The sequence below is a fragment of the Gemmata palustris genome, assembly GCF_017939745.1.
Lineage (GTDB): Bacteria > Planctomycetota > Planctomycetia > Gemmatales > Gemmataceae > Gemmata > Gemmata palustris.
In genome coordinates this window covers 805,011-862,681 of the sequence record NZ_JAGKQQ010000002.1, presented here as the reverse complement: position 1 = coordinate 862,681, position 57,671 = coordinate 805,011, and the positions used below count along the sequence as shown (strand labels likewise).

Sequence of the window (57,671 nt, the reverse complement as noted above, 5' to 3'; positions counted from 1 at the left end):
CCGCCGTTCGAGTCGAGCGCGGTCACGGTGCCGTCGGACGCCACGGAGATGGAACTGGTCTGCGGGGGGATCAAGATGCCGCCCGCCAACAGGTACCCCTCCGGGGTGACCAGCTTGCCGGCGTTGTCGATGTTGAAGTCGCCCGCCCGCGTGTAGGCGGTCGTCCCGTTCGGGAGCGTCACGGAGAAGAACCCCTCGCCCGTGATCGCGAGGTCGAAGCGCCCCGTGGATTGCTCCAACCCGCCCTGGGTGAACCGCCCGGTGATCGAGTCGACGACGACGCCGTTCCCGATCTGGATGCCCCCGGGCGGTGTGACTCCCTGTGTCGTGGCCCCGGCCGGAGCACCCGTGTACAGGAGATCCTGGAACGTGATCTGTGCCGTCTTGTACCCGGGCGTGCTCGAGTTCGCGACGTTGTTACTGGTCACGTCGAGGAAACTGGACGCGGCCTGAATTCCGGTGCTGCTGGACGATATGGCGCTGTAGAGCATGGTATCGCTTCGTGTGTTGTGGGTCCGCGGCGCCCGTTTCTGACAGTTTCGGTTCCACCAGGCCCACAGTGAAACCCGTTCGCGCCTTGATCCCGCGAACTCGGACGAGCGCGGGCCGGCGACCGGCGCAACTGCCGCGACTGCTAGAACCCGCCACTTGGATCTTACCCTCTCTCTCGGAGTCCCGCCATGAACTCCCGCCGCACGTTCCTCAAATCCTCCGCTTCTGGAGCCGCCGCGCTAACGTGCGCTAACGGCGCGGCGTTCTCCGCGGCGCTGCCCGGTCCCGACAAACTCACTGTCGCGCTCATCGGCTGCGGCGGGATGGGCACGAACCACCTCACCCTGCTCGCGAAGCACAAGCAGTTAAACATCGCCTACGTGTGTGACGTGGACGACACCCGGTTGAGGGCCGCGGCCAAGATCGCCACCAGCGCGGGCCACGCGGTGAAGGCCGAGAGGGACATGCGCGTGGTCCTCGCGGATAAAGCCGTGGGCGCGGTCTGGATGGCGACGCCGGACCACTGGCACGCGCCCGGTGCGGTCCTCGCCGCCGACGCGGGCAAGCACGTGTACGTCGAGAAACCGTGCTCGCACAACGTCCGCGAGGGCCGGCTCCTCGTCGACGCGGCGCAGCGCAACAAGGTCCACATCCAAGTGGGGACGCAGTCGCGCAGCACCCCGACCTGCGCCGAAGCGGTGAAGCGCCTCCGCGACGGCGCGATCGGCGAGGTTCTGGTCGCGAAGGCGTGGAACAGCCAGTTGCGGCGCACCCTCGGCAAGGTGAAACCGAGCGAACCGCCCAAGCACCTCGACTACGAGGCGTGGCAGGGGCCGGTGCCGGAAGCGCCGTTTTACGCCAACCGCGTTCACAGTTCCTGGCGGTTCTTCCGGGACTACGGGGCCGGCGACATCGGGAACGACGGCGTCCACGACATTGATGTGGGCGTGTGGGGCATGAAGTTCGATGCGCTCCCGAACCGCGTCGCGGCGCTCGGCGGCAAGTTCTTCTTCGACGACGATCAGGAGTGGCCCGACACGCAGTACGTCGTGTGCGAGTACGACGCCGGGAACGGCGGGAAGAAGCCGCGCCAGTTCATCTTCGAGCAGCGCATCTGGTCGCCATACGTGCAAGAAGACTACGAAAACGGCTGCGCGTTCTACGGCACGAAGGGCCTGCTGATTATCGGCCACGGGGTCGGCTGGAAACTGTTCGGCGAGCGGAACAAGCCGCTCGAAGAGATGAAGGGCCGCGCCGATTTGTCGGCCCACCACCAGAACTTCATCGACGCCTGCTTGAAGGGCGAGAAGCTCACGGCCCCGGCCGCGGTCGGTCACATCTCCGCGGGCATCTGCCACCTCGCGAACATCAGCACGCGGCTCCGCAAAACGGTCGAACTCGATCCGGTGAAGGAAGTCGTCACCAACAGCCCGGACGCGAACGCGCTCCTCCGGCGCGCGTACCGCCCCAACCACTGGGCCGTACCGAAGGGCGTGTAAGTGGAACAAAATGTCCTCCGAAATGGCGCCGGTTCGATCTTCTTTGCGGCGCCCCGAATCCGTCGGTAAACTGTGCGCGTTACGGTCCCTGAACGCGGGGGTAAAAATGATCCGCTTTACGCTACTCGTGGCCGGTGCGCTGGTCGTCCTCCCATCGGCCCCGGCGAGGGGGGATGACGACATCAAGGACGTCTCGTCGCAAGACCTGAAAGCCGGTAAGGACGAGAAAAAGAGGTACTTCCTCATCGGCCCGCCGAAGGACGCGAAGGCCCCGAAGAACGGGTACGGGCTCGTCGTGATCCTGCCCGGCGGCCCCGGGTCCGCGGACTTCCACCCGTTCGTCAAGCGCATCTACAAGAACGCTGTTCCCGAGGGCTATTTGGCCGCCCAACCCGTTGCCGTGAAGTGGACCGACAAGCAAGAGATCGTCTGGCCCACGGAGGGGAACAAGAAGGACGTTGAGGGCGCAAAGTTCACGACCGAGGAGTTCGTCGCGGCGGTGATCGAGGACGTCGCGGCGCGGCACAAAATCGACCCGCAAAAAGTGCTCACGCTGTCGTGGTCGTCGAGCGGGCCGGCCGCGTACTCGGTCGCCCTGACCAATTCCAAAGTGACGGGTTCTTTGGTCGCGATGTCGGTGTTCAAGCCGGACCAGTTGCCGGACCTGAAGGCGGCGAAGGGGAAGCCGTTCTACCTGTACCACTCCCCCGACGACCGCGTGTGCCCGTATCGCATGGCCGAGCAAGCCGAAAAGGATTTGACGAAGGCCGGAGCCAAGGTGAAGCTCGTCGACTACGAGGGCGGGCACGGGTGGCGCGGGCCACTGTACGACGACATCCGGGCCGGGATCGAATGGCTGGAAAAGAACGCGGCAGCGCCGGGCAAGTAACGAGAACGTGAAAGTACGCGACTCAGAGATTGAACTGGGCGGCCGCACCCGTTCCTTCGGGCGCGGCCGCCCAGTTCATTCCTTCCCGAGAACCAAGTCGAGCGCCCAGCACCCGAGGACGTGTGAAACTGGAGGTGGGTCGGATGTGCTGTCGGTGTGCTCCCGGGGCACGAGGGCCGGGTCGCGCAGGTGACCCAGCAGATCATCGTTGTTGCACCCCGCGTCCTGGAGGGCGTCCGCGAGGATCGGCATCCGGTCGAACGCGCGGTCGGTGTAAACGCCGTTGGCCAGAATCATTACGTCCGACGAGCGCCACGCGGGGTTGAACGCGACCGGGCAGAACGGGTTGCCGAAGATTTCGCGCACGAGAGCGGCCTGGGCCGCTGCTTCGTCTGCTTTGTGGGCGCGCCAGACATCGTCGGTGGGTTGAACGTCGTCAATCATCTCGTGGGCATAGGTCTGGGCCGCGTAGTTGGCAGTGCTGGCGGCGAACGAGTCGTACCCGGAACGAGCGTTCGGCGGCGTTGCCGCGGCGGCACACGCACTCGCGTGCATGTGGGCGATGTACGGCGGCACGCCGTTGCGCCGGCGGTACTCGTTGTAGAAGTGTGTTGCGGTCGTTTCCGCTTCCTTGCGGGCGGCTTCCAGTTTCTTGCCGCTCGTCAGCCCGTCGGCGTAGGCTTCCGCGACCTCGATGGCGGTTACTGCGGGAGTGCCTTCTACCCAGTGCCAGTGCCGCCGACAGCACGCGCACGCGAACAGTCGGCGCTTGCGGTTCCTGGTTCGGCGACCGAGCGCCGCGAGCAACTGTTTGGGATCAGTTCCGCGAACCCACTCCGCTCCAGTCATCGTCTTTCGCGCGGCCACGATCACTCCTTACCGAGTATCAAGTCGAGCGCCCAGCACCCGCGCACGTGCGTCGCGTTCGGGTCGCGCAGGTGACTGAGGAGTTCGTCGCTGTTACACCCCGCTTCTTGGAGGGCGTCCGCGAGGATCGGTAGCCCGCTAAAATCTCCGGTCTCATCAAGACTCTTTGCGAGGAGCATCACATCTGGTGTGAGCCAGTCCGCGAACAGCGGGATGTATGTGTCTTCCGGGTATCCTCTACTCTCCCATTCCATGCCGGGAGCTAGGTGTTCGAGCCATTGCGAGTCGGTGACGCCGATGTGGAATGTTGCTTGGGACGCTCTGCTCTCCACCGGAGTGCGGTGCCATCCGGGCTCGCTGCGATCATAATAATCGACCGTATTCACGACACGGAGATCGGTGATTCCCACACAAGAGATAAACCGTCCGACGTTTCTCCAGTTCCATTCTCCGTCTTCGTAAGCGTAGCGACCTGCAAGAGCCTGGCCGAGCGGAGAACTCTGGGCGAAGTCTGGGGCCAATTCCGTCAGGATGTCTGTTTCGTCCGTAGGGCAGCGAACCGATGTCCTCCCATCGACCGTGTCCCAGAGGAAATGGAGAACTAACGCGAGGGAAGGGCAAAGACCGGCTTCGTCGTAAAGTTCCGTAACACGGCATGTTAAATACTTGTCGTGAATTGATAGAACTTGCAAACGATACAAGTCGGGCATTTCCTCCTCCACTCACCGGCTCGGCCGGATCACTTCCTCCGCGAACCGCTCCATTTCCTCCAATTGCGGGCTGCATTGCAAGAGCAGTAGGTTCACGCCCGCAGCCTCGAACGCCTTCACGCGGTCGAGGACTTGCTGCGGGGTGCCGATAAGTCCGCTCCGGAGGCCGCGGTTGGAGACGGAGTAGTCTTCGAGCGACACGCGCTGTTCGAGCTGCGTGCCCGCGAGCCACTGCTGGTAGTTGTGGTACCCCGCGGCCGATTGTTTCACGTCCGTGATGCGGCTCAGCTCGTTCTTCGCTTCGGCCTCGGTGCCCCGCACGATGCTGTAGCCGGCCACGCCATAAATCATCGGCCCCAGGCCGAAACCCTCGCGGCGCCGGCGCATGTCCGCGATCTTCTCGGCGATGCGCTCGGGCGGGTCGCCGTGCATCACGTAGGCGTCGCAGGTTTTTGCGATCAGGTTCTTCGCGGTTTCCGATTCACCTCCAGCGTAAATCACCGGGCGCGGCTTGCTCGCGGGCTTCGGCTGGAGCACGTTGTCCTGCACGCGGTAATACTTCCCCTCGAAGCTGAAGTGGTCCTGCTTCCACACGCCATCGAGCACGGAGAGCCATTCGGCGGTCCTGGCGTAGCGGTCGTCGTGCTGCTCGAAGTGGACGCCGTACTTGGTGGCCTCGTCCTTCCACCAGCTCGAAACGACGTTCAGCGACAGGCGCCCGCCCCCGCCGATATGATCGATGTTCGCGGCCTGTTTCGCCAGGAGCGCGGGGCTGTGGAACGTGGGGCGCACCGCGACCATCAGTTCCAGCTTGGACGTGACCGCGGTGAGCGCCGCGGCCGTGCTCCACGCATCGAGGGACGGGGCCTCTTCGCCCTTGATGTCGTTGAGGTTCAGTTCCGCGACGAGCGAGAGGTCGAACCCGATCTGCTCGCTGCGGATCGCGAGCCGTTTGCTGTACTCCCACGTGGGCGCCATGTTCTCGTCGTCGACGTTGCGCAGCCACCCACCGAACACGGGCATCCAGTAACCGTAGCGCATGTGTGCCTCTTGTGAGGTGGGCACGGCCCACCAAGCGGATCAGTTCAGGGCCGGTGTCTACAGTTGCGTTTCACCACCCGCTCGTTAACACTCGCGGTTCGCCTGGAGTCTCTTGGCGAACGGCCGGTGTAAGCCGGCTGGTGGCTGGTTGTTGCGTGTGTTGGGGCGCGGTGAACCCCGCCCGCAAGGGCGGCGGGTCGTTCGATCCCACAAGGCGTGATGCTCGCGCCTTGTACGTCCACCCACCGCCCTTGCGGGCGGGGTTCACCAACAACTACCCGCGGTCCACCTGTTATCCTTGCGGGCGGGATAACCTCTTGTGCGATGTCACCCACCGCCCTTGCGGGCGGGGTTCACCGAATGGGCTTCGGGCCTCTCACCGGCCGGCTTACACCGGCCGTTCGCCAAGAGGCGCTCATCTCCGCACGCACGAGCGGGTGGGCTATTTCGCCCGCGCCACCAGATAATCGACGAGCCGGGCGAACGGATCGAACCCGACCACGTTCACCGCATCGGCCACGAAGTTGGAGAGCGCGTTGACATCGTAATAGACGATTTTGCCGTCTCGATCGTCAACCATGTACTCGATCCCGCCGACATCAATTCCCGCCGTCTGCATGATCTTCTCGCACGCTGCGATCACCTCGGGCGGGGGCGTGTAGCCCTCCACCTTCAGCCCGGTTTTCGGCGCGTCAATGGGGCACGCGGCGCGGACCAGTTCGACGCCGTCCGCGCGCTGGCAGATGTCCGCGGGGCACAGGTTGAACGATTCGCCGGTAGTGTAAACCTTGATCGCGTAGAGGAATTTTCCGCCGAGCGTTTCGACGCGGGTGATGTGCCCGCCGCGTGCCGGGACGAACTCTTGCACGAGCGCGGTGTGATCGACCCCGAAATCGAGCTGGTTCGCTTCGACTGCCGCCACGAGAACGTCGCGCGACGCGAACTTCACGATCCCCGCGCCGCTCCCGCCGATGTTGGCCTTCACCACTACGGGGAAGCGCAAGCCCTCGCTTGCCTCCACCGCCTTCGACGAGTGATTAATCACGCGCGACCGCGGGTACGGCAGCCCGAGCGATTCGAGCAATGTGAGCTGCCGGGCCTTGGAAATCTCGGTGGAGAAACCGTTCAACCCGTTCACGACCGGCACGCCGAGGCGCTCCAGGTGGGCCATGAACCCGACCGTGAAGAACATCCCCTGTACCCCGCCGCGCAAGTAGGCGGACGGGCTCATGCGGTTGAATACGAGCGCGTAGGGCGACGAGTGCTCGCCCGAGTCGTAGACGTGCGCCCGCGGATCGAGGCGAACGAACGGGATGTCCCGGCGCTCCAGTTCCGCGAACAGCGGGCGGAACCAGTCGGGGTGCTCGTGATAAATGGCGAACGGCTTCCGCATGTCGGACCCTCGGGGGATGCCAACGATTGTAGCCGCGACGGTCGCGCGCGTCACGCGGCTAGAAATGGGCATGTGGATAAAAAGACACTTGTGTTCTTGCAGGCACTGAATTTGATGGGTAAAATGTAGACAATCGGTTCTTGGGCACATGGTCGGCGCGAGTCGGCTGGTGGGGCAACACCTGCACCGTGCGGGTAGCGGTTCAGAACGGGGGCCGCGCCAGTGCGGTGGAGGTTTCACCGGTCGGCTTGTGCCGATCATGTGCCCAAGAAAGACTCCACCTGCTCGCTGCCTCGCAGTTTCAAGAGATTGGCGCACGGCCGGTGGGAGGCTCCTCCTGATGGAGAAGTGATAACCCGTTGTGCTAGGAGCCATCGCACACGCGGGAGGAAGAGTTGTGCTAGGCGGAACATACTTGTTTACTTGTCGGTTCGAGCAGTCCCGACGGGAGTGTGTCGTGCGAATCCAACTCGTCTACCAGACCTGGGACGGGGCTGCCCCGGTCACCCAATTCTTTCCCGCCGAAGAGTACTTCGATCCGCTGGAACCGGGGGAGAGCCACGAGGCAGACGGCGTGCCCAAGTACAACCACACGTGGCAGTACCTCAATGTACCTCCGAGCCGGCTGAAGTGGACGCTGGAGCGGCGGTCGGGGACCGCGGACGACACGACGATCCGCACGCAGTACATGGACGGCGGGCAATCTTGGATGACCCACCGAAGCGACCCGGATGGGTATGAGGAGATGATCCACTCCACCCAGATCGGTGACGGCCGATGCCACATCCTGCGAACCTGCCGGACTGCAGGCGGGGGATGGGTAGTGCATCTCAATACGGTCATCGAAGACAGGGACGGCACACCGCGAGAGGAGCGACTGGATCGTCCGTGGTCGTTTGATGAAGCGATGGACTACAGTCGGCTTGGTGATTCATGAGCGACTGTGCCCGCCGCATTCAGCAAGGATCATTACTCGGGCTGGACGCAGTAAGGTCAACGAGTAGGTCGGACTCCGAAAATGTTAGCAAATGTTAGCCGGGCGCGTTGTTTAGCTGGAAATTACAGGGATTCAGCGGGAGCCATACCCCGTGGCGCGGGCGAAAACGGTTGGCAGATGTTAGCGAATGTTAGTCACGCGGCATTCGCGAACGGGCGCTGCGTGAAAGTGTGTAGCTCCCACACGGCATCGAGCGCAGCGAAGAACCGCTCGCGCGAGTGGGTCGCGGGGATTTGTGCCGCCCGCGTGCCCAGCGCCTTCCGCCAACCGGGAGCCGCGAGCAGTTCGCGAATCACGGCAGCCGTGCCGCTCGAGTCGGTTCGCATGTCGATCGAAATGACCGCGTCGCCGGGCGCGTTGAGGGCACGAAGGCCGAGCGGCGTGGTGACGACCGCGCGACCGGCGGCCATCGCATCCATCACGGGAACGTATGGTCCCGCAGCAGAGTGGGCAGGGGCAACGATCACGCGCGACGCTTCGTACACGCCGACCGTTGAAGGGAGCTTGGTAATGCGGAGGTCGGCCACCGGGAACCGGTCCGCGACCGAGCCTGCAATCGTGAGCCTGATGCCACACGCCCGGAGGTGCGGCAGGTACACGTGCCGGTAGAACCATTCGAGGTCCGCGAGGTCGCCGCTGTGCTCGCTGCCGCAAATGGTGATGTCGTGTTCTTCGCACGCTTGCGGGGGTGCCACATTCGTGGCGCGCACCCAGAGGGGAATGTGGCACGCAGACTTCACGCTGTGCTTGCGCGCCGCGTTCGCATCGGCCTCGGTAGAGAACAGGATGTGATCGAACAGGCGGTACAGTTCCGCTTCCACGCGGCCGAACGTGAACTTGTATTCGGCTTCGCGCACCGCGTGCGGCACAAGCTCCGAAGTCGCCGCCCGACGCGCGTAACTGTCGCCGACCGCGAGAATCTTTTGCGTGGTGTGCGGGAGCGCGTAAGCGAACGGCGTGGCGCACACGTCCGTGGTGAAGAACACGTCCCACGGTTCGCTCGCGAGCGTGCGGAAGGCACGATCGTTTGCGGCCCGTTCGCTCGCGTAGAGCAATTGATTGAATTCGGTTCCCGGGTCTTGCGCGGAGTTGGGTGCGCAGTTGAGCGCGATCGTGCTCTCGCCTTCGGGTGCCGTGACGCCCCACGCAGGGATCTGCTGCATGACGCAGTGAACGTCCCAGTCGTGGGCGCGGAAGTAGTCGCGGTGCGCGAGCGCAGCGTGGCTCGCGCCGCACGCAGGATCGAACCGTCCCCAGGGGTGGTAGAGCAGTACACGCACTCGGGCGCCCTCCGTGGCAGTCACTCGTGGTCAGACTGTGGCTCGCGCGCCGACTTTCGAGGTCGCGACGCTTGTTGGCTTCGTGCCAATCAATTGCGCGAGCAAGTTTTCTGGCGAATGATGGCTCAACCAGCGGGTGCGCGCTTCCGCCGCAGCCGCGCGGTAACTCGGGTAATCGGCGACAACGTCTCGCAACGCGCTGAGCAGTTCGCGCTCGTCGCGCACGACTTCGCCGCTACCGGCCCGCTGTTCGGACGCCATCCACGTGTCGGCCGAAACGATGGTCGGTTTCCCGGCCGCGACCGCCTCGGCGAAGATGCCGGAACTGCGCGAGCGGTACGCTTTGGGGTCGTAAAAGCACAACACGACGTCGGCCGAACTGAGCAGCCGGTAGTAGTCGTCCGCGGGCACGAAACCGTCGCGGTACGGGCGCTCCACGACCGACTCCGGGTAGGATTCCAACTCCGCGAGTGCGCTGAGCATCGCGGGTTCGCGCTCTTCGGGGTGGATCGCGCCGGGCACGACGAACTGCACGCGACTCTTCTCGCCCGTGCCCATCGCGCGCACGAGCGGCGGCAGCTTCGTGAAGCCTTTTTCCTTCCGCAAGTCACCGAGGAACAGTACGCGGAGCGGACCCGTTGTGTTCCGCGGTGGGGAGTGCGGGATCAGGTCCGCACGAAATGCGTATGGAAGCACTCCGAACGGGAACCCCGCGAGTTCGGCGTAATCGGCCGCGAGTTCGGCGGTGTCCGTGTAGAACCGCACGTTGTCAGTCTCGGGGTACGCGCGGCACGCATCGAAGTACGCGCGGTGCGTGCGCGTGTGGAACGCCTCAACGGGGCACGTCTCGCGCTCCAGTTCCGCGGGCGAGAGCATCGTGTGTCGGTATTCGAGGTGGAACGTGGGCAGGCGTTCCGCGCCCACGCGCTGCACGAGCGCGAGTACGGCGAGGGCGTCGCGCCCGTAGGCGGTCGGGAAGTAGACGTGATCGTTCGGCCCGGCCCCGCAGAGCGTGAGGAACCGCTCGAGGTCGGCGGCAAACATCTGGTAGTGAACGAACTCGTTGTGCTCGGGTGGAATGCGGCCGAGCGCTCGCCGGAGCAGCCCTTCGGCATCAGTTGGGAGCGGGTCGAAATGACCGGTGTCATTCCCAAAGGTTGGTACGGGCGGAAGTCCGCGGCGCTTGCGCGCGGTGGCGCGAACGTGATCGAACGCGACCGGCGGAACCAGCGCCCGGAACAGCCCGCTCACGACTGGCGGAAGCGTGCGCTTCGCGAAGTGAGCGAGTTTCGCCTTCAGTTTGCGTTTCGGTTGGGGTGGAGGAGCGAGTCGCGCATCGAGCAATTCGCGCAGTGTCGCGTGGCCATCGAGCACGGCTTCGATCGGGGTATCGCAGAGCGGTCCGAGTTCACCACGAAGAGGGATCGCCGACGGCTGAACCTCATCAACGATGTGGCCCCAGTGATCGACGCGGAACAGCGGGACCGTCGGCAAATCGGCCGGGAGCCCGCGCCCGATGCAGCGCGCGTGAACGCCCATCAGCACATCGAACCCGCGGCGCCGGGCGGCCCGAGCGATCGCGACTCCCGTTTCCACGAAGTGCCCGCGCGCTTCGGTCATTCCGTTGTTCACGATCAGGAACTTGGCCGCCATGCCGTGTCCTCGTGTCGGTGGTGGGCGCGACGGTAGGGGCTTGTGATTGTCACAGTGGCCAAACGAGCCGCGACTGCAAGGGAGCGGGAGGCGCCTGGAATTCCTAGCGGTTCTACCCAATACAGGAGGTCGTTGCCCCGCTCCCTTGCGGTCGCGGCTCGTTTGGCCCGAAGCCGCCCCGACTATCTCGAAGCCGCCCACAACTCGATTGCGGCAGTGAGGTCCGCGACCGCGTTCGGTAAGTCGCGCCCGTGGCCCGTGCGCACCAGGACCGATCGGCACCCGGCGGCGTCGCCAGCGCCCGAATCGCAGACCTTGTCGCCGACCATCCACGAGCGCGCGAGATCGATGTCGAAGTCGCGTGCGGCGGTGAGGAGCATTCCCGGTTTCGGTTTGCGACACTCGCAGGTTACGCGGTACGCGCCTACTCCCTCGGTGGGGTGGTGGGGGCAGTAGTAATAGGCGTCGACCTTCGCGCCGTGTGCCGCCAGGAGTTCCGATACGCGGTCGTGAACGGCGCTCAGCCGGCTCTCCGGGAAGTACCCGCGCGCGACGCCGGACTGGTTCGTGATGACGATGACCAACACACCTGCATCGTTCAGTCGCCGAACGGCTTCGGCCGCGCCCGGGATGAGTCGCACCTGGTCCGGCGACGAGAGGTGGTGGGCCTCTTCGATTAGCGTGCCGTCACGGTCGAGGAACACGGCTTCACGTGGCATGGATCGCTTCCCGCTTCGCCACGAACCCGCGGAAGTCATCCGGCGTGCCGATGTCGTGGAACCCTTCTTCCTGTGAGAACGCCGCGAGCGTTAAACCGTCGCGGAGCGCGGCCGGGAACACGTCGCGTTCCAGCGATACAACTTCGCCGGCGGGGACGCGCGCGAGGAGGTCGCGTTCGATGACGTATACGCCCGCGTTCACCCACCCGCTTTGCGCGGCGCCGGTTTCTTTCTCGCGGAACGCTTTCACGCAGCTACCGTCCGTGTCGATGCTCCCGTAGCGGCTGGCGTCCGGCATACGTGCCAGTGTGAGCGTCGCTGCTGTGTTCTGCCAACGAGTGTGTGCGGATGCGTGCGTGTGAGCGAGCTGGCGCAGGTCGACATCAATGTACGTGTCGCCGTTCACCACAACGGCCGCGGGCGCGAAGAACCGCTCCGCGCGCTTCAGGGCGCCGCCGGTGCCGAGCAGTTTCTCGCCGTCGTGGGAGTAGTCGATGCGAACGCCGAGGCGCGAGCCGTCGCCGAATTCTGCCTCGATCTGGTCCGCCATGTGCCCGACGCACAGCACGAATCGCCGCGCCCCGCGCTGACGGAGGAGCTCGAGTTGCACCGCGAGGAACGGTTCGTTGCCGACGGGGGCGAGTGCTTTCGGGCGGTTACTGACCGCGGACCGCAGCCGCGTCCCGAGTCCGCCGCAAAGTACGACAACCGGAAGATCGAGAGGCACACCAGCTCCTGCGCTGTCTTGTGAATACTTGAGGGGTCGCGCCACTCCCAATGAACTTAGCCGGAGCGGTATGGGGATCTTTCAGAGCGCGCCCGTGTAATGACCACAAGTGGTACAGCGCCGCGAACGAGCCTGTCAACGCGAAGTGGGTGCGAGACCGCTCGCAGCGAGCGACGAAAAGCGAATGGTCGTTGTTGGTGAATTGAAAGATGTGGTGCGGTCAGCATCAGACAAGGGGGGCGCGCCGCAAGTGCGGCGCGCCCCCCTTGTTACGGCGTCAGGTCACCTTCCAACGTGAAATCGAACACGTTGTCGGTTTTGGCAAGGACTTCGGCCGTGAGGCGCGACGTCTCGGGCGAGAAGTATTTTTTCGGGATCAGCGGCTTGCCCGGCATCCGCAGCGTTTCCGCGGCGGCCTCGGCTTTGGCCAGATGCTCCGGGAGCGGCGGGGACGGGCCGGTCAGTGAGATCGCCACGCGGCACCGGCCGACCGGCGCGCCGTCACCGTTCCCGTAAGTGGACAGCGCGTAGACGCCGTTCTCGTCGGTCGTTGCCAGCGCCGGGATCGTGCCCGGCGTTTCGGGAATGAAGGACACGGCGGCTTTCGCGACCGGTTTCCCCTTGTACGTGATCGTCCCGCGGGCCTTCGCGACCGGCACACCGTTCTGGGAGCCACAGCCGATCAATAGTGCGACTGCCAGAGCGGCGCCGGCAACCGGCGCGCTCGCGCGCAGAGAACCGAAACTCATTGAGGGTTCCTTAAATTGGGGGTCAGTAGTCCCCGACGACCTCGCCCCCGGCTCGACTGCCCAGAGCGTTGTAAGTGAACTGGTTAATGGCTTCCGGGACGAAGCGGACCGAGCCGTCCGCGAGAGTCACCATGATCCCGCCCGTGTGCCGGCTCGCGAACCCGCGCCCCATCCAGCTCGACGTGACCCCGCCGCACGCATCGACCGACATGCCGGCAGTTGATTGGCAGACGCGGAGCTTCCAGTTCGGCGGGATGCTCGTGCCGTGAACCGAACCGGTGCTGCTCATCCAGATGGAACTGTTCGACGAGGTGGACCAATCGGTGTGCCCGAAGGCGATGGTGTTGCTCAGTCCGTCGGTGATGGAGGAGAAATTGATCGGGGGTGTGGTGCCGGTGTAGTCGAAGAGCCCGCGGTGGTTGGTCCCGCCCCCGTAGCCCTGGCCCGGTTGCGGGCACGCGGTGGTCGCGCTCACCGTGTTGTTGCTCCCGCACCCGCCGCACCCGTAGGCAACTCGTGCCCCGTCCCCGCCGTAAGGATCGACCGCGGGCGAAGCGATGTTGTTGAAGCCGTCGCCGTAACTGCCGACGTAATTGCTGTGCCAGCCGCGGAAGAAGCTCCCGGTCCCGTCCGGCGCCCCCGACGTGCCCAACTGCGGACAGCCCGCAACGGGCATCGTGCGGTTGTCACTCATGGCCCCCGACCGCGGGTCACTGGGGCAGAGCAGAACGGGGATTTTGGCCTGACGGATAACGGCCATTGCCTCGCACGTAACGTTCACATCGAACCGGATCTGACGATACAAATTGTCTTGTTCGATGTAGGGCAGCAAGCGCGGCAAGTGCCCCCAGCCCATGTTGAAGCCATCGACCTTCGGTAGCGCGTTGTAGGAATCGTGGTGCGAGTGCAGTGCGAGTCCGAGTTGCTTCAGGTTGTTGGCGCACTTGATTCGGGCGGCCGCCTCGCGCACCTTTTGTACGGCGGGGAGTAAGAGACCGATGAGAATCGCGATGATGGCGATTACCACCAGCAATTCGATGAGGGTGAAGCCTTTGCGACGCATGTTGGGCCTTGCAAAGTGAGGGCGCTGCCGACCGTTTGAGACGGGCGACTGGTTGTGACCGAATTTGTGGGAGATGTGTTGCGCGAACGAACCGGTCGACATTGCGGGCCGACAGGTTCAGTCACACATGGACCAAAGTTAGCGAATGAGTGCCCCAAATGCAACACAAATTCTTCACGACTTCTTCACATGGCGACTTGGTGGTTGGTGGGGCCAACTGCCGGGTTACGCGCGCCGTTAACTTGGGGTATTGAGAACGGATTGCGTTGCACACGGGGCGTAGCTTCGTAGCTGCTCGGGTAATGACGGCCCGAACGTGCCTCGATCGCGCCCCGCAACTCAGGTTCGATCTCCGCGTGCAATTTCGGTTCGGGGAACTACTTGCGTCGGCCCACCCCTTCGGTTAGACTGACACTGACTCGCCCATCGTTACGTTGCCCATCGCCTCGGCCCACATCTATCGCCTTCGCTCGTATTCGCCCCGTCGCCATTCCAATCACTACCCGCGAGCGCGGCCGCGTTCGGCGCGTGTTCCGTGGGTCCAGCGACACTGGGAGGACCGGATGAATCTGACCCAATCCGAAATCGACCTCGACCTGGGCGCGGTCACGATGAGCTGCACGACCGACGAGGTCGCCACCGTGTTCGCGGGCCTGCTCCGCGAGATGCGGTCCGCGGCCCCGTTCATTCGCCCGGACGAACGCGACGCGCTCCGGCAAATTATGTCGCACGAGAGCGGGGCGCTAACGGCGGGCGAGGTGTTCCCGGATTTCGCCCGCGGTTCCGACGCGCACACCACGCTCCGTAAATTGCGTACCGCACAATTCATCCGACCCGCGGGCCGGGACTGCTGGGACACCGGCGAGCACATCGAGATCCGCCCGTTCGCGCGGATCGTGTGGGACCGGCTCGGTGAGGCCGGCGTGTTCGGCGACCCGCCCGAATTGGAGGAGGACGACATCGATCTCGCGCTGCCCGGAGCGGACGAACCGGTCGAAGTCGCGCTCCCGGCGCCCGCGAAGGCAAGGGGCACGCGCTCCGGCGCGAAGTGGGACGAAGGCGATGTGCTGGACTTCCTGAACGACGAAGACACCCAGGGGTGATTTCGTCGCGTTGCGCGCTTTGGTGAACCCCGCCCGCAAGGGCGGTGGGTAACGGTCTCACCGCATTGGGCAGCAACCCACCGCCCTTGCGGGCGGGGTTCACCAAAGCGCGCCTCCACTCCGGCACGAAGCCGGTGTCGAATTCATGCGCGACCACATGCGAGCCCTCAATCCGCGCGTTCACACCGCGCACGTATTTGCTTCACGTCAAATCCTCAACTAAGGTGTGTGGCACACTCAACGCCCATCGCCACACGCCCATCACTCGAATTCGTATTCGTCCCCGCCCGGCGCATTAGCACGAGCGGGCACCGGCACGGAGAACCGGATGAAAGCGTCGCAAGTGGACATTGATGTCGATAGCGTGATGATTCGCTGCACCGCTCGGGATCTCAAGGCCAACTTCGGGTGGCTCTTGAGCGAGATGCGCGCCCTCGCGAAGCAACTCCGGGCGGAGGAGCGGGACGTGCTGCGCGTCATCATGAACCACACGGGCGTGGCGCTTACGGTGCGGGCCGTGTTCCCGCAGTTTACCCGTGAAGGCGAAGCGCACCGCACCCTGCGCCGGCTCCGCGCCGGCAAGTTCATCCGCCCCACCAAGACCGGGCGCTGGGAGCCGGACGAACCGATCGAGCCCACGCCTTTCGCGCGCATGATGTGGGACCGCATGGGCGAGGAGCGCATCTTCACCCCGCACGCAAAGCCGAAATCCCCCTCCACGAGCACCCGCACCCCGGCCCCGAAATCAGCCGTGACCTGGGACAACCTGCTCGAACGCATCCACGAGCGGAAGAAACAGCCGGAGTGAGCGAGGCTCAACAAACCGCTCTTGACGCTCCGTACCCCTGCGTTATTTTCACGCCCTATCTAAAATGAACAGGGGTAAAGCGATGAGCCACCAACCGAAGTGGGCGGGAATTGCGCTCGTTGCATTCCTGCTGAGCGGGTGCGGACTCTGTCAGGGGGAAAGTCGAGGAACCCGCAGCGCAACTGGTTCGGCAGAGTTCAAGCGGTCCGACTCACAACCACCCACCGAGCAGCGCCCCGACGCACTCCGTAAGCCCGCCCAAAGCGGCGGCACAACCCCGGGCAATGCGTTTTCTCAATTTATCGACAACAAGTCTGACTCGTGGGAAGGACCGCGTGTTTACATGCCGACATCCACTGGCACCCACTAGAACGTCGCCGTAGCCGAAATCACGAACGTGCTCCGCATGAAGTTCACCCCTTTCCCAAGATCAGATCAACGACCCAACAGCCCCGGACGTGCGACCCGACGTCCCGGCAGTGCGTCAGGATGTCGTCGTTGTCGCACCCGGCGTCTTGAAGTGCATCCGCAAGGATCGGCATCCGGTCGAAGGTACGCCCTTGGTAGATGCCTTCGGCAAGGGCGACGACAGTAGAAGTGAGCCAAGACGGGTCGAGGGAGACGGGGTGGAAGGGATTGCCGAAGATGTCGTGTAGTAATGCGATTTGAAAGGGGCTTTCAACATCAATGTTCGGCAAGGCGGTGGCACAACGGGCATTCCATGCTCCGCTACAGGCAACCTTTCGACTGTCGGAGTGCGTCGTCGCTCCCACCGCACAAACGTGCGCCTCATTGCCGCCGATCATTTTCGTGATGGCATCATTGAGTGTTTGCTCATTGTCGATTCCATCGGCATACCGTTCGGCAACTTCCACGATATTACGGTTTTCGTTCGGAATTACGTTCCAAATGCGACGGCAACACGCGCAAGTGAACAGTCGCAATTTACGGTCACTTGCTCGCCCTTCCAGACAATCCAGAACGTGGGTTGGATTGCGGGACCGGAACCATTCCTTTTCTGACATCCCTCGTCCTCCGAACCGCCTTTCGCCCCATGATACCCGGTGCCGGTTCTCGTCGCCAACGGTTCGTTTCGGCCTACCTCACTTCCCCCGCGTGACGACGCGCATTTCGTGGGTGCGGAACGCTTCCGCGGTTACGCCGGTCGCGTGGCTGCGCACGGTCACAGCGCCCGCGGTCGGCGTGTCCCAGACCGTTGCACCCACCGCGCCGTAGCTCGTGTGCAAGTGGGTCGTTGCGGAACCGGCCCGCTGACTCGATACCACCAGCTTCGGACGCGACCACAGCGCCACCGTACCCGGTTCGGGCTTATCCGCCGGTCCGCGTGGGGCATTCGCGGTCTTTGCCCCGTGGTGTGGGGCGAGCAGCACATCGACGGGCGCGATGGGCTTCGCGGTCACGAGCGCCTGCCCTTCGCCTTCCAGATCGCCCGTCAGCAGGATCGTGTGCCCCTCGTGGCGCACCAGGAGCACGAGGCTCCGCGCGTTCTCAGTTCCCTCCGGGCCGACCGCCGGCGGGTGCAAGACCTCGAACGACACGCTCCCAGCCGTGAAACGCTCGCCCGCGACCACCGTGCGGCGCGGAACGTCGTGCTTCTCCAACGCGGCCAACACTGCCTCGACACCCGGGCTGTTCTTATCGGGGAACGTCGGCGTCATCGTCACTTGGCCCACGTGGAAGCGCCGGAGCAGTTCGGGCAACCCGTTGAAGTGGTCGAGGTCGGCGTGCGAGAGGAACACTTCGTCAATGCGGCTAATTCCGCGGCTCCACAAGTATGGGGCCACCACCCGGCGCATCGCGTCCGGCCCCGCAGTGGTGCCGGTGTCGTAGAGCAGCACGCGCCCGTCCGGAGTTTCGATCACCACACAGCAGCCGTGCCCCACGGCCAAAAACGTGACACGCAGTTCGTCGGGCGAGCGCGGAGTGAGGCCGAGCGCGAGCCCGACGAACACCCACACGAAAATCGCCAGGAGGAATTGCCGCGCCCGCTTTCCATCGAAGAGAACCAGTCCCGCCACGAGCATGTAAAAGCCGACCAGCCACCACATCGGCGGCGCGGGCGCGTAGAGGTGCCCGCCCGGAACACGGTCGCCGAGGTGAACCAGCCACTCGCACGCGACGAGGCACCACTCGGTGACGCGGGCGAACGGTTCGGCGGCCCACACACCCGCCGGCGACACGATGAGCAGCAGGAAGCCCGTAACGAGCGCGATGGCCATCAACAGAATCAGCGGCGGGCCGAGAAGCACACCGATCGGCGACGCGACGTTCTGCCACGCGAGAACGAGCGGTGCGTTCACGGCGGTAAGGATGACACTGACTGCGAACGTTTGCCCCAACGCGCGCAGCACGGCCCGGAGCATTTTCTCGGGCACGCTGCGCGTTTCTTCGATGAGTTGCTCCACCGGCGTGAGTTCGCGCGGCTTGAGCCAACGCACCGCACCCCACAGCAAAACGAACACACTCAGAAACGACAACTGGCACCCGGCCGTGAACGGGTCCGTCGGGTTCACGACCAGCACAACGAGCCACGCCAGCGCGAACACGTTCGCCATGATGACCGGTCGGCGTAGAATGATCCCGCCGCACACCACGCACACCATCACCGCGGCGCGAATGGCCGAGGGCCGTGCCCCGGTGAGTAGCGCGTAACCGAGCAACAGTCCCGCGACCGCCCAGGCCGCGTGCCGCCGGCGCACGCCACACAGCCGAAACACGAGCCACGCGAACCAGCCCAAAATCACCAGGTGCTGGCCCGAAATCGCAAGCACGTGAATCACGCCGGTGCGCACGTAGATGGCCCACTCGTCGCGGTCCAGAGCCGTGCTGTCGCCGAGAAGGAGTGCAGTGGCGAGCCCGGATTCGTCCTTCTGCAACGAGCGCGACAGTGCGCGCGTCCCCCAACCGCGAACCACAGCCAACCAACCAAACAGTGACGAGTGCCAGCCTTCTTCGAGGCGCACCATCGCGTCCGCCGAGCGCTTCACACGCAAGTCGGCGGTGATTTGCCGATCGAGCAAGAACGCCCGATAGTCGCGCTCGCCGGGGTTGTGCGGACCGTCGGGAAGAGTCAGGCGCCCGGAGACTTCCACCGCGTCGCCGCAATGCAAGTCATCGATCCGCCCCTCCACTGCGAGTCGCACCTTCCCGGACGCCGGACGCCAGCCCGCGTTGCCCTCCACTGCGGTCACGTCCAACACACCCGAACTGCTCGCGTCGCGCTGCACGGTCAACAGAGGGTCGTGACGCGGCGGGCGGAACCGATCGGGTTCTTCCGCAAGCCTCCCGCGCACCCGAACCGCGACCGGCGTGTCTTTCGCGAACGCGGCAATGTCATCGGCCGCGGCAGAATGTCGGTGCGAATCGTGATGAGCCGCGGCAAGCGCCCCCGCACAGACGAGCAACCAACCGAACGCCGTTTGTGGAGTTGTTCGGCGCGTGAAATACCAGCCCACGAGCGCCGTCGCCGCAGTGAGTAACGCAGGTTCGAGCGTTGCCCCGATGTACCGATCTGCGAGCAACCCAACCGATGCGGCCAGAGCCACCGGCACGAGCGGCGCGCGTGCAAATTCCTTCCACGCAGCCCCGGCGGGCTTGATGGGCGCATCGTCAAATGCGGGCGAGTTGGCGGGCATCGGCGAATATCGTACCCGCTCGCTACTTGGCGAACCTCCACGTTCTCGCTGAAATGCGGATATGAACACCGTTCGCGTGAATCTCGGCTCCCGCAGTTACGACATCGTCATTACTCCCGGCGACCCCGCGGGCATCGGTCCCTTTGTGCGTTCTGTATTGCGAAAAGCCTCCACCGCCCTCGTCGTGTGCGACGCGAATACGCAGGCCCACGGCCGCGCGGCCGAAGCGACCCTTGCCGCGTCGGGGCTACGAACCGGATTCGCCACCGTGCCGGCGGGGGAACCGTCGAAGAGCATGGAGCAGCTCGCGAAGCTCTATGACGCGCTTTACGACCTCGCGGCCGATCGCAGCACGGCCGTGGTCGCGGTGGGCGGCGGGGTGATCGGCGATCTCGCGGGGTTCGCTGCCGCGAGCTACAATCGCGGGCTGCCGCTCGTGATGGTACCGACGACGTCCCTGTCGATGGTCGATTCGTCCGTCGGCGGGAAGACCGGCATCAACCACCCGAAGGGCAAGAACCTGATCGGCGCGTTCCACCAGCCCGCCGGCGTGTGGATCGACCTCTCGTACCTCGACACGCTCCCGGAACGCGAGTTCCTCAGCGGGCTCGCGGAAGTCGTGAAGTACGGCGTCATTCTGGACGCGGACTTCTTCGCGTACCTGGAGGCCAACGCTGCCGAGATTCGCGCCCGCGCCCCACAAGCGCTGATGCACATTGTTTCGCGCTCCTGTCGGCTCAAGGCCGACGTGGTGGAGAAGGACGAGCACGAAACGACCGGCCTGCGAGCCGTACTGAACTACGGGCACACGTTCGCACATGCCTTCGAGACGTGTGGCGGGTACGGCACGCTACTGCACGGCGAAGCGGTGGCGATCGGGATGGAGTGCGCGGCCCGGCTCGCCCAGAAAATGGAACTAATCGGCGCGGATTTCGTGGCACGTCAGACGAAGCTGCTGCAAGCGCTCGCGCTCCCGATCGTGCCCCCCGCGCAATGGCGGACGGACGAACTCATCGCGGTGATGCGCCGCGACAAGAAGGCCGTGGGGGGCCAGATGCGGTTCATTCTGCCCACGCGCATCGGTGAAGTGAAGCTGTTCGATAACGTCCCCGAACCGCTTGTGCGCGCCGTGCTGGAGTCGCGATGACGTACTCCGGGGTGGCGAACTGGCTGCGCCAACGGCTGTGGGTCGGGGTCGTAATCGGGTGCGTGCCGTGGATCGTGTGGGTCGTGAGTCTTGCTAGCGGCGGGTGGTACAAGGACAGCCGGGACCAGCTCGTCGGTACCGACCACCTCGCGTTCTATCACGCGGCTCGGCTCATACGCGACGGCGAATCGTACCGCCTTTACAACTACAACGACCTCGCGGACACGAAGTATCAGCAACAGTTACTCGGCTGGGACTGGAGCGGCTTCGAGGCGTACCGCAACCCGCCGTTCTACGCGCTCCTGTATGTGCCCACTGCCGGGTTACCGTACCCAGTAAGCTTCCTAATCTGGACTGGCATCGGCTTCGCGCTGTTAGGGCTTGCAATCCGATTGCTCACCCCCGAGCGCCCCGGGCGCGCGTTCCTGTGGGCGCTCACGTTCTTTCCGGTGTTCGCGACCGTGAGTTTCGGTCAGAACACGCTCATCAGCCTCGCGATCTTCGCAGGCGTGTACCGGCTCCTAAGTTCCGAGCGACCGTTCGCGGCCGGGTTGGTCGCGGGGCTGTTGTGGTTCAAGCCGCAACTGCTGCTCGGGCTGTTCGTGTGGTGGGCGCTCGAGCCGCGTCGATACTTCCGCTGCTGGCTCGGCGTGGGCGCAAGCGGAGCGATCCTTGCTGCGGTGTCGTGGATCGCCGTACCGGACGGTTCGCGTGCGTTCGTTCAAACGCTGGCCGCGAACGCCGGGTTCGGCGGGTTCGGTCAGTGGAACGTCGTGAACCCGAAGGCGTTTTTTGTACTGCTCCTGCCGGGATTCCCGCAATTACACTGGCCGCTCGCGGCCCTGTGTTCACTCGCAAGTATCGGCATCGCATGGCGGGTGAAGCAGAAAACGGGCGCGCCGGTAACGGTGATGTTCCCGGTCGCGGCCTTTTTGTCGCTGTGGGCTTCGCCGCACGCGCTCATTTATGAGTGGACGCTGCTCGTTGCTGCGGCCGTGGTGTTGTGGGAGACGCGGCCCGAATCGCGCGCGGCATGGCTCTGTTTGTTCGCGCTTTCGTGGATCGGGCTGAGTACCACGACCGCGCTCGCCCGCGTGCAAGACCTGCAACAGTTCCCGGTAGTCCTCCAGGTCGGCGTGCCGATAATGGGAGTGGTCGGTTGGCTCACGGCGCGGGAGTTGGTGCGAGCGCCCCGCGCGCAGCCGTGAACAACTTTTGACCACCCGGTTGGGAGGGCGAACCCCGACCGCCATTGCGGAACGGCCGCCCGCGCGAACTTGACCGGACCGCACCCGCCCTCGACAATTCCGGTAGAATAGATCTACCGCTCGCTTCCCACCTTTGACGGACATTTTCTCCAATGGCCCAGCGGCGCGTCGGATTGTGGCTCATCGGTGCGTGCGGCGGCGTCGCCAGTACGACCGCACTCGGACTCTCTGCGCTCGCACGCGGGCACACCCCAACAACGGGTATGGTCACCGCCTTGCCCCAATTCCGCGGGCACGACTTTGACGAACCGGGCGCGTTCGTTCTCGGCGGGCACGACATCAGGAAGGGGAACTTCGTTACCGCTGCGCGCGAGCTGCACGAGCGGTCGAACGTGTTCGACGAGCGCACGCTGGCGGCTTGTGTGGGCGACCTGGAAACGTGGTCGGCGAACATCCGGCCCGGCGTGGTGTATCGCCCCAACGCCGCGATCACCGCACTCGCCGACCGGGGCGACATGCGCCGAGCTAACACCGCGCGCGAGGCGATTGATGCGATCCAGGCGGACTTCAAAGCGTTCAAGACCGCCAACAAGCTCGATCAGGTCGTGGTGGTGAACGCGGCCTCGACCGAGCCGCCGTTTGAAGCGACCGACGAGCAGAAATCACTGGAACTCCTGATTCCCGCGCTCGATCGCCCCGCGCCCGCGGCGCTGCCCACGAGCGGGGTGTACGCATTCGCCGCGCTCGACGCCGGGTTACCTTACGTGAACATGACCCCGAGCCGCGGCGCTACACTTCCCGCACTCGAAGAACTCGCGCGCAAGCGCGGCGTCCCGCACGCGGGGCAAGACCTGAAGACCGGCGAAACGCTCATCAAATCGGTGCTGGCGCCGATGTTCGCCCGGCGCAACCTCCGCGTCCTCAGTTGGGTCGGGCACAACATCCTCGGCAACCGCGACGGGCAGGTGCTCAACGACCCCGACAACAAGGCCAGCAAGGTGAAGAGCAAGGATCTGCTCCTCGCGGAACTGCTCGGGTACAAGCCGCAATCGCACGTGAGCATCGAGTACATCGAGTCGCTGGACGACTGGAAGACCGCATGGGACCATATCCACTACGAGGGCTTCCTCGGCACGAAGATGATGATGCAGTTCACGTGGCAGGGGTGCGACTCGCTGCTCGCCGCGCCCCTCGTGATCGACCTCGTCCGGCTCGCGGCTCTCGCGCAGCGTCGGGGCGAAAGTGGGCCGATGTCGCACACCGCGTGCTTCTTCAAGAGCCCCGTTGGGGTCACGGAGCACGACTTCGGCAAACAGTTCCAGATGCTGGAAGACTATTTGATGGCGGCCAAATAAATGCAAGCCGCGGATCAACGCAGATGGAACGCAGATCAGAAAAGAAGGATTTGAATCGAATACTCTTCTTGTCTTGATCCGCGTTTATCTGCGTTGATCCGCGGCTCCTCTTCACAATGCAACGGGGCCATCGCCGCACAAAGAAGACTATTGCAATAATTAAGCAATCATCAGTAACACATCTGCCGCAAAAAATCCCGATTTCGACGCAAGTATTGTCCGCGAGTGCGTTCTCAAGACCGCGGCAGGCGCGGGGGTGAGCTTCTGAGCCGGGTACGGTCCCGGTTTGGATGACATTCCGTGTAAAGCGGTGCGAATGATACCCACATGACGACATAGCGGCACCCTCGCACCTGCCCGTAGGAGTTGCCGCACGATGTCACACTCTCATTTCGCGCGAGCGACGGCGTTCTGTGCCGCGTTCGCGCTCGCGACTTCCGGGCGCGCGCAAGACCCGGTCCCGTTACCGCTGCCCGTTCCCTCCGCCAAGCCCGAGAAAAAAGTCGAACCGGCAACCCAGCCGGTCACGGTTGTCGAGCGAGGACCGGTTCACGAAGCCTTTGCCCAACCCGGCGCGAGTGTACGCGGTAAGGGCATTACGGCCCCCAAAGCCCCGCCGCCACCGATCGACGAAGTCGCGCCGAACGTGAAGGTCGAGAGCCCGATCGCGCGGTGGATTCCGGGCCAGTGGCAGTGGGACGCGGACCGGGCCGACTTCATCTGGGTGTGCGGGTGCTACCGTAACGTGCCGCCCGGACGCACGTGGGAACCGGGGCACTGGAAGGAAACCAAATCCGAGTGGACCTACTTCCCCGGCTACTGGAAACCGACCGAAACCAAAACTCTACTCGCGGACCTGCCTGAACCGCCCGCGCCTAAAGACGAGTCTCCCGAAGTGAAGGAGAACCCGAATGCGATGTGGGTTCCCGGTATTTGGGAACGTAAAGACGGACTGTTCGAGTGGCATCCCGGGTACTGGGCGCCGGTCCGTGAAACCGCGATCTGGCAGCAGAGCCAGTACGTAGCGACCGAAACCGGCTTCGTGTTCGTGCCGGGGTACTGGGACTTCGCGCTGGAGGAACGGGGACTGCTCTACGTGCCGATGTACTTCTCGAAGGCGCAGCGGGCCAAGAGCAAGTGGACGTACCGGCCCGAGTACGTGATCCCGTTCGGAGTTGAGGGGAAGTGGGGCCGGGGCGGGGCGTTCGACGCGCTCTACATCGGGCCGAATCTCAACACATACTATTACGGCAACTTCGCGCGGCGGAGCGGCGAAACGACAACGAGCGCCGGCCTCGCACTGCGGGGTTCCCCTTCCGACCTCACCGACCCGCTCCTCGATCTTTACGGGGCCAGTGCCTTTCGGCCGTGGTATTCGGTGTCACCCGAGTACACGAATCCGCTCTGGCAGCACTACGTGCGATTGAATCAAAAGGATTCCAGCTTGTCAAAGGGCATACCCTCGCTCTACGCAACGCACGCCGCGAGCGGCTTCACGCCGAGCGGGGTCGCGTGCGCGCCGGGCGCGTTCGCCATCACGTCGGCCACCACCGTTCGACCGACCCGCGTCACGAACACGGTCGGCTTGTCCTATCAGCACGTATCGCGGCGCGGCACCGTCACGACCGGAACGACACAGTACCGAACCAGTTCGCCGCCAATTTATCCCGGCTGGGGCCGTCGTTATTAGAACACCCGGTCAGATGTAGAAATGAGTGCACCGCTTTGCCCAGGCGGTGCCGACTCGCAAGAAGCAATCAGTAGACCACGGTCCACTGGTAGATCCAACTCACGGACGCAGGAACCGGTATCCAAGCCCAACCCAACAGGAAAAGCCAGAGCCGCCACCGACCGGTACGGGAAATGGAACGGCTTGGATCAGTGAGGAGCAACTCAGTGGCCGCAAAGCCGGCCAGCAACGAGCCGGGCAAAAGGGGCAGGATACCAATCGCGCCAAGTGGGGAGACGAATATGAGGCCGGCTGGCAGGTGAACCGGCGTCGTCCACGCCCAATCGCTCGCACCGTAGACCGCCAGTCGTCCTTCACACCGAATGCCGCCGCTGAGTTCCCAGAGCCAGAGGGCAACGATTTGAGTGTACCAGAGCAAGTGCAAGGCCGCGAATGCCATCGTACCGACGACGAGCGCCAGTTCCCGCACCACTGCACCTCGGGGTTACGATTGGGAAACTCGCCTTGTAATGCTGCTTCGTGAGAGCAAGTAATAGTTGAAGTGCGACGTCACTTCTTCTCGGTGTCGGGCGGGTTCTTGCCCCACAACTTGGTTTTCGCCGCGTCGAACAGCCCACCGGCCGCGTCACGAACGAGCACCTTATTGCTGATTTTTGAACTGCGGGTCACGACCACGTCGTCGCGGGTGTTCCACTCACCATCGGGTCCGGCCGAGCGCACCTCCAACCCGTCGGACAGCGTGCCCGGCTGGTAGTCCAGTCGAAGTGCCCGCCCCCACACATCGGTTTCCGACAGTGGGCCGACGGGCTTGCGGACGAAGCGGCCGTTGGGGTCGGTGTCTTTCGCGATCTCGTCAGCGAGCCGGGACGCGGTTTCGCTGGTTGCCGCGCGTTCGGCTTCTTGTCGCGCCTCCTTCTCCCGGCTTCGCCAGTCGAACACGAGAACGACGATCACGACGACCGCGATCTTGAAAACAATGGCCGAAGCGCACCCGAAGCCGGTGCGGAAAAAGGCTTCGGCGATCGTCGGCGGGCGGTTCGAGGTCGGTTGTGGCACGCGGCACCTCCGCGGATAATCGACGGTAGACGCGACAAATCTCGCCGGCTCAGGACGCCTCTTCCTTCAACAGTGATTTCGCGCTGCTGTCGCGCGTATCTTCGAGCCACGCCACGTTACCGCTATCCGCGAACCGCTTCACGCCGACCTGTTTGATGGCCGCGTCCGGCACCACGTTCAGTGGAGTGTAGCGCGGGTGGTGGCTCTCCTTGTAAGGGTCGTTGGCCCGTGCGTTGTAACAGCAGATCATCGCCCAGCGCGGGTTGTCGCTCTTGTTCTGGTCGCTGCGGTGCAGCAAGTTCGAGTGGAAGAACAGCGCGTCGCCGGGTTCCATCAGAACGTATTCGAGCGGGAATTGGTCGGGGCGCTTCAGCAGTTCCTCGACGCGCTCCCGGTCCGCGCCGGCCTGATCGCCGGTCAGGATGTGATTGATGCGCCCCGCGTGGTGCGAGTTTTGAATCACTTGCAGGCAGCCATTTTCCTTCGTGCAAGGATCGACCGCAATAAACACACTCGTGAGGTTTGGAGTGAGCACGCCGTTCTGGTACCAGTAGCCGTAGTCTTGGTGCCACGCCCACGCCCCGCCCACCTTCGCGTCCTTCAGGATCATTTTCGAGTGGTAGTGGTACACCTCGCCGCCGAGTAACTGTTCGGCGCTGCGCACAATGCGTTCGCACCGGGCGAACATGCCGTAAATGCCGTCGCCGGGGTGGTTCCACAGCGACAACCGCACCACGCCCCCCTCACCGTCCGCGCGCCCGAACGAGCGCTTGTCGAGTTCGTTGTCTTCTTTCGCGGAGCGCTTCAGCAGATCGATCTCTGCGGAGTCGAAGAACCCGCGTGCGAGGTGGAATCCCGCAGTATGGTACTCGCGGGCCGCGGCATCGGAGAGGACGGCGGGCATTGTTCGCTCCCGGCAAAAGGGGTTCGATTCTCGTCGCGCTTGCGGTTACCATATCCCGAATTCAGCCCTCCCCCAACCCGCCAGTTGACACCATGCGAACTGTTTTGCTTTCTCTCCTGCTCCTCCTGACCGCGTCCGCGAGCGCTGCCGATCTTCCTCCGGCCGACAAACCGATTCCGGCCAAGGACGCGGCGAAGGCCATGACCGTTCCCGACGGCTTCAAGGTCACGCTGTTCGCGGGCGAACCGGACGTGGTGCAACCCATCGCGTTCACGTTCGACGACCGCGGGCGCATGTGGGTGGTCGAGTGCCTCAGCTACCCGATCTGGTCGAAGGACGGGAAGGGGAAGGACCGCGTCGTCATCCTCGAAGACACCGACGGCGACGGGGTTCACGACAAGAAGACCGTGTTCCTCGACAACGGCTCAAACCTCTCCGGCATCGAATTCGGGTTCGGGGGCGTGTGGCTCTGCTCGTCGCCGAACCTGCTGTTCGTTCCGATCCTCGAAGGCGACAAGCCGGGCAAGCCGGAGGTGAAGCTCGACGGCTGGAACATGATCGACACGAAGCACAACATCTTCAACTCGCTCGTATGGGGACCGGACGGCTGGCTGTACGGCTGCAACGGCATCCAGGCGAAGGCGTGGGTCGGCGCGCCGGGCACCCCGAAGGACAAGCGCACCTACATCGATTGCGGTGTGTGGCGCTACCACCCCACGGAGAAGCGGTTTGAAGCGTTCGCGCACGGCACCACGAACCCGTTCGGCCTCGACTTCAACGACCACGGCGAACTGTTCATCACGAACTGCGTGATCGACCACCTGTTCCACTTCGCCCCGGGCGCGCACTACGAACGCATGTACGGCCAGGACGCGAACCCGCACGCCTACGGGCTGCTAAAGAGCTGCGTCGACTACCGGCACTGGGCCGGGGGCGACTGGACCAGTTCGCGCGGGACCGGCGTGGGCGGGAAGCCCGAGCACTCCGATGCCGGCGGCGGGCACGCGCACTCGGGTGCCGCGATCTACCTCGCCGATAACTTCCCCGCCGAGTACCGCAACACGCTGTTCACCGCGAACATCCACGGGAACCGCCTCAATAACGACGGCCTGGCCCGCACCGCCAGCGGCTACAAGGGCGTCCGCCGGAAGGACTTCCTGTTCGCGAACGATTCGTGGTTCCGCGGCATCTGCGTGAAGACCGGACCCGAGGGCGGGCTGTACGTCAGCGACTGGTGCGACACGGGCGAGTGCCACAACTACGACAAGGCCGACACCACCAACGGGCGCATCTACCGCGTCGTTTACAAGAACGCGAACCCGCTGAAAACCGACGTCTCGAAGCTCACCGACACAGAACTGGTGAAGCTGCAACTGTCGCCGAACGACTGGCTCGTGCGGAAGGCGCGTCGCGTGCTTCAAGAGCGCGCTGCGGCCGGGAAACTGGAGAAAGCTACTCCGGACGCGCTGCGGAAGATTCTGAAGGACGAAACGGACACCGCGCGCCGGCTCCGCGGGCTGTGGGCGCTGGAAGCGACCGGCAAACTCACCGACGAAGAGATCCCCGCACTGTACACGGACCACGACGAAGTGCTGCGGGCGTGGGGCTACCGCCTTGGCGCCCGCCCGTCTCGTACCTTTTCGCAACTCATGATGGGTTCCAATCTTGACTTGGAGCAATCGGCACATGTGCTAGCTGCTGCGGCCTCGGCGCTACAGTCCCATAGCCAGCCATACACGGTGTACAGCTCACTCGACCGACACAAACTCGTCAAAAACGATCCCGCGCTGTCGCTCATGCTCTGGTACGGCATCGAGCGCTGGTACACGCGCTTTCCGAAAATTGCGCTCAGCTCCCTTTCGGGGACGGAAAACGCACTAGTTCGTCGGAACACCGTGCGGTTCCTCCTCGCGCAACCCAACGCGACCGAGAACCTCGCGGGGCTGGTCGGCGAGATCGGAAAGATTTCTGCCGACGAGGTGCGGCTCGACGTGCTAAACGGCATTCGCGAATCACTCGCTGGGCAGAAGGCCGCAACCGCACCGAAGGAGTGGGCCGCCGTTTACGCGGACCTGCTCAAAACCGATTCGCGCGAGGTGAAGCGCGCGGCCGAAGCCGTCGCGGTGCTGTTCGGCGACAAGGACGCGATTTCCACACTGCTGAAGCGCGTTACTGACACGAGCGCAAAACCCGAGGAGCGCCGGGCCGCGGTCGAACTGCTCGCGCCGCGGAAGCTCCCCGACTTCGCGAAAACGCTTCAAGCGCTCCTGAGCGACGCTGACTTGCGAGGCGCTGCGATTCGCACGCTCGCGAGTTTCCCCGACGCCGGTACCCCGGCCGCACTCATCAAGGCGTACCCGAAACTCACACCTGAAGAGAAAGCGGACACGGTGCAAACGCTCGCCGCGCGTGTCGGGTTCGCGAAAGAACTGCTCGACGCCATCGAGAAAGGTACGATCCCGCGCGCGGATGTTCCCGTTGTCACCGCCCGGCAAGTGCTCGCGCTCAACGATAAGGGCGTGTCCGAGCGACTGGAAAAGGTGTGGGGTAAAATCACTCCGATCGCCAAGGAGCGCACGGCGCTCATGAAAAAGTGGAAGGACGTGCTCACCGAGGACACCGTCAAGAAGGCCGACATTGCCAACGGCCGGGCGCTGTTCACGAAGAACTGTGCGTCGTGCCACAAGATGTTCGGCGAGGGGCAAGCGGTGGGTCCGGAACTGACCGGGTCGCAGCGCTCGAACCTCGAATACGTGCTCGAAAACGTCCTCGACCCCAGCGCGGTGGTGCCGAACGAATACCGGATGGTGAACTTCAGCCTCGCCGACGACCGCGTGGTGAGCGGGATCGTGCTGCGCGAAACGAAGGACGCCGTTACCGTGCGCACCGTGAACGACACGCTCACGGTTCCGGTCGCGGACATCGTCACGCGCAAGCAAACCGCACTGTCGATCATGCCCGAGGGGTTGTTCGACGCGATGAAGCCCGACGAGGTGCGCGACTTGATCGCGTACCTGCGTGCGAAGGAACAAGTACCGATCCCCAAGAAGTAGCCCGTTCCCGCGCGGTGCGCATCCGATGCGCACCGCGCCACTCTGACCCCTACCCACTCTATGCTCACGCGCGTTCTCGCTGCCACCGTTCTCGCGCTCACCATGACACCGCTGCTCCCCGCCGAGCGCCCGACCCCACAAGCCGGTAAAGCCGGGCGTTCGGAAACCGTTGCGACCAACGGGATGGTCGCAACGAGCCACCCACTCGCGGCCCAAATTGGCTTGGACGTGCTGAAAAGCGGCGGCAACGCCGTGGACGCCGCGATCGCGACCAACGCCGCAATGGGCCTCATGGAGCCGACCTCCTGCGGCATCGGCGGCGACCTCTACGCGATCGTCTGGGACGCGAAGACGCAGAAACTCTACGGCCTGAACGCGAGCGGGCGGGCGCCGGGCCGGGCCACGCTCGCGTACTTCCGGGACAAGAAACTGACGGACATCCCCACCTCCGGGCCGCTGTCGTGGTCCGTGCCCGGGTGCGTCGATGGCTGGGACCAGTTGCGCCAGAAGTTCGGCACGAAGAGCTTCAAGGAACTGCTCGCCCCGAGCATCAACTACGCTGAAAAAGGCGTGCCGGTGCCGGAAGTGATCGCGGGGCACTGGAAGTCGGCCAACAAGATGCGCGACCCCGGAATGCGCGAAACGTTCCTGATCCGCGACGGCACCCAGCTCCGCTCTCCGAACGCGGGAGAGGTGTTCAAGAACCCGGCCCTCGCGCGCTCGTACACGCTCATCGCGGAAAGCGGGCGCGACGCTTACTACAAGGGACCGATCGCGGAACAACTGGTCGCGCTCTCGGGCAAAGTCGGCGGGCTCTTCGCGCTGAAGGACTTCGCCGACCACAAGTCCGAGTGGGTGGAACCGGTCAAAACCACTTATCGCGGGTACGACGTGTGGGAACTGCCGCCGCCCGGTCAGGGCATCGCCGCGCTCCAGATGCTGAACCTGCTCGAACCACACGACCTCAAGAAGATGGGGCCGGAATCGGCCGATTACTGGCACCTACTTGTTGAGGCGAAGAAGCTCGCGTTCGCGGACCGGGCGAAGTTCTACGCCGACCCCGCGTTCGCAAAAGTGCCGGTGACCGAACTCGTTTCCAAGGAGTACGCCGCGCAGCGCGCCAAGCTCCTCGACCCGAAGCACGCGCTCACCAACGTCCCCGCGGGCGACCCGAAGCTCAGCACGTCGGAAACGATTTACCTCACGGTGGTGGACAAGGACCGCAACTGCGTGTCGCTGATTCAGAGCAACTACAGCGGCTTCGGCTCGGGACTGTCCGCGCCGGGCACGGGGTTCGGCATCCAGAACCGCGGGTGCCTGTTCGCGCTCGACGAGACCCACGCGAACAAGCTCGAACCGGGCAAGCGCCCGTTCCACACGATCATCCCGGCGATGGTGACGAAGGGCGGCAAGCCGTGGTTCACGTTCGGCGTGATGGGCGGCGACATGCAGCCGCAGGGCCACGCGCAGGTGCTCGTGAACCTCATCGATTTCGGTATGAGCGTGCAGGCCGCCGGGGATTCGCCGCGCGTGGAGCACGTCGGCAGCGCGACCCCGACCGGGACCGCGGAGAAACCGAAGGGCGGCACGATTAAAGCCGAGATCGGGATTCCCGACGAAGTGGTTAAGGAACTGGAGCGCCGCGGACACGTCGTGGAGCGCGTGAAGGTGAACAGCGGCGGTTACCAGGGAATCATGATCGACCCGAAAACCGGTGTGCTCCACGGTGGCACCGAATCGCGCAAAGACGGCGCCGCGGTGGGATATTGAGGGCGCCCCTCATCGGGCCGCGATCCGATTCAAATAACGGACCAGCACGGCCGCATGAGCGAGCGGCTGGTCCGCATCATTCGGGTCGCCGTTGTCGCCGACGTCGTGGAAGTATTGCGTCACGCCCGCCCGGGCCGCATTGATGAACGCCCGAACCAGTTCCGGTGAAATGCGGTTCTCGATCACCCATTCGTAAGTCGGGACGTAGATCAGGCGCCGCGCATCAACGACCCCGAGGTGCTTCGCGCCGAACAGGTGACCGGACGGCTTCCCGCCGCGCTTCGCGCCCGGCCCGCGAAAGTACCGCGGCGCGGTCTTCCCGCGAATGATCTTGAGCCCCTGCCACACGCCCTCGACCGTATCGCTCGTTTCGCCGGAGGTTCCGGGAACGGGAATCCCGCCGTGAACCCACATCGGGCTGAGCTCGCAGTACGGCGGTTCCGCGTAGCTGCTCACGTCGTAAATTGTGCTCCCGGCCGGCACGTTCTCGACGTGGTAGCGCGGGACAAAAACGCACCGCGCGAAATCGACCGAGCGTTTCATGGGCGGGTTCCTCCACGAACGCGGACACGCTTCCGCTCGCGGAGGTTCGGCGAAACCCGAGCACAGCCCGATCTATTTTCCCAGGCAATACAGGTACTTGTCGGAGCGGATGAAGAGCCGGCCGTCGGCGGCCACCGGCGTCGCGTGGAACAGGCTCCCGTCGCGCAGGTCGTTCGTCGCGATCAGCTCGTACTCCGGCTTGGCCGCGACCACGAACGTGCGCCCGTCGCGCGAGAGATAGTGCAGCCGGCCATCGGCCAACAGTGACGACGCATAAATGTCGCCCGGGCGCGGAACGCGCTCTTCGTACACCACTTCGCCGGTCGCGGCCTTCGCGCAAAACACCGTTCCGCTCACCTCGTTCATCCAGTACAGGTGACCGTCGTGAAGCACCGGCGAGGGCACGTTCGCGCCCTTCTTGCTCGTCCAGAGCCGGTGCGTCTTCGTCACGTTACCCGTCCCGCCGGCGCGAACGGCCAGGGCCGCGATCCCGCTGCGCCCGCCGAGCGCGTACACGATGCCGTCGTGCGCCACCAAACTCGGCACCATGTACCACGTGATATCGGTGTCACAACTCCACAGCGCCGCACCGGTCGCCGGGTCGAACCCGAGCACCTTGCCCATGATCGCGACCACCAACTCGTCCTTGCCGTCTTTCGTCTTCACGACGAGTGGCGTGTTCCACGATTCCTTGATGCCGGCGACCTTCCACTTCTCCTTGCCGGTTTTCTTATCGAACGCGAACAGCGTCTGGCTCTCGACACTGGCGTTCACGATTACGAGGTCGCCGTGCAGCACCGGCGACGCGGCGGAGCCCCAGTCACTCAATTTCGTACCCACATCCGCCTGCCAAAGTTGCTTACCCGCGTGGTCGAACGCGAACACCCCGGACTTGCCGAAGAAGCAGTACACGCGGTCCGCGTCCACCGCGGGCGTGCTGGAGGCGTAGCCGTGGGTGTCGCGGATCTTGTCCTGCTCCGGCAGTTTCGCTTCGACCTCTTTGTTCATGAGTACCCGACCGGTTTTGCGGTCGAGCGCGAGGAGGTGGCGGCGCAGGTCGACTTGTTCGGCCTTCGCCCGCCCGGGCACGTTGTAACCCGTGTAGCACGTGATGAAGATGCGATCGCCGAAGAACACCGGGGACGACGTCCCGGGACCGGGCATTTCGGTCTTCCACGCAACGTTCTCTTTTGCACTCCACTTCGACGACAGCCCCGTCTCCGCGCTCACGCCGCTCCCGGTCGGCCCGCGGAATTGCGTCCAGTCGGCGGCACGAGCGTGCGTCAGTGCGAATACGAGTGCGAGACAGGACGGGAGAGTGGTGTGGCGCAACATCGGCACGACTCCGGAGGAGAGTGGAGCGGTGGCGCGAGTTTAACGGAAGTGAGGAGCGGTCGGTAGCACCAGGTGTGCGAAGTTCACCACTTTGGTAGAGCACGCCCCGACTTCGGGGCGTGCTCGTTCCGTTTCGATCCCTACTTCGATTCTGGTTTCGGTTCCGGTTTCGGCTTTGGCTTGGGTTCCGAATTGTCCTTGCCGGGCACGTCGAGTTCCTTGACCAACTCTTCGATCGATTTCACCGCGTCGTCCGGAGCCACGAGTGTCAACAAGCGCACATCTGGGGTCGCCAGTTTCACGCCCTCGAACGACAGGGCGTTAATCACCTCTGCCAGTTCTTCGGCAGTAGCGTGTTTCAGGGTGAACGCCTTGACGACCTGCAATTTCGGTAGCGGGTCGTTCGCCGCGCGGTCGAGGATCGCCACCAGATCAGCGGCGACCTTGAGGTGCCGCTCCGACCCCCGCACGACCACCGATCGCGTCCGCGCCTGCGCCGTCGCTCGCCACACCGGGATCGTGTTGACTCCGCCGTTCCCGATGAAACAACCGACAGCCCCGAGTTGCCCCGCCCCCCCGAACCCAGCTTGTCCGGCGGCGGGCGCGGGTAGGCCACCGAACCCGAACTGTCCGCCGGGTGGCACCGCGCCGAACCCGCCGAACCCGCCGAACCCACCGGGCGGAACAGCACCCGGCATGCTACCGGGGAGGCCACCCGGACCCATCGGCGAGTTTACCTCGACATCGGGTGATTCGAGCAGCGAGTTGAGGGCCTCGACCACCGCCCCGGGCTCGCCGCGCTCCAGCTTGAACACCTTCACCGTCAGTTGCGGTTTGGCGGGTTGGGGCCTGATCGGACCACCCGGTATCGGCCCACCTAATTCCGGCGGTTGACCGACCACGACGGGTAACGCCCACGCGATCACCATCAGCCCCGCGATCGCCCGGAAACAGAAGCGCATGGGTCTTCCTCGTTAAGGAGAAATGGACTCGAACGTGGAACACCACGACTCTACCCGAAACGGGGAGCGGCTCAAAGTGTTGGCGCGTTTGGTGACCGGTCCGAGTCTGTTCGAGGAGACGCAAGCCAGTCAGCCCTTCGGGTAGACGCTAATCTCCGACCCGGCAGCGAGCACAACCGACGCCGGTTTCGCCGCGTTCATGACGGCCCACGCTGGGCCGTACAGCAGCGCCCAATCGACATCGGCCGCGGACTCGCGCACCGGGTAAATGTCCCACTCCGGGTGGTTCACCTCGTAGCGGATCGCTTTTCCGCGGTGCGACGTTCCGAAGCCCCATGAATGCTCTTTGAACCAGTGCTCGGTGCTATCGGAAGCAGGTCGGATCGCGGGTTTCGCTCCGACCGCGCGGAGCGAGTGGACGCGCCCCGCCCATTTTACTGTGTACGTCGCGGTGAGCACTTCGGGCTGGTCCTTCACGTCCATCGACATGCGCGCTGCGCGGTACGGTTCGTTGTAGATCACGCGCGCGATGGTCGCGACCGTCCACTGCGGCACGAACTCGCGCACGAAGCACACGCCGCGTTCTTCGCCGCAGCGCACGTAGAACCGCAGGTTCCATTCGGGGAAGTTGCGGAACCCCGGCCACCCGATCCCGAGCACGCGCGTACCGAGGAACTGGAACCCCACCAGACTGGCCCAGCACGCCCCGCCGCGGCGGTCGAGTTCGCACCCGGGCGGCACCAGCGGGCGCAGCAGTTCCTCCGGCACCGCGTAGTTCGCGAGGATGAGGTTGGCCCACCGCGCCGTGAGGAACTTGAGACGCGACACGTCCCGACCTCCGAGTGAACTGATGTGAGCGGTTAAAACGCCAACCGCTCACGCCTTGCCCGTCGCCAGTTGTTTCGCCAAGTCGCTGAGCTTCTTCAGATCGAGTTTGCCCGTTCCCAGAACCGGCATCGCGTCCACCGGGTAACAGTCGCGCCGGTCCGGTACCCACAAATTCGGGATGCCGCGCTTCGGTAGCGCGGCCAAGAGGTCGGGCAGTTTCGCTTCGATCTCGGGAAGGTACAGCACCACGACGCGCTCGCCGCGCTTCTCGTCCGGCACCGCGGCCACGGCCAGGACGCGATCGCCCCCGGTCGCGAGCGCGTCGTGCATCTCGTCGTCGAGTCGTTCCAGCGGGATCATTTCGCCGGCGATCTTCGCGAACCGAGACAGTCGCCCGGTGATGCGAATGAACCCCTCCGGCTCGATCAGCCCTGCGTCGCCGGTGTTGTACCACCCGTCCCGAATCACGTTCGCGGTCTTCTCCGGCTGGTTCAAATAGCCGACCATCACGTTCGGCCCTTTACTGCACAACACACCCTCCGCGCCGATCGGGAGCGGTTCCATCGTGTTGGGATCAAAGGCTTTCGTACACACACCGAAGATGGGCTGCCCGACCGTTCCGCGGTAGTTCCGCTGTTGGAGCATCCCGCCGATGTTCACGTCCGGCATGTTACACGACACCACCGGCGACAGTTCCGTGCAGCCGTACCCCTCGAGTGGCAGCACTCCGAACTTGGCGCGGAACTCGTCCTGAAGTTTCACGGGCAGCTTTTCCGCGCCGCAGATGATGAGCCGCAGCGTGCGGAAATCGTCCGCACCGCACCGGCGGATGTAGAACCGGAGGAACGTCGCGGTCGCGGCCATAACCGTGGCGCGGTGCGTGCGCGCGAGGTCGCCGACCTCTTTGGCCTGGCGCGGGTCCGGGAAGTACACCGCGGTACACGGCGCGTTCATCGGCAGCCACAAGCACACCGTGTACCCGAAGCTGTGGAAGAACGGGAGGATGCCGAACAGCGTTTCGCCCGGCACGACCTCCAACGTGTGCCGGGAGGCGTCGGTGTTCGCGGTGATGTTCCGGTGGGTCAACACCACGCCCTTCGGCTCGCCCGTGCTGCCGCTGGAAAACACAATGGTGAGCACGTCGTCGGGCCGGTGCTTGGACAACCCGAGCAGGAAGTAATCGATCGCCCAACCGGGGAGTAGTAGCACCAGAAGGAACGTGCGGACGCGCTGCCCCTTCGTGACGGACTCGAGCGCGTCTTCGAGGTAGATCAGTTGCACGTCGTCGGGAAGATCGAGCGGCACGCGCGCGGTGAACTTCTTCGCGGTGATAACGAACCGCACACCGGCCTGCTTCACGGCCGAGCGCACGGCGGCGGTCCCAGCGGTGTAGTTCAGGTTCACCGACGTTTTGCCCAGGAAGGCCACGCTGATGTTCGCCAGGGCGCTGCCCAATCCCGTCGGGAGCCAAATACCCACATTCTGCGCTTCGCCCACACGCGACTGCAAAAACCGCGTGACGCACAGCGCGCCGACGAGCACCTTCGCCCATGTAAGCGTGCGCGCCGACCCACCGGAGTAGTCCACAATGGCCGGCCGGAACAATCGGCGCAACTTCGACGCGACCCGCACGAACCGCCGGTGTACCAGCAGCAAGTGATCGCTTTCGAGGATCGAAAGTTCCGCGGTCGCTTCCTGCACCGCGAGCCGAATGTCCGCGGCGCGGAGGGGAGAACCTACCCTCCCGGCCCCCCTCCCTGAAGGGGTGCGGCTGTCGGCAGAACCTACCCCCCCGGCCCCCCTCCCTGAAGGGAAGGGGGAGAAAGAACCGCCACCGCGCGTGGTTCCAATCTCAGCGGGATCGCGCGCCTGCTCCCCCTTCCCTTCAGGGAAGGGGGCCGGGGGGGTAGGTTCTTCTGAGACTCCCTTCCCTTCAGGGAGGGGGGACGGGGGGGTAGGTTTCTTCGCTTCCCCGAACAGCACACTCACGCGCGGGCGGAACGCCTTCGGCCACTTCCACAAAATCCGCCCGGCCCCGTGGCTGAAGAAGCCGTTCCACAAGCCCGTTGTACACGCGGGGATCACCGAGACGTCGGTAGCCGCCAGCTTCAGGATGCGCTCGATGCCGCGCCCGAACGGGAGCATGTTTCCGGTCCGCGTGAGCGCGCCTTCGGGGAACATCACGACCATGCGGCCCGCGTCCAGTGCCGCAGCGATTTGCTTCAAACTGTCGTTGACCGCGTGCGGGCGCGTGGTGCGGTTGGCGACGCGGATCGTGTTGTGCCGCGCCCACGACAAAAAGAACCGCAGCACCGGGTTGCAGTAATACCCGCCCCAGAGCACGAACGCGGCCGAGCGCGGGCACGCGACCCACAGCACGAGCCAGTCGACGTAGCTGACGTGGTTGGCGACGATCAGGGTGCCGCCGCGGGCGGGCACGCGCTCGCGGTGATACACCGTGAACCGGTACAGCCCGTTTGCAACGAGCCACAGCACGGGGCGCAAAAGAGACGGGAGCGCCCACGTCAGGACGCCCCCGAGCACAAAAACGGCAGCGAGCACGAGGGCGACTTCGGCCGGTTCGGTCATGAGCAGTCCAAATGGTGGCCCGGGTACCGGGCGGAGAGCACCTGATTGCGGTCCGTGTGTTCGCCCAGATTACGTCACTTGCTCGCCCGTGCCAACTCCGCACTCAAAAGTCGGTTCCGAGTGCCTCCGAAGCGCGCGATGTCCGCTTGCGAGCGCCACGAATCGGCGATATAGGCCCGGCACTTCACACGAAGCACGCGGGACGGGGACGGGCGAGGCCGACGGGTTGGGGGATCCGTCGGCCGAGAATTGTCGTGGACGGCTTGGGGGACGGTTCATGCCGACGCAGTGTGACTCGATCATTCGCTACGTGTTGCGGGACGAAGCTCTGACCCGCGGGCTGGGGGACATCGAGGCCCGGATGCTGGTGGAGTGGCTCGCGGACTGGACGGAACTACTTTCAGATGCCGCGCGCACGGAAGACGATGCGTGGTCGTGCGTCGAACGGTTGTGCCGTCGTGGGCGCGCGATCGGGCGATTCGTACAATTGTGGAACGACCCGTTCGATCGCGGGGCCGCGATCCAGTTGGCCGCGTCCGAGCGGTTCGATTGGCCGCTCCCGGCTTCCGACATGGACCCCGGCGACCTGATGCACCATATTCTCACTTGGGAGAATCAGCACCCGGGCGCGTGATCCGTGCGTAAGATAGGGGCGCCCCGGGGTGCGAGTCGCCATTTTTAATTTGGCCGGTTTTGGCCGTTCGAGCCGTCAACGGGGATCTACTTCCGAGGGGGAACTTGCCCGCCCCTCCATTCGCGAGGTATGATCGTTAGGACTCGACCATCCGCGCCATTCGATTTGCTCGGTGTAAACGCAGTACGAGGTTCTCGCCGTGAGCACGACCCCGACCGCCGCGCCCGCGCCTGCCCCCCAATCTTCCGGGGGCGGTGACGACGCCAAGAGCAAGTACGCGCGCCAGATCGAAGACGCGTTCGAGTCGGCCGGGAAGCTCTCCGGCTCCGCGCTGCCGCCCACCGACTTCTACCAGCAGTTCCTCAACCGCACGCTCTCGGCCATTGACGCGCCCGCCGGAGCTGTGTGGCTGCGCACGCCGCAGGGGTTCCTGCAGCTCGCGTGTCAGGAGAACTTCGAGAAGATGGGCCTGGACGCGCGCCGCGGCGGGCGCCAGTGCCACAACGAGGTGCTCCGGCAGGTGTTCCAGGCCGCGCCGCCGCGCCCGGTCCTGCTCGAACCGAACGGGCGCATGGCACCCGGCCCCGGCGAACCCGGCCCGGTCCCGCCCGCCAACCTCACCGACCACTTCGCGCTGTTCGCACCGATCGTCACGCCCGACAAACAGCCGCTCGGCATCCTGGAAGTGTTCCAGGACGCGACGCACGACCCGCGCATGTACCCCACCTTCTTGAACTACACGTTCCAGATGGCCGGGTACGCGAGCCAGTACCACAGTTTCAGTAACGCCCGTGTCGCCGCGGGGGTCGAAAAGACCTACGCGCAGGTCGAATCGTTCTCGCGCCAGATCCACGGCAGCCTGAACCCGACGGAGGTGGCGTATCACGTCGCCAACGAGGGGCGCAAGCTGATCGAGTGCGACCGGCTGTGCGTCGGCATCCGCCACGACCGCTCGCGCGTCACTGTTGAGGCGGTCAGCGGGGCAGACGTGGTCGAAAAGGCCAGCACGCACGTGCGCCGGCTGCGGCTCCTGATGGAAGCCGTCCTCCAGTGGGGCGAGGCGCTCAACTTTAAGGGTGAAAAAGACCCGGGGCTGCCGCCCGCCGTCGCCCGGGCGCTCGACGACTACCTGCACGAGAGCCAGCCGAAACTGCTCATCGTACAGCCCTGTCGCGACGAGCGCGAGAAGGACACGGCCAAGCCCGCTCGCGCGGTGCTGGTGATGGAGTGCTTCAACCCGCCGGAACAAACCGAGGCGCTCATGCAGCGCCTCGAAATCGTGACCAAACACGCCGCCCCCGCACTGTACAACGCGGCCGAACTGCGGCGCGTGCCGCTCAAGTTCCTGTGGTGGCCGATCGCCAAGGTCCAGGAGGGCGTTGGTGGTAAGCGGCGGTTCATCGCGGGGGGCATCGCGCTACTGGTAGCCATCCTCATCGGCGTAATGGCCGCGCCGCCGTCGGTCCCGCCGTTCGGCGCCCAATTACGGATGGACGCCAAGGGCCAGATGCAGCCGGTGGAACTGGCCAAGATCTACCCGACGCGCGAGGGCGTCGTGCGCGACATCCGGGCGAAGCCGGGCCAGCAAATCACCCCCGGCTTTGAAATCGTGTCGTTGGACAGCAAGGATCTGCGCGAAGAACAGGAGCGTGCGTTCGGCGAGCTGCGCGAAGCGAACGCGGACATCGAAACCATGGCGCAGGCGCTTCAAGCGTCCAACTTGCGCGACGAAGATAAAAACAACTACCTCGGCAAAAAGAAGCTCGCCGAACTCCGGCACGCCAAAGCACTGACGGATCTCAAGAGCTGGGACGATCTGTTCAACGGCGGCAAGACGAACACCAAGGGTCACTTCCGCGCGCTCGCGCCGAAGTTCGATACCAAAGTGGCTCGCGCGGCCCCTAACGCACGCTGGACCGTGCTTAATGACGACCGCCGCGAGAGCCTGCTCGGGCGCACGATGCGCACCAGTGAGGAGATGCTCCGCGTCGGGTACCTCGAAGGCCCGTGGCACGTCGAGTTGAAGATCCCGCAACGGAACGTCGGGCAGGTGCTAAAAGCATTTGCCGACCCGAAGATGCACGAGGTCGAAAACGACCCGATCAAGGGGCCGCGCAAGTACCTTGATGTGGACGTCCTCCTGCGGACCGAAGGGGACACGAGTTACCGGGGCCGACTGTACCGCGACGACATCGCGGCCGAAGCCGTACCCAACAAGAACGAGCACGACGAAAACGAGCCGGTGGTCACGGCTTACGTCAAGCTGAACGTGGCGGGAATCCCGGAAGGCCAGTGGGTTCCGCGCGACCTGTTCATCACCGGATTGGAAGTGAGTACCCGCATTCGCTGTGGCAAGCACGCGATCGGCTACACGCTCTTCCACGGCGTCTGGGAATGGTTCTATGAGAAGGTCGTGTTCTTCTTCTAAGCGTTGAGTTTGCGGGATCCCCGTTCCGGACGAGCGATTGAGCTTCGTGCCTGGAACGGGAGTTCCCTTGCTGTCCCCGCCTCCCGGCCGTCTGGCGAGCGCCAAACCCCGGTGGCACCCGCGCCACAACCCTTATCGTCCCTAAGTGACTAGAGGACAACGTCATGCGCTCGCGCGTACTCGCGTCCTGGTGCCTCCCGGCCGCCCTCAGTGGCGTGCTCATCGGCTGCGGAACTCGGACCGAAGCCACCAAATCATCTGGCCCCCCGGCCGAAAGCGTCCCGGTTGATGCCGGCCCCCCGCTGTTCGCGGCAGTCGCACCGCCGGTGTACAAGGCTACGACGGAACGCGGGGAACCGCTCGTGGTTCCCAACTGCGTCGTGCAGTACGAGGACCGGCAAACTGTTTCGGCCGAGGTGGACGGCACCATCGAACTGTTCGCAACGACGTTCAAACCGGGCGAGTACGAAAAACTGACTGCGGAGCAGAGGGCCGAGTGGGTCGTCTACCACCCGCGCGACCCGAACCCGAAGAGCCCGACGCCGCTCAAGCGCGTCCGCGAGGGGGCGACCGTCGACGCTCGGCAGGTCGTCGCGTTTATGGACGACCAACTCATTCGGGCGCGCCTGGAGGGGGCCGAGAAGATTAAAAAGTCAGCGGTCGAGGCACGGGGCAACGCCACAAGGGGGGTCGAGGCGGCGCAGAAAAAATACGACCTCTCCGTGGAAGTGGGTAAGGCCGGGAACATTAGCCGTAAGGACTTACTCGACGACATCATCACGCTCAGTCGATTTCTCGAAAACCTCGACCAGTCGACCCAGCAGATCGCGAAATCCGAGGCGGATTACAAGGAACAAGAAGTTCTGCTCGGTCGGCACCAGATCAAGAGCGGGGTGAACGGGGTCATTCGTACCATCTCCCGGCGCCCGGGTGAGTACGTGAAGGCCGGCGAGAAGATCATGGAAATCGAGGGCACCGACAAGGTGCGGATCGAGGGCCAGCTCGACGTGCAGCACATGCGCGCGGTTCGCTACGGGATGGAAGTGACCGTCGAGCCGGCGCTCCCCAGCGCACCGTTGGCGTCGCACACCGGGCACCGCCAGCCGGTCACCGGCATCACCGTGACCGCGCACCCGGAGGGGCCGCTCGTCGTTTCCGTCGGGGCCGACGGTACCGCGCTCGTCTGGGATCCGAACCTGGGCAAGAGCGCGAACCGCCCGAAAATTCCACACAACCTGCCGCACCCGGTCGGGGTGAAGAGCGTCGCCGCGACCCCCGCGACCACAAAGGCCGCACTCGTTATTACCGGGGGCGACGACGGGAAGATTCGCATTTGGGACGTGACGAACCACGACCGGTTACCGACCTCCCCGAAGACCGAACCGGAAGACGCGCACTCGTCCCCGGTACAAGCGATCTCGGTCAACCACGACGGGCGGTTCTTCGCCACCGCAGCGGGCCGCGATGTGTTCGTATGGGATCTCGCGACCGCGAAGAAGCTCTATTCGCTTCCGCTGGAACACCGCGACTCGGTCACGTCCGTGAACTTCACCCCGCAGAACACGCTCGTCACCGCGTCGAAGGACGGCACCATCAAGGTTTGGAAGTTGGGCACCGAGCGGGCCGCCGTGGTCCGCACGCTCGACCACCGGGCCGGGGCGATCGACGTACTCGGCGTCAGCCGCGACGGGGCCCGCGTGCTCTTCGACCAGGACAAGACCCGCGTGGACCTGGTGGACCCGGCGACCGGGCAGACCGTGGGCCAGGTCCAGAACGTCGGTTCGGTCGGGTCGTTCTCCACGCTCGCGGTGTTTGGTCAGGACGAGGTCCCGGCCGGCGTTGACGCCGCGACGAAGCCGTACACGATCGTGACCGCCGGCAGCGACGGCGACCTGAAGGGCTCCGTCCAGGTGTGGCAGGCGGAGCGCACCGGCGGGCGCGGGTCCGAGGTGGGCCGGCTCATTACCCCGGGCCGCGCCGCGGTCACGACCGCCGCGTTCAGCCCGGTCCGCCGGGAGCCGTTCCTCGTGGTCGGGACCGCGGCCGGGACCGTTCACTTGTGGAAGCCGCCGACCGAGGCGCCCAAGAAGCGCAGCGGCCGGATCGTGAACATCGACGCCACCGACACCAAGTACCTGACGGTGCGCGTGGAGATGAACAACAGCGAGCTCCAGCTCCTCGACCACAGCATCGCCAACGTCATCATCAATCCGGAAAAGTAATCACCGCCGGTGCGCGACGAGCAACCCCAACGGGTTCACGTGCTCGTCGCGCCGGTTTCGACCCTGAGCGTGCTGCCCGAATCGCCCACCCGAATCAAAAACACGTTTTTGGGGCCGCAGTGCGTCGCCACCCGATCAGCACGGGTTCCGGCCCGAAAGTGTCAGCGTTTGCCAGCCGCGCGTGATTCAGGTAGCCCTGCGCCGCGCGAATTATCGGGGTCACCCGAGTCTCCCGTTCCCCTGTGAAGCATGGCCAACGACCTTATTGCGAACTTGAACAGCCCCGCGGAGCGCCGGAAGCAGGTGCGCCTCCGGGTGCGCCCCGACCTGCAGACGTTCGAGCAGAAGTACGAGGGGAAGTCGTTCACCGTCATCAAAGACCCGGTGTGCCTGCGGTACTACCGGTTCAACAAGCAAGAGCACTTCGTGTTCCAGCTTTTTGACGGCAAGCACACGATGGAAGAGGTGCAGGAGGCGTTCGAGGACGAGTTCAAGCCGATGCGGTTGGAGCAGTCGGACCTGGAAGGGTTCGCGCGCCAGCTCGTCACCGCGGGGCTCGTGCAGAACGAGCAGCCGGGCTCGGCCCAGCACCTGTTCCAGCGCCGGGCCAAGCAGCGCCGGCTCCGGCGCCTCGCGACGCTGAGCAACATCCTGTACCTCAAGATCCCGGTCTTCGACCCGGACCGCCTGCTCACGTGGATGTTCCGCTACCTGTCGTGGGTCTTCACGACGTGGTTCTTCGCCGCGAGCGTGGGGCTGATGCTCGCGGCCGTCGTCCACGTGACGCTGCACTTCAACACGTTCCAGGCGAAGCTGCCCGCGTACCAGGAGTTCTTCACCTGGAACTCCGTGCTCTACATGTGGATCTCGCTGGGCATCGTGAAGGTGATCCACGAGTTCGGGCACGGGCTGAGTTGCAAGGCGTTCGGCGGCGAGTGCCACGAGATGGGCGTCTTGCTCATGTGCCTCTCGCCGGCGCTCTACGCGAACGTGACCGACGCCTGGACGCTGGCCGATAAGTGGAAGCGCATCATCATCAGCTTCGCGGGCATCTACGTCGAACTGGTGATCGCGTCGCTCGCCACGTTCGTGTGGTGGTACACCCCGGTGTACCCCGTCATCAACAACATCGCGCTGTGCATCATGGTGCTGTGCTCGGTGTCCACCGTGATGTTCAACGCGAACCCGCTGATGCGCTTCGACGGGTACTACATTCTCGCGGACTGGCTCGAGGTGCCGAACCTGCGCGAGAAGGCCAACAAGTTCCTGAACAACCTGTTCCAGGCGAAGTGCCTGGGCATCGACGTGCCGCCCGAGGCGTACATGGCCCCGTGGCGCAAGTGGCTGTTCCTGATCTACGCGGTCGCGAGCTGGGTCTACCGCTGGGTGGTCACGTTCAGTATTTTGTGGTTCTTCGCCGACTTCATGGGTCCGAAACTCAAAGTCCTGAGCCAGATGTTGGCGATCATGTCGCTGGCGTCGCTGTTCATCTGGCCGGGGTACAAGCTCATCAAAAACATTCGTCAGCGCGGGCGGTTACCAGACATGAAAGCGGCGCGGGTGTACGTCACCCTGGCGGTGTTCGCGTCCCTCCTCCTGGCGTTCTTCTTCCTGCCGCTGCCGGTGAGCCGGGTCCACGAGACCGGGCTGGTCGCGGTCGATCCCGACGCGCTCGAAGCGGTCATGCTGGCGGAACCGGCCCGACTGGAGTCCCTCGCGGACGTGGGGCCGGGACAACAGGTGCGGCGCGGGCAGTTACTGGCGGCCTTCAAGAGCGAGGCGCTGGAGATCGAGTTGAGGAAGGCGAAGGCGATCAGCAACGAGCAGTGGAGCACGGTCGAGCTGATGAACACGTCCGCGGCGAACGCCCGCAGGACGGGCAACGACGCGGCCGATAAGCAGTACGCGGCCGAGGCCAAAAAAGCCCGCGCGAAGGCCGAGACCGCCGACGCGGACGTCGGCCGCTTGCTGGCGCGCAAGAGCCACCTGGAAGAACTGAAGGCCCCGCGCGACGGGATGCTCGTGACCGCCCCGAAGCGGGACGAGATCGGCAAGCTCTACGACCGGGGTTACACCGACGCCCCCCCGGTCTTCGCGGTGGGCGACCCCGGGCGCCTGATCTTAAAAGTGCCCGTGACCCCGATGCACTTCCGCGTGCTGAAGGACGACCTCGCGGCGCGCGGCGAACTAGAAGCGTCGGTGTACGCGAAGGGGCGCAGCGACCGCACGTTCAGCGGCAAGTTGCGGAAGTTGCCGGCCCAGAACGCGGCCACGGTCCCGCTGGCCCTCACCCAGCGCGGCGGCGGTTCGCTCGCGGTGAAGCCGAGCGAAGACCCGAACGTGCTGATCCCGCTGGCGCAGGTGTACCTGGTGGAAATCGAGATGACCGACTCGGACACCGCGATCGACCCGGGCCAACTCGCGGTCGTAAAGATCCACGCCCGCTGGCGCAGCGGCGCCTGGTGGGTCGCCCGCGCCCTCTCCAACTCGCTCGACATCGGGCTGTATTGAGATCGGAGCTGCGTTTTGTAGGGTGGGGCCGGGCTCTATGCCGACCCGCCCCATGAATTCGCTTCCCAACTAATCCCGACGGCAGAATCAGCCACAATCGGCATTATTCGCCCACCTTGCCACACCAATGAGCACTCGCGGGCAAGAGCGTTAGTGTCGCGGCAAGCGTGGAATTGCGGCAAATTAGCGTAACAAGACTGAACGATCCAGGTGACGAAATCGGACCGGCGCCTCGCACGCGACGCGGGACAGTTGGGGCGTCGCGACCGCCACATTCCGGTTTTCTTGACACTTTGGGAGCGGGAACGTGGATTTTTTGTCGCGTCACGCCTATAATCTGGTTGACGGCGAACGCGAATAGCGTAGACTGCCGGTAAGTTGGGAGCCCGCACTTTCCAGCGTGGTTAGCCGAAAATAATAACGGCTCATAACGCGTCTTGACTTCCCCCCCTGTTATTTGGCACTGTAGGTCACCTCGCCCGATGTTTTGGATGAACAACTGAAACCGGACGATTGGCGACTGAACTGCGAATACTGCTCGCCCCGAGTGGGGAAGTCTGTGCGAATCCTCTACCCGAGTTTTGTTGATTAGCGTTACGGGGGAAGTGGTCCCGCGTAGCCCGTATTGGTGGCGCAAGTGCCACGTCTGACCGGAGGCGATTCACCGCCACCGTGTCCCCTTTTCCCTTCTGACCGAGGATCTGCTATGCCCGACGCCAAGGGCGTCGAAGGGTCGCCACTGCCGCGCCCCTCACTTCTCCGTGCGGCAGCTGCCAAACGGCCCTTCCGTAAGCCGACCGACGGCCCCGCTGGTCCCGCTGCTAGCGCCCCACCGGCGCCGGCCCCCGTTGCGCCGCCCCCCGAGCGCGTCGAGCGCGAACGGCCCGAGCGCGTCGAGCGCCCGCGCCCCGTACCCAGCGGCTCCCGGCTCGACGACCTCTACCGCATGCCGATGCCCGAACTCTTCGCGCTCGCGGAGAAAGAGGGCATTCGCGAACACACCGGCATGAGCCGGGCGCAGCTCATCGTCGGCGTCGTGCGCCGGCAGATCGAGCGCGGCGAGGTGGTCCGCGGGTCCGGTACGCTGGAAGTGCTCCCCGACGGCTACGGGTTCCTCCGCAGCCAGGCGCACAACTACCTCGCCAGCCCGGAAGACATCTACGTCTCGCCGTCGCAGATCCGCCGCATGAGCCTGCGGACCGGGCTGGTGGTGGAAGGCCCGATCCGGTTGCCGATCGAGAACCAGGACAACTTCGCCCTGATGCAGATCGAACTGGTGAACAACAAGCACCCCGACGAGGGGACGGGCGTCACCAGCTTTGAAGACCTCACGCCGCTGCACCCGAACGAGCGGCTCCGGCTCGAGAGTTCGCCCGACGAACTCTCGATGCGGATCGTGGACCTCATCACCCCCGTGGGCAAGGGCCAACGCGGGCTGATCGTTGCCCCGCCGCGGACCGGGAAGACCATCCTGCTCGCGAAGATGGCCAACGCGATCATCAAAAACCACCCCGAGTCTTACGTGTTCGTGCTGCTCGTGGACGAGCGCCCGGAAGAAGTGACCGAAATGCAGCGGCTGGTGAACAGCCCGAACGCCGAAGTCGTCGCGAGCACCTTCGACGAGCCGCCGGAAGAACACATCCACGTGTCCGAGATCGTGCTGGAGAAGGCCAAGCGGATGGTGGAGATGAAGAAGGACGTCATCATCCTTCTCGACTCGATCACGCGGTTGGCCCGCGCCCACAACACCGAGGCCCCGGGCGGCGGGAAGCTGCTCTCCGGTGGTCTCGACTCCAACGCGATGCAGAAGCCGAAGCGGTTCTTCGGTGCGGCCCGCAACGTCGAGGAGGGCGGCTCGCTGACCATCCTCGCGACCGCGCTGGTGGACACCGGCTCGCGCATGGACGAGGTGATCTTCGAGGAGTTCAAGGGCACGGGTAACAGCGAGCTCCACCTCGATCGCCGGCTCGTCGAGAAGCGGGTTTACCCCGCCATCGACGCGGTGAAGAGCGGGACGCGGAAGGAAGAGCTCCTGATGCACCCCGAGGAGTACGACAAGGTGCGCATCCTGCGCCGCGTGCTGGCCGACATGCACCCGGTGGAAGCGATGGAAATGCTCCTGAACAAGTCGCGGAAGACGAAGTCCAACATGGAGTTCCTCCTCTCGATGAACCTGGGCTAACCCCGGGCGAACCCCGACCGCGAGGTCGGGGGTGAAACAACGCACCCTCGATCACGGCGAACCGCGGTCGGGGGTGTTTGCGTTAGGAGGGCAAGAGTTGACAGAACAGGAGTGGCGGACATGCACTGACCCGCGAGAACTCATGCTCGGATTCAGAATCAGCGAACACGAACGACAGATGCGGTGGGCCGTGTTAGCACTTTGTCGCGCGTGTTGGGAGATTCTTGGGGACAATTCTCGCGTTGCCATTGAGGTGGCGGAACGATGCTTGATCGGTCAGAGCAATCAGTAAGAGCGCCTTCGCGTCGCCAAGTTGGTTGGACTGGATTGGGATTTTCACAAACTGTCTTCGGCTTGCGCCCAATGGATTCTGGAAAAGGATGGGTGGGGCATCAAGCAAGTTCGCGCCATTGAAGTTGTCAGCGCCGCAACCGACTGGGGACGGTATTCGGTCGGGGTGGATCTCGGTCTTGCGTTGCGGCTGGCGGACAATTACCTAGCGGATGCGTACTGTGTCGCCCTCATCCGCGAGGCTCTTAACAATCCCAACCGCAAAGCCCATTTCAACCGCGCATGGCAAACTGGCACCGCGGTATCGCTCGCGCGAGGCATGTACGATTCGCGGGACTTCAGTGCGATGCCGATTCTGGCCGATGCGCATCCAGGATGCCGGGTGCGACAGCGACGATATCCTGAACCACTGCCGCGACCCGAAGCAGGTTCATGTCCGCGGGTGTTGGGTAGCGGACCTCGTTCTGGGCAAGGTCTAACCCCGATCCCTTCTCTAACGAAGAGGGGATCGGGGTAGAACGGTCACCGCCAGTCGATCGCGCCGAAGATCATGTTGATGGCGAACGGTCTCTTGTCCGAGGTAATCGTCTTCGGGTTCTTCCCGTCCGCGTCGGCGACGACCAGGAACGCTTCCGTCTCGATCGCGTTGTCGTCCGGTGAGAATTGATCTTTCTTTAACAGCTCGTCGTGTAACTGCTTCCAAGCATACGCGATGCGCCGGCCGTCCGGTGCCCACGCGATCCCGGTCACCAGGCCGTTCTCCGGGAATTCCGGCACCGGCTCGGCTTTCTTGGTCTTCACATCGAGCAGGTACGGGCGGTGGCTGAGCCCCCATTTGTGAGCATTTTTCCGTTCCGGATCAGCGGCCGAGAACAGCACCTTCGTTCCGTCCGGCGACAGCCGGCCGGTTACTCGACCCGGGGGCCAGTCCGGAACTTCGACCAGTTCGCGCACGGTCGCGTCGGCGAGCACGGCCAGCCCGATTTTTTTCTTCTTCTCTTCCGTGAACGCGACCAGGAACGTCTTCCCGTCCTTCCCGCAATCGAGCACTCGAACTCCGGCCGGAAGGTCGAGCGGACTCGTCTTGCCGGTTTCCGGGTCGAGCAACAGGTTCTCGACGTTCTTGCCGTGTTCGACCTCGGGGTGCTTGACCACGACGAGCTTTTTCCCGTCGGCGGTCCAGTTGAGGTTCAGGCTCTGAGCGGGCAGATCCCAGGTCTTCTCCGAATCGGGTTTGCCCAGCGTCCGCACGACGACCTTGAACGGCCACGACTCCGGTGGTTCGGCTCGCGGGGGGCCGTCTTCGACGACCACGACGGCGACCCGGGTACCGTCCGGCGAGAGGCACCCGGCCCCGTTGCTGTGTGTGTTCTCGGGGGCGGAGAACTCGGACACCTTCTTGCCGTCCGGCGTCAGCACGTGGAACGGGCCTTCGCGCGTGAGTAGTAGCGTGCCGGGGCCGGTCTTCTTGGGGGCGGCTTGTGGCTTTGGCTCGTCTACCTTCTTGACCTCGGCGGTGGATGGTTTGGGCGGTTCCTGGGCGAATCCTCCGCCGGTCAGACATTCCGCGACCACCCAGCCGAGGACGAGCACCAGCCCACCGGCCACGACGACGTTCAACTTGTGAAGGGACATGGTTTGGAGCACTCTCAGTGTCAGTGCGGCGACTGCCGCGGGAACGGAGCCCGGAGCGACTGCTGCGGTGACGGCCCGCGCGGACAACTCGGCCGGCACCGTGGCCCGCGCGGTCGAGGCGAGCCAGACCGACAACCCGCAAACCGGTAGGGCCACCCCGCGCTGCCGCAACCGCTCCGCCAGGAGCCGGCGCGCCGTTGCGAGCCGGCTGTACACCGTCCCAACGGGCAGTTCGAGCCGGTCGGCCACTTCCACCTGGGAGCAACCCTCTAGGTCGCACAGCACCAGGAGCGCGCGGAACTTCTCGGGTAATCCCGCCAGTTCCTCGTGCAGAACGGTTCCGGTGTCGTCGGGCGGTTGTTCGAGTCGAGCGGTGTCCGGGAGCCGATCGGTCGGAACTTCGCGGGTCCGGCGCTTGCTGGCCACGGCGCGAGCCTCCCGAGCAGTGCGAACGGCGACCCCATAGAGCCAGGCCCCGACCGCTTCGCGCGGGGACACCGAGCCCGCTTTCCGGGCCAGAACCACGAATGCCGCTTGGAAGGCGTCTTCCGCGTCCTGGTGGTGCCCGGTTAGCCGCCGGCAAACCGCGAACACCATCGGTCCGAACCGGACGACCAGTTCGGCGAAGGCGTCACTGTCGCGGTCCGCGAGGAACGCGCCGAGCAGCCCCCCGTCGGTACGGACATCGGGTGCGGACCCGAGCGCGGCCCGGCAAGCGCGGGAGACGACAGCAGACAGGGTGTGGGTTGGCATATCGCAACAGTCTCCGGGACCGGCACCGTGCCGGCCCACGTGCTTATTGGGTCCGGCGCGTGCGATCCTTCGATTCCTGTACCATTTTTTCTCAATTTTCGGGGCGGCGGAAGCGCAAACCCGACCGACGTTATTCTCGGCGTGCCCTGGTGTGACACAATCCGTTCTTGAGGAACAGAGCCCCGTCCAGGAGAATGAGGGCATCCGCGCTCGGCATTTGGGAGGGCCATGATGCGCCCCACGTATTCGTTTTCCGAGGTCGTGGTCGAAGCGATTGCGCGTGATCGGTACGAGCACCCGGACCCGCGCGTTCAGGAGCGCATGGCGGTCCTCTGGCTCAAGAGCAAGGGCGAGACCCACGGGCGCATCGCCGCACTCGCCAACGTGTCGCGGTCCACGGTCCAGCGAACCCTGCGGATCTACGCGGCCGAGGGCCTCGATGGCATCCGGTCGTTCGGGTGGAAGGGCCAACCCCGTGCCCTGACGCCGCACGCCGCGACGATCGAAGACGCATTTCGTCAGCACCCGCCGCACACGGCTCATGAGGCCGCGCGGCGGATCGAGGAGCTGACGGGTGTTCGACGAAACGTGTCGCGGGTGCGCAAATTCCTCAAGGACGACCTGGGGATGAAATGCTTGAAGGTGGCACCGCTCCCGGTCCCGCCCAAGAAGACGGTCGAGGAACACGCCCGCGCGCAGGCGGACTTTTTAAAAGGCGGACCTGGAACCGAAGTTGGCGGAGGCGCGGAGCGGTAAGCGGGCGGTGTACTTCGTGGATGCGTCGCACTTCGTATTGGCGTCGTTCCTGGGTTGGGTGTGGTGCTTCGTGCGGTTGCACGTGCGCGCGGCCAGTGGTCGGCAGCGGTACAACGTGCGGGGCGCGCTGAACGCGGTCACGCACGAACGGGTGACGGAGATCAACACCACGTACATTACCGCCACGTCGGTGTGCGCGTTGCTTCACACGATCGCGCCGGGCGGGCTCGGTGCCCGTCACGTTGGTGCTGGACAACGCCCGGTATCAGCGGTGCGTGTTGGTGCAGGACGCGGCCAAGCAGCTGGGGATCGAGCTGCTGTTCCTGCCGTCGTACTCGCCGAACCTGAACTTGATCGAGCGCCTGTGGAAGTTCGTGAAGAAGGACGTGCTCAACAGTCGGCACCATCAGGACTTCGAGAGGTTCCAGAGTGCCATCGACGGGTGCCTCGCGGATCTGCCGACCAAACATCGAGAGAAGCTCGCGACCCTGTTAGCCCACAACTTCCAGACCTGGAACAATGTGTCACTCCTGGGCGCGTAAAGCATAGATGGTCGCTTTCTGCCAGATCACTCTTCGTGACCCGCACTTTTCTAAAAAGAAAGGGAGCAAGACGGGGAAGGGGAGGAGCCATGTTCACGCTGTCGCGAGACGAAGTACGCGAGCTGGATCGCCGGGCCATCAACGAGTTCGGCGTTCCGGGCGTGGTGCTCATGGAGAACGCTGGGCGCGGGTGCGCTGAACTTCTCATGCGCCTGAACCCGGAGCGCAAGCCGGTCGTGATTCTGTGCGGACCGGGGAACAACGGCGGCGACGGCTTCGTCATCGCGCGACACCTGGATAACCACGGCTGGCCAGTGGAGGTGTGGGTATTTGCCGACCTTCAGAACGACCTTACTCCCGTGCTGTCCCCAGACGCGGCCGTGAACTTCGCAATTCTTCGGCAAACTCACCGGGGAAACGCTCACGCCCGTCTGGTTCGCCTGGCACACCCACGTTCTTGGGGCACGCATCCACAGCTCCGGGATTATCTCTTCGATGAGTTGAAGACACCGGCGTGGGTTGTTGACGCGCTCTTTGGTACGGGATTGAGCCGTGCGCTCGCTACTCCTTACGACGAAGTAGTGGCTCAGGTGAACGCATCGCGCAACCCGGTGCTTGCGATCGATATTCCCTCCGGTCTCGATTGTGATACGGGCGAACTGCTCGGCCCGACCGTGAAAGCCACCCACACCGCGACCTTCGTGGCCCACAAGCGCGGATTCCTCAACACCGCATCGAAGCCCTGGACCGGCGAAGTTCACGTGATTGACATTGGCGCGCCGCGTGTCCTTGTGGATGAATACAGACGGAAGGCCGGCGAACGGCCGGCGTGAGCCGGCTGGTAGTGGTGTTGGAAGTTGATGTGTTGGTTCGTGGCACAGGCCTCTGGCCTGTGAAGGGGCTCACACAGGCCAGAGGCCTGTGCCACGAACAATAAAACTCTCGGCATCACTTCAACATCACACCGACTGGTACCGCTGCACGGATCGTCACAACGCGCCACGTGAGGGAACGCGATTCATGGAAGCACTGCAATTCCTTGTGGCGAAAGACTCCAAGCGCCAATCGGTGTACGCCCTCGTTGGCGACGAAGATTTCCTCAAGAGGTACGCCCGCGAGCGGATCATTTCTGTCGCGCTCGGGGAGGAAGACCCGTCGTTCGCGGTCAGTGTGTACGCCGGCGACAGGCTCGATTTCTCGACCGTGCGCAACGAACTCGAAACGCTCCCGTTCCTCGCGCCGTGTCGCGTCGTGATCGTGGAGAGTGCCGACAAGTTTGTGACGGACAACCGCCCCGCACTGGAGGCGTACTTCGCCAAACCGAGTCGCGTCGGGGTGCTGATTCTCGACGTCAAGACGTTCCCGGAAAACACCAAACTCGCGAAAGCACTACCGGACGCGGCCAAGATCGCGTGCAAGGCCCCGCCCGCGTACAAGCTCCCGCCGTGGTGCGTCGATTGGGCGAAGACCGCGCACAAGAAAAAGCTCGCGATGAACGCGGCGGAGCTGCTCGTCGAACTCGTCGGTACGTCGATGGGTTTGCTCGATCAGGAAATCGGCAAGCTCGCGAACGCGGTGGGTTCCAAAGCCGGCATTTCGGTCGAAGACGTGGACGCGCTCGTCGGTCGTAGCAAAGCGGCCGATGTGTTCCGCATCATGGACGCGGTCGGCGAGGGCCGGCCGGGGGAGGCCCTGAGCATCCTTCAGGAACTGTTCGCGGAGGGCGAAGACCCGATGGCGGTAATCGGCCCGCTCACGGCGCAGCTCCGCAAGCTCGCAACGGTCGGTCGGCTCCACTTCGTCGAGAAGATCGCGCTCGGCCCCGCGATGGACGCGGCGAACGTGCCGAAGTGGGATAAGGCGCGGATCAGTTGCGAGAAGCAGATGAAGCACCTCGGCGGGCGCCGGCTGTTGAAGCTCCCCGATTGGCTGGTCGAGATCAACTACGGGCTGAAGGGCGGTAACCCGCTCCCAGAGCGCGTGCAGGTCGAGCGCCTGGTCGTCACGCTCGCGCGGCCGCGCGAAGACGCGAAGAGATAGGAAGGGTATTGGGCGCGGAGCCAGGCGCGCGATTTTTGATTTTGGACTTGTGTCCATTAGTGATCGCGTGGTAATATCTCGTGATGTGGGTGAAAGGAGCAAGTTGGGTTGTTGCGACTGATGTGCTTCAACCTACAGCAAAGGAGATTTGCTCGCTCGGGAGTACGGGCCGGTGAAGTGATGAGGATAGGAGGATAGATCGACTAACTTTACGTGACCGGGGCGTTATCTGTAACAACTTGCTATGTCAGCGATTGTGGCGAAACGCTAACAATGGAGGTATCCCAAAATGTTAGCGAATGTTAGCCTTCAAAACATTCGCCCGCCGAGCGGAACGTCGCGGTCGGGCGCGAGTAGCACGACGTTGCCGGCTTCGTCCGGCGCGCCCAACACGAGCACTTCCGAATTGAAGCCGTTGATTTTGCGCGTGCCCAAATTCACCGCGGCCACCACGAGCCGACCGACGAGCGCTTCGGCGGTGTAACGCGCGACGAGTTGGGCGCTCGACTGTTTCACGCCGAGCGCTCCGAAGTCGATCCACAGTTTGAACGCCGGCTTCCGCGCGCCCTCGTTCGGCTCGGCGCGTAAGATGCGGCCGACGCGCACATCAACGAGGGCAAACGCTTCTAGTGGGTCCATGTGGGTTTTGTATTCAAGAAACACTTGTCCGTCGTTGCGCGGTGTGAACAACGCGATACCGATTTCTAATTGATCCCGGCGCTACTGCGAGAATTTCCTGGGGTGTCGTTCGGTGCAGGATTTGCTGCCCAAAAAGTCGGCTCGTCTCGATTCTCGCCTGTCACACCGAGATCCATTCATGCAACGCCGCGAATTCTTCCGTACCGCGGTCGCGACCACGGTCAGTACCCCGCTCGTAAACGGCTCTGCGGAAGGAGCAGTGCCCGCCGGGGCGCTCCCGCGCTTCGACGCCACACAGGAAATTGTGCGCGGCGATATGCGCTACCGGAAACTCGGTAAGACCGGCGTCGAGGTGTCGTGTATCGGGGTCGGCGGGTTCCACATCGGTATCCCGGCGGACGAGGCCGACAGCATCAGGATCATTCGCACCGCGCTCGACGCGGGCATGAACTTCCTCGACAACTGCTGGGACTATCACGACGGGTTGAGTGAACTGCGCATGGGCAAGGCGCTCCAGGACGGCTACCGGAAGAAAGCGTTCCTGATGACGAAGATCGACGGGCGCACGAAAGCCGCGGCCGCGAAGCAGATCGACCAGTGCCTGTTGCGGCTGCGCACCGACGTGATCGACCTGATCCAGCACCATGAAATGCTCCGCATGGAGGACGCGGACCGCATCTTCGGCGAACACGGGGCACAGGAGGCGGTCGAAGGCGCGCGCAAGGCGGGGAAGGTGCGGTTTGTGGGCTTCACCGGGCACAAGGACCCCCTCGCGCACCTGCGCACGCTCGAAGTGGCGAAGGAGAACGGGTTCCGCTTCGACACGGTACAAATGCCGCTGAACGTCCTTGATGCGCACTTCCGCAGCTTCGCCCGCAACGTGCTCCCCGTTCTGGTGAAGGAGCAAATCGGCGTGCTCGGCATGAAGCCGATGGCCAGCGGCGCGATTCTGGAGAGCAAGGCCGCGACCGCTGTCGAGTGCCTCCACTACGCGCTCACGCTGCCGACCTCCGTGGTCATTACCGGCATGGAAACGATGGACCGGCTGAAACAAGCCCTCGACGTGGTAAAGAACTTCAAGCCGCTGCCCGAGGGAGAGGTTACTGCGCTGCTCGCGAAAACGGAGAAGGCGGCGGCGAAGGGTAAGCACGAGCGGTTCAAGACGAGCACGGAGTTCGACGGCACCGCCAAGCACCCCGAATGGATGGGTTGAGGCTCGGCGGGCGAGTGAACCACCCGCGAGCGGCTGAATCTTACTTCACCACAGCACTCACGGTACTGGCGATGAAGTCGCGGTTGAGCTGCGCGATGTGTTCGACGCTGATGTCCTTCGGGCACGCGGCCTCGCACTCGTTGATGTTCGTGCAGTGGCCGAAGCCCTCGCGGTCGTGCTGGGACACCATCGCGCGGACCCGGTCGTTGCGCTCGGGTTGGCCCTGGGGCATCTGCGCCAAGTGACTGACCTTCGCGCTGAGGAACAGCATGGCCGAGGCGTTCGGGCACGCGGCCACACACGCCCCGCACCCGATGCACGCCGCGGCGTCCATCGCACGGTCCTGGTCCTTCTTCGCGATGGGCAGGGAGTTGCCGTCCGGCGCCCCGCCGGTGTTCACGCTAACGAACCCGCTCCGCTGAATGATGCGGTCGAACGCCGAACGGTCGCACACCAGATCCTTCACCACCGGGAACGGCCCGGCGCGCCACGGCTCGATGTACAGTTCCGCGCCGTCGGCGAAGCTGCGCATGTGCAACTGGCACGTCGTCGTACCCTTTTCCGGGCCGTGCGCGAGCCCGTTAATCATCATGTTGCAACTGCCGCAGATCCCCTCGCGGCAGTCGTGGTCGAACGCGACCGGTTCCTCGCCCTTGCGGATCAACTGCTCGTTGAGCGTGTCCATCATTTCGAGGAACGACATGTCCGGGCTCACGCCGTCGAGGGCGTAAGTCACCATTTGGCCCGCGACCGTGCGCGATTTCTGCCGCCAGACGTGGAGCGTGAGTTTCATCGTCGGTCCCGTGGGGTGGTCTCGGGACCATTTTACGCGCGGACGCGCGCGGCGTCTCGCGGTTACGCCGGCAACCAGTGGAACAGCACCAGGATTTTGTGGCCGAAGATGACGGCCCCGATGGTCGCCGAGGTCAGGCCGGCGACCAGCACTGCACCGGCGGCAATGTCCAAGCACCCGTACACGCGGTCGCGGGCCTCCTGTTCCAACCCGCGGAACAGCGTCTCGATGGAGCTGTTGAACAGCTCTGCGGTCACGACCAGGCCGATACAGCCGAGCACGAGACACCACTCCTGCCGGTCGCACTCGAGCACGACGGCGGCCGCGAGCGCGACGACCGCGCAGAAGAAGTGGACGGAGAAACTGGAGTGCCCGCGGACCCCGCGCTTCACCCCGCGGACCGCCTCGCGGAACTTGTCGCGCCACAAGCGCGGCTTCTTGCGCGGGGGCCGGTCGTCGTTGGGCGCGCACCACACTTCCGCGGGCATGGGATACCTCATCGTGTGGCCACCTTTTAATACCGGCGCGCACCGGCGGGTTCGCGTTCCTTACCGCCGACCGCTGAACTGCTGGTTGCTAACCGGTGTGCCCGCGAACCGCCCGCCCAGTGCCGAGGCGAGGTTCGGCACCACGAGGAACTGGAACCCGAAGTTGTTCACGAAGGCGTTGTAGGTGAACCCGAGGGACACCGTCAGGTCGGCGCCCGTGCGCGTCAGGGTGAACGAGTTCGAGAGCGCCTGTTGGAGCCCGAAGTCGTAGCTCGCGCCCAGGTTCATGTAGTACCGCGGGCTCATCTGGTAGCCCATCGAGAGCACCACCGCCTTGCTGTTGATCGGGTCCGTTTGGCGGTACCCCAGGTACACGTTGGTGCGGTCCGTGCGGTTCACGTACATGCCCGCGTTCCAGTACCGGCTCCCGCCCTCGTAGGGCTCGAACCACCCGTTCG

Annotated in this window: 45 protein-coding genes and 1 pseudogene (2 of these 46 cut by a window edge); 20 read left to right on the top strand and 26 right to left on the bottom strand. The window is 64.4% G+C overall.

Annotated elements, in window-relative coordinates:
• Positions 1 to 491, bottom strand: partial view of a flagellar hook-basal body protein gene (locus J8F10_RS37970; protein WP_210663649.1) — the 5' portion only. 292 nt of this gene lie to the left of the window's left edge; the window shows 491 of its 783 coding nt (coding positions 1–491); it begins with the start codon at positions 489 to 491; the stop codon falls past the left edge of the window.
• Positions 492 to 680: 189 nt separating this feature from the next.
• Between J8F10_RS37970 and J8F10_RS37965 the strand changes: the two genes are divergently transcribed.
• Both J8F10_RS37965 and J8F10_RS37960 read left to right on the top strand, forming a co-directional pair.
• Positions 681 to 1,991, top strand: a complete 1,311-nt coding sequence (locus J8F10_RS37965; protein ID WP_210663646.1) for a Gfo/Idh/MocA family protein — start codon at positions 681 to 683, stop codon at positions 1,989 to 1,991.
• Between the two features lie 106 nt (positions 1,992 to 2,097).
• The gene (locus J8F10_RS37960; RefSeq protein WP_210663644.1) at positions 2,098 to 2,880 is read left to right on the top strand and encodes an alpha/beta hydrolase; all 783 of its coding nucleotides are present in this window, start codon (positions 2,098 to 2,100) and stop codon (positions 2,878 to 2,880) included.
• Positions 2,881 to 2,955: 75 nt separating this feature from the next.
• On the opposite strand, the gene J8F10_RS39660 is transcribed toward J8F10_RS37960, so the two are convergent.
• The 4 genes from J8F10_RS39660 to J8F10_RS37940 form a co-directional block, all read right to left on the bottom strand.
• Entirely contained in the window at positions 2,956 to 3,747 is a 792-nt protein-coding gene (locus tag J8F10_RS39660) for a hypothetical protein (RefSeq protein ID WP_246524803.1), read from the bottom strand.
• 2 nt (positions 3,748 to 3,749) lie between these two features.
• Positions 3,750 to 4,001: a hypothetical protein gene (locus J8F10_RS37950; RefSeq protein ID WP_210663777.1), complete on the bottom strand. Its 252-nt coding sequence runs from the start codon at positions 3,999 to 4,001 to the stop codon at positions 3,750 to 3,752.
• A 468-nt stretch (positions 4,002 to 4,469) separates the two neighbouring features.
• The gene (locus tag J8F10_RS37945) at positions 4,470 to 5,498 is read right to left on the bottom strand and encodes an LLM class flavin-dependent oxidoreductase (protein ID WP_210663641.1); all 1,029 of its coding nucleotides are present in this window, start codon (positions 5,496 to 5,498) and stop codon (positions 4,470 to 4,472) included.
• 442 nt (positions 5,499 to 5,940) lie between these two features.
• On the bottom strand, positions 5,941 to 6,891 hold the full coding sequence (locus tag J8F10_RS37940) for an ATP-grasp domain-containing protein (RefSeq protein WP_210663639.1): 951 nt from the start codon (positions 6,889 to 6,891) through the stop codon (positions 5,941 to 5,943).
• A 457-nt stretch (positions 6,892 to 7,348) separates the two neighbouring features.
• Here J8F10_RS37940 and J8F10_RS37935 point away from each other — a divergent pair, with 457 nt between their 5' ends.
• Positions 7,349 to 7,828 (top strand): hypothetical protein, encoded by a 480-nt coding sequence (locus J8F10_RS37935; RefSeq protein WP_210663637.1) that lies wholly within the window; start codon positions 7,349 to 7,351, stop codon positions 7,826 to 7,828.
• A 194-nt stretch (positions 7,829 to 8,022) separates the two neighbouring features.
• On the opposite strand, the gene J8F10_RS37930 is transcribed toward J8F10_RS37935, so the two are convergent.
• From J8F10_RS37930 to J8F10_RS37905, 6 genes are all read right to left on the bottom strand, one after another.
• Positions 8,023 to 9,168 (bottom strand): glycosyltransferase, encoded by a 1,146-nt coding sequence (locus J8F10_RS37930; RefSeq protein WP_210663635.1) that lies wholly within the window; start codon positions 9,166 to 9,168, stop codon positions 8,023 to 8,025.
• A gap of 30 nt (positions 9,169 to 9,198) precedes the next feature.
• On the bottom strand, positions 9,199 to 10,821 hold the full coding sequence (locus J8F10_RS37925; RefSeq protein WP_210663633.1) for a glycosyltransferase: 1,623 nt from the start codon (positions 10,819 to 10,821) through the stop codon (positions 9,199 to 9,201).
• Between the two features lie 182 nt (positions 10,822 to 11,003).
• Positions 11,004 to 11,540, bottom strand: coding sequence for a D-glycero-alpha-D-manno-heptose-1,7-bisphosphate 7-phosphatase (locus J8F10_RS37920; RefSeq protein WP_210663630.1), 537 nt, complete (start codon positions 11,538 to 11,540; stop codon positions 11,004 to 11,006).
• Complete coding sequence (locus J8F10_RS37915; protein WP_210663628.1) at positions 11,530 to 12,267, bottom strand: nucleotidyltransferase family protein; 738 nt, start codon at positions 12,265 to 12,267, stop codon at positions 11,530 to 11,532. Before J8F10_RS37915 ends, J8F10_RS37920 begins: the two co-directional genes overlap by 11 nt.
• A 269-nt stretch (positions 12,268 to 12,536) precedes the next feature.
• Positions 12,537 to 13,016, bottom strand: a complete 480-nt coding sequence (locus J8F10_RS37910; RefSeq protein ID WP_210663627.1) for a hypothetical protein — start codon at positions 13,014 to 13,016, stop codon at positions 12,537 to 12,539.
• 22 nt (positions 13,017 to 13,038) lie between these two features.
• Entirely contained in the window at positions 13,039 to 14,079 is a 1,041-nt protein-coding gene (locus tag J8F10_RS37905) for a DUF1559 domain-containing protein (RefSeq protein ID WP_210663624.1), read from the bottom strand.
• 563 nt (positions 14,080 to 14,642) lie between these two features.
• Between J8F10_RS37905 and J8F10_RS37900 the strand changes: the two genes are divergently transcribed.
• A complete protein-coding gene (locus J8F10_RS37900) occupies positions 14,643 to 15,182 on the top strand; it encodes a hypothetical protein (protein ID WP_210663622.1) in 540 nt (179 codons plus the stop codon).
• A 328-nt stretch (positions 15,183 to 15,510) separates the two neighbouring features.
• Positions 15,511 to 15,990, top strand: coding sequence for a hypothetical protein (locus tag J8F10_RS37895; protein WP_210663620.1), 480 nt, complete (start codon positions 15,511 to 15,513; stop codon positions 15,988 to 15,990).
• 413 nt (positions 15,991 to 16,403) lie between these two features.
• Here the strand turns inward: J8F10_RS37895 and J8F10_RS39655 are convergent, their stop codons facing one another.
• Complete coding sequence (locus tag J8F10_RS39655) at positions 16,404 to 17,015, bottom strand: hypothetical protein (protein WP_246524800.1); 612 nt, start codon at positions 17,013 to 17,015, stop codon at positions 16,404 to 16,406.
• Positions 17,016 to 17,093: 78 nt separating this feature from the next.
• Positions 17,094 to 19,646, bottom strand: coding sequence for a DNA internalization-related competence protein ComEC/Rec2 (locus J8F10_RS37885; protein WP_210663618.1), 2,553 nt, complete (start codon positions 19,644 to 19,646; stop codon positions 17,094 to 17,096).
• A gap of 61 nt (positions 19,647 to 19,707) precedes the next feature.
• Between J8F10_RS37885 and aroB the strand changes: the two genes are divergently transcribed.
• From aroB to J8F10_RS37865, 4 genes are all read left to right on the top strand, one after another.
• Positions 19,708 to 20,793 (top strand): 3-dehydroquinate synthase, encoded by a 1,086-nt coding sequence (gene aroB / locus J8F10_RS37880; RefSeq protein ID WP_210663616.1) that lies wholly within the window; start codon positions 19,708 to 19,710, stop codon positions 20,791 to 20,793.
• Entirely contained in the window at positions 20,790 to 22,001 is a 1,212-nt protein-coding gene (locus J8F10_RS37875) for a glycosyltransferase family 87 protein (protein ID WP_210663614.1), read from the top strand. Before aroB ends, J8F10_RS37875 begins: the two co-directional genes overlap by 4 nt.
• Positions 22,002 to 22,153: 152 nt before the next feature.
• Entirely contained in the window at positions 22,154 to 23,356 is a 1,203-nt protein-coding gene (locus J8F10_RS37870; protein ID WP_210663613.1) for an inositol-3-phosphate synthase, read from the top strand.
• A gap of 376 nt (positions 23,357 to 23,732) precedes the next feature.
• Positions 23,733 to 25,046, top strand: a complete 1,314-nt coding sequence (locus tag J8F10_RS37865) for a hypothetical protein (RefSeq protein WP_210663611.1) — start codon at positions 23,733 to 23,735, stop codon at positions 25,044 to 25,046.
• Positions 25,047 to 25,113: 67 nt separating this feature from the next.
• Here J8F10_RS37865 and J8F10_RS37860 read toward each other — a convergent pair whose 3' ends face one another.
• From J8F10_RS37860 to J8F10_RS37850, 3 genes are all read right to left on the bottom strand, one after another.
• The gene (locus J8F10_RS37860; RefSeq protein WP_210663610.1) at positions 25,114 to 25,518 is read right to left on the bottom strand and encodes a hypothetical protein; all 405 of its coding nucleotides are present in this window, start codon (positions 25,516 to 25,518) and stop codon (positions 25,114 to 25,116) included.
• Between the two features lie 77 nt (positions 25,519 to 25,595).
• The gene (locus J8F10_RS37855) at positions 25,596 to 26,102 is read right to left on the bottom strand and encodes a hypothetical protein (protein ID WP_210663608.1); all 507 of its coding nucleotides are present in this window, start codon (positions 26,100 to 26,102) and stop codon (positions 25,596 to 25,598) included.
• Positions 26,103 to 26,151: 49 nt separating this feature from the next.
• Positions 26,152 to 27,006 carry a phytanoyl-CoA dioxygenase family protein gene (locus tag J8F10_RS37850; protein ID WP_210663605.1) on the bottom strand — a complete coding sequence of 285 codons (855 nt, stop codon included), beginning with the start codon at positions 27,004 to 27,006 and terminating at the stop codon, positions 26,152 to 26,154.
• A gap of 92 nt (positions 27,007 to 27,098) precedes the next feature.
• Between J8F10_RS37850 and J8F10_RS37845 the strand changes: the two genes are divergently transcribed.
• Both J8F10_RS37845 and ggt read left to right on the top strand, forming a co-directional pair.
• Positions 27,099 to 30,059, top strand: coding sequence for a PVC-type heme-binding CxxCH protein (locus J8F10_RS37845; RefSeq protein ID WP_210663603.1), 2,961 nt, complete (start codon positions 27,099 to 27,101; stop codon positions 30,057 to 30,059).
• Between the two features lie 60 nt (positions 30,060 to 30,119).
• A complete protein-coding gene (gene ggt, locus J8F10_RS37840; protein WP_210663601.1) occupies positions 30,120 to 31,829 on the top strand; it encodes a gamma-glutamyltransferase in 1,710 nt (569 codons plus the stop codon).
• Between the two features lie 9 nt (positions 31,830 to 31,838).
• Here ggt and J8F10_RS37835 read toward each other — a convergent pair whose 3' ends face one another.
• The 5 genes from J8F10_RS37835 to J8F10_RS37815 form a co-directional block, all read right to left on the bottom strand.
• Positions 31,839 to 32,372, bottom strand: coding sequence for a DUF6939 family protein (locus tag J8F10_RS37835; RefSeq protein ID WP_210663599.1), 534 nt, complete (start codon positions 32,370 to 32,372; stop codon positions 31,839 to 31,841).
• A gap of 72 nt (positions 32,373 to 32,444) precedes the next feature.
• On the bottom strand, positions 32,445 to 33,707 hold the full coding sequence (locus J8F10_RS37830; RefSeq protein WP_210663597.1) for an outer membrane protein assembly factor BamB family protein: 1,263 nt from the start codon (positions 33,705 to 33,707) through the stop codon (positions 32,445 to 32,447).
• Positions 33,708 to 33,847: 140 nt separating this feature from the next.
• Positions 33,848 to 34,669, bottom strand: coding sequence for a secretin N-terminal domain-containing protein (locus J8F10_RS37825; RefSeq protein WP_210663595.1), 822 nt, complete (start codon positions 34,667 to 34,669; stop codon positions 33,848 to 33,850).
• 129 nt (positions 34,670 to 34,798) lie between these two features.
• The gene (locus J8F10_RS37820; protein ID WP_210663593.1) at positions 34,799 to 35,497 is read right to left on the bottom strand and encodes a YqjF family protein; all 699 of its coding nucleotides are present in this window, start codon (positions 35,495 to 35,497) and stop codon (positions 34,799 to 34,801) included.
• Positions 35,498 to 35,545: 48 nt separating this feature from the next.
• Positions 35,546 to 38,086, bottom strand: coding sequence for an AMP-binding protein (locus tag J8F10_RS37815; protein WP_210663591.1), 2,541 nt, complete (start codon positions 38,084 to 38,086; stop codon positions 35,546 to 35,548).
• Between the two features lie 277 nt (positions 38,087 to 38,363).
• Between J8F10_RS37815 and J8F10_RS37810 the strand changes: the two genes are divergently transcribed.
• The 5 genes from J8F10_RS37810 to rho all read left to right on the top strand — a co-directional run bounded on the left by J8F10_RS37810 (position 38,364) and on the right by rho (position 48,063).
• Positions 38,364 to 38,720 (top strand): hypothetical protein, encoded by a 357-nt coding sequence (locus tag J8F10_RS37810; protein WP_052559554.1) that lies wholly within the window; start codon positions 38,364 to 38,366, stop codon positions 38,718 to 38,720.
• A 199-nt stretch (positions 38,721 to 38,919) separates the two neighbouring features.
• The gene (locus J8F10_RS37805) at positions 38,920 to 41,148 is read left to right on the top strand and encodes a hypothetical protein (protein WP_210663590.1); all 2,229 of its coding nucleotides are present in this window, start codon (positions 38,920 to 38,922) and stop codon (positions 41,146 to 41,148) included.
• Between the two features lie 164 nt (positions 41,149 to 41,312).
• Entirely contained in the window at positions 41,313 to 43,370 is a 2,058-nt protein-coding gene (locus J8F10_RS37800; protein WP_210663588.1) for an efflux RND transporter periplasmic adaptor subunit, read from the top strand.
• A 249-nt stretch (positions 43,371 to 43,619) separates the two neighbouring features.
• A complete protein-coding gene (locus J8F10_RS37795) occupies positions 43,620 to 45,881 on the top strand; it encodes a site-2 protease family protein (RefSeq protein WP_210663586.1) in 2,262 nt (753 codons plus the stop codon).
• 706 nt (positions 45,882 to 46,587) lie between these two features.
• Positions 46,588 to 48,063, top strand: a complete 1,476-nt coding sequence (gene rho, locus J8F10_RS37790; protein ID WP_210663585.1) for a transcription termination factor Rho — start codon at positions 46,588 to 46,590, stop codon at positions 48,061 to 48,063.
• A gap of 813 nt (positions 48,064 to 48,876) precedes the next feature.
• Here rho and J8F10_RS37785 read toward each other — a convergent pair.
• Positions 48,877 to 50,742, bottom strand: coding sequence for an RNA polymerase sigma factor (locus tag J8F10_RS37785; RefSeq protein WP_210663583.1), 1,866 nt, complete (start codon positions 50,740 to 50,742; stop codon positions 48,877 to 48,879).
• A 231-nt stretch (positions 50,743 to 50,973) separates the two neighbouring features.
• Between J8F10_RS37785 and J8F10_RS37780 the strand changes: the two are divergent.
• The 3 genes and pseudogenes from J8F10_RS37780 to holA all read left to right on the top strand — a co-directional run bounded on the left by J8F10_RS37780 (position 50,974) and on the right by holA (position 54,080).
• Positions 50,974 to 52,040: pseudogene (locus J8F10_RS37780) on the top strand (IS630 family transposase).
• 35 nt (positions 52,041 to 52,075) lie between these two features.
• The gene (locus J8F10_RS37775) at positions 52,076 to 52,873 is read left to right on the top strand and encodes an NAD(P)H-hydrate epimerase (protein WP_210663581.1); all 798 of its coding nucleotides are present in this window, start codon (positions 52,076 to 52,078) and stop codon (positions 52,871 to 52,873) included.
• A gap of 187 nt (positions 52,874 to 53,060) precedes the next feature.
• Positions 53,061 to 54,080: a DNA polymerase III subunit delta gene (holA, locus tag J8F10_RS37770; protein ID WP_210663579.1), complete on the top strand. Its 1,020-nt coding sequence runs from the start codon at positions 53,061 to 53,063 to the stop codon at positions 54,078 to 54,080.
• 309 nt (positions 54,081 to 54,389) lie between these two features.
• Here the strand turns inward: holA and J8F10_RS37765 are convergent, their stop codons facing one another.
• Positions 54,390 to 54,719 (bottom strand): tRNA-binding protein, encoded by a 330-nt coding sequence (locus J8F10_RS37765; protein ID WP_210663576.1) that lies wholly within the window; start codon positions 54,717 to 54,719, stop codon positions 54,390 to 54,392.
• Positions 54,720 to 54,897: 178 nt separating this feature from the next.
• Here J8F10_RS37765 and J8F10_RS37760 point away from each other — a divergent pair, with 178 nt between their 5' ends.
• Positions 54,898 to 55,932: an aldo/keto reductase gene (locus tag J8F10_RS37760; protein ID WP_210663574.1), complete on the top strand. Its 1,035-nt coding sequence runs from the start codon at positions 54,898 to 54,900 to the stop codon at positions 55,930 to 55,932.
• Positions 55,933 to 55,972: 40 nt separating this feature from the next.
• Here J8F10_RS37760 and J8F10_RS37755 read toward each other — a convergent pair whose 3' ends face one another.
• The 3 genes from J8F10_RS37755 to J8F10_RS37745 all read right to left on the bottom strand — a co-directional run.
• Entirely contained in the window at positions 55,973 to 56,725 is a 753-nt protein-coding gene (locus tag J8F10_RS37755) for a succinate dehydrogenase/fumarate reductase iron-sulfur subunit (protein ID WP_210663572.1), read from the bottom strand.
• A 62-nt stretch (positions 56,726 to 56,787) separates the two neighbouring features.
• Entirely contained in the window at positions 56,788 to 57,213 is a 426-nt protein-coding gene (locus J8F10_RS37750; RefSeq protein ID WP_210663570.1) for a diacylglycerol kinase, read from the bottom strand.
• Positions 57,214 to 57,273: 60 nt separating this feature from the next.
• Positions 57,274 to 57,671: the end of a hypothetical protein gene (locus J8F10_RS37745; protein ID WP_210663568.1), read on the bottom strand. It continues 2,347 nt past the right edge of the window; 398 of the gene's 2,745 nt are visible here — the last part of the coding sequence; its start codon lies beyond the right edge, outside the window; it ends in the stop codon at positions 57,274 to 57,276.

Bases quoted from the DNA above. Each gene is read 5' to 3' on its own strand.
- J8F10_RS37900 (WP_210663622.1), top strand. From the start codon at position 14,643: ATGAATCTGACCCAATCCGAAATCGACCTCGACCTGGGCGCGGTCACG.
- J8F10_RS37760 (WP_210663574.1), top strand. From the start codon at position 54,898: ATGCAACGCCGCGAATTCTTCCGTACCGCGGTCGCGACCACGGTCAGT.
- J8F10_RS37885 (WP_210663618.1), bottom strand. From the start codon at position 19,646: ATGCCCGCCAACTCGCCCGCATTTGACGATGCGCCCATCAAGCCCGCC.
- J8F10_RS37875 (WP_210663614.1), top strand. From the start codon at position 20,790: ATGACGTACTCCGGGGTGGCGAACTGGCTGCGCCAACGGCTGTGGGTC.
- J8F10_RS37960 (WP_210663644.1), top strand. From the start codon at position 2,098: ATGATCCGCTTTACGCTACTCGTGGCCGGTGCGCTGGTCGTCCTCCCA.
- J8F10_RS37925 (WP_210663633.1), bottom strand. From the start codon at position 10,821: ATGGCGGCCAAGTTCCTGATCGTGAACAACGGAATGACCGAAGCGCGC.
- J8F10_RS37920 (WP_210663630.1), bottom strand. From the start codon at position 11,540: ATGCCACGTGAAGCCGTGTTCCTCGACCGTGACGGCACGCTAATCGAA.
- J8F10_RS37865 (WP_210663611.1), top strand. From the start codon at position 23,733: ATGTCACACTCTCATTTCGCGCGAGCGACGGCGTTCTGTGCCGCGTTC.
- rho (WP_210663585.1), top strand. From the start codon at position 46,588: ATGCCCGACGCCAAGGGCGTCGAAGGGTCGCCACTGCCGCGCCCCTCA.
- aroB (WP_210663616.1), top strand. From the start codon at position 19,708: ATGAACACCGTTCGCGTGAATCTCGGCTCCCGCAGTTACGACATCGTC.
- J8F10_RS37810 (WP_052559554.1), top strand. From the start codon at position 38,364: ATGCCGACGCAGTGTGACTCGATCATTCGCTACGTGTTGCGGGACGAA.
- J8F10_RS37765 (WP_210663576.1), bottom strand. From the start codon at position 54,719: ATGGACCCACTAGAAGCGTTTGCCCTCGTTGATGTGCGCGTCGGCCGC.
- J8F10_RS37950 (WP_210663777.1), bottom strand. From the start codon at position 4,001: ATGGAATGGGAGAGTAGAGGATACCCGGAAGACACATACATCCCGCTG.
- ggt (WP_210663601.1), top strand. From the start codon at position 30,120: ATGCTCACGCGCGTTCTCGCTGCCACCGTTCTCGCGCTCACCATGACA.
- J8F10_RS37795 (WP_210663586.1), top strand. From the start codon at position 43,620: ATGGCCAACGACCTTATTGCGAACTTGAACAGCCCCGCGGAGCGCCGG.
- J8F10_RS37895 (WP_210663620.1), top strand. From the start codon at position 15,511: ATGAAAGCGTCGCAAGTGGACATTGATGTCGATAGCGTGATGATTCGC.
- J8F10_RS37750 (WP_210663570.1), bottom strand. From the start codon at position 57,213: ATGCCCGCGGAAGTGTGGTGCGCGCCCAACGACGACCGGCCCCCGCGC.
- J8F10_RS37910 (WP_210663627.1), bottom strand. From the start codon at position 13,016: ATGAGTTTCGGTTCTCTGCGCGCGAGCGCGCCGGTTGCCGGCGCCGCT.
- J8F10_RS37815 (WP_210663591.1), bottom strand. From the start codon at position 38,086: ATGACCGAACCGGCCGAAGTCGCCCTCGTGCTCGCTGCCGTTTTTGTG.
- J8F10_RS37800 (WP_210663588.1), top strand. From the start codon at position 41,313: ATGCGCTCGCGCGTACTCGCGTCCTGGTGCCTCCCGGCCGCCCTCAGT.
- J8F10_RS37830 (WP_210663597.1), bottom strand. From the start codon at position 33,707: ATGTTGCGCCACACCACTCTCCCGTCCTGTCTCGCACTCGTATTCGCA.
- J8F10_RS37940 (WP_210663639.1), bottom strand. From the start codon at position 6,891: ATGCGGAAGCCGTTCGCCATTTATCACGAGCACCCCGACTGGTTCCGC.
- J8F10_RS37965 (WP_210663646.1), top strand. From the start codon at position 681: ATGAACTCCCGCCGCACGTTCCTCAAATCCTCCGCTTCTGGAGCCGCC.
- J8F10_RS37825 (WP_210663595.1), bottom strand. From the start codon at position 34,669: ATGCGCTTCTGTTTCCGGGCGATCGCGGGGCTGATGGTGATCGCGTGG.
- J8F10_RS37870 (WP_210663613.1), top strand. From the start codon at position 22,154: ATGGCCCAGCGGCGCGTCGGATTGTGGCTCATCGGTGCGTGCGGCGGC.
- J8F10_RS37785 (WP_210663583.1), bottom strand. From the start codon at position 50,742: ATGCCAACCCACACCCTGTCTGCTGTCGTCTCCCGCGCTTGCCGGGCC.
- J8F10_RS37905 (WP_210663624.1), bottom strand. From the start codon at position 14,079: ATGCGTCGCAAAGGCTTCACCCTCATCGAATTGCTGGTGGTAATCGCC.
- J8F10_RS37945 (WP_210663641.1), bottom strand. From the start codon at position 5,498: ATGCGCTACGGTTACTGGATGCCCGTGTTCGGTGGGTGGCTGCGCAAC.
- J8F10_RS37835 (WP_210663599.1), bottom strand. From the start codon at position 32,372: ATGAAACGCTCGGTCGATTTCGCGCGGTGCGTTTTTGTCCCGCGCTAC.
- holA (WP_210663579.1), top strand. From the start codon at position 53,061: ATGGAAGCACTGCAATTCCTTGTGGCGAAAGACTCCAAGCGCCAATCG.
- J8F10_RS37755 (WP_210663572.1), bottom strand. From the start codon at position 56,725: ATGAAACTCACGCTCCACGTCTGGCGGCAGAAATCGCGCACGGTCGCG.
- J8F10_RS37850 (WP_210663605.1), bottom strand. From the start codon at position 27,006: ATGCCCGCCGTCCTCTCCGATGCCGCGGCCCGCGAGTACCATACTGCG.
- J8F10_RS37845 (WP_210663603.1), top strand. From the start codon at position 27,099: ATGCGAACTGTTTTGCTTTCTCTCCTGCTCCTCCTGACCGCGTCCGCG.
- J8F10_RS39655 (WP_246524800.1), bottom strand. From the start codon at position 17,015: ATGTCAGAAAAGGAATGGTTCCGGTCCCGCAATCCAACCCACGTTCTG.